Below are 50093 nucleotides of genomic sequence, written 5' to 3'. Positions count from 1 at the left end.
CCGCCAGGGCGGACGCGATGACAGCCGCCGCAGCGGCGAAGCGGGCGGACGCTCCGGGGACCGCCGTCGTCGGTCCTCTGACGCCGCTGGCGACACCGGCACCGTACCTGACGCCGCTCCGGCGGCACCCGCAGCCGCTGCAGCGGGCGGGGACCAGCCCCCGCGCGCCCGGCGGAACCGCACCCGTACGCGCCGCCGCAACGGCGAAGTCGTGGCAGGCGGCGAGTCCGCATCAACGGGCTCGCAGCCGGGCAGCACCGAGGCCTCATAGCCTCAATGACTGAACCTGTCTGGGCGCCGGACGGCAGCAACCTGGTGGTACACGCGGACAACGCGGAATTCCTTCCCACGCTGCCGGACGGCGCCTTCACGCTCATTTACGTGGACCCGCCGTTCAACACCGGCCGGGCCCAGCAGCGCCAGGAAACCAAAATGGTGCTGAACGCCGTCGGCGACGGCGACCGTGTCGGTTTCAAGGGCCGCTCCTACGACACCATCAAAGGCGCCCTGCACCGCTACGATGATGCCTTCAGCGACTACTGGTCATTCCTTGAACCCCGGCTGGTAGAGGCCTGGCGCCTGCTGGCCGACGACGGCACCCTGTACCTGCACCTGGACTACCGCGAGGTGCACTACGCGAAGGTCATGCTGGACGCCATCTTCGGCCGCGAGTGTTTCCTCAACGAGATCATCTGGGCCTACGACTACGGCGCACGCGCCAAATACCGCTGGCCCACCAAGCACGACAACATCCTCGTCTACGTCAAGAACCCGGCCAAGTACCACTTCGACAGCGCCGAGGTGGACCGGGAGCCGTACATGGCCCCGGGGCTCGTGACGCCCGCCAAGCGCGAGCTGGGCAAGCTGCCCACGGACGTCTGGTGGCACACCATCGTGTCCCCCACGGGCAAGGAGAAGACGGGCTATCCCACGCAGAAGCCCGAAGGCCTGGTGCGCCGGGTCGTGGCTGCCTCCAGCCGTCCCGGGGACTGGTGCCTCGATTTCTTCGCCGGCTCGGGCACGCTCGGCGCCGTGGCCGCGAAGATGGGCCGGCGGTTTGTGTGCGTCGACCAGAACCAGCCGGCCATCGACGTCATGGCCAAGCGGCTCGGCGCGCACGCCGAGTTAGCGTCCTACCCGCGCGACTAGTCGCGGGTCAGCGGATGACTGCCGTGCCGGTGCCGAGCTCTTCGATTTGGGCGAAGACCTCCGGCGCCGTCAGGTATTCCCCCAGCCGGTTCGGCTTGCCCGTGCCGTGGTAGTCCGACGAGCCCGTAATGAGCAGTCCATGCCTGGCCGCGAGCCCGCGCAGGAATTCCCGGCCTTCCTCGGAATTGTCGCGGTGGTCCACCTCGAGGCCGGCGAGTCCGGCATCGATCATTTCCCGGTAGGTGCGCTCCCCCACGACGCGCCCGCGTGAGGACGCCACCGGATGGGCAAAGACCGGGACGCCTCCGGCCGCACGGACAAGCTCGACGGCGAGCGCCGGCTCGGGCGCGTAGTGCTGCACGAAGTACCGCGAATGCGAGGTCAGGATCGAGGTGAAGGCTTCGGACCTGTCTGATACCACGCCGGCGGCCACGAGCGCGTCGGCGATGTGCGGCCGTCCCAGGGTAGCCCCGGGCGCCACGTGGTGAATCACATCATCCCAGCTCAGCGGATAGTCCTCGGCGAGCAACGTCACCATGCGCTCGGCCCGTGTCAGCCGGGCATCCTTGGCCTTGGTGATCTCCTCCAGCAGGCCTGCGTGGGCGGGGTCATGCAAATAGCTGAGGAGGTGCACGCTGATTCCCTGCTCGGTCCGGCAGGAGATCTCCATGCCGGGCACCAGGGCCACGCCGTATTCGACCGCCGCGCGGGCGGCCTCGGCCCAGCCGTCGGTGGAGTCGTGGTCCGTCAGTGCGATGACGTCCAGGCCCGCCGCCGCAGCGGCAGCCATGACCGCGGCCGGCGCCTCCGTGCCGTCAGAAACATTTGAGTGGGCGTGCAGATCTATCTTCACCAGCCCAGCCTAGTAGATGGGCGGGCATCCGCGGCGGGGACGGTGCCGGTGTTGGCCTCAGCCGCAGGGCTGGTGAGACGATGGGACGGTGAACGACGCAGACAACACCTACAACGGTGAAAAGACAGCCTCCCAGCCTCTCGAGGAGCGGGTCAACAACCGCTCGCAGCGGCCCAGTTCCGAGGCCTTCAAGGCCTTCATGGCCAGCAACTGGGCTCCGTCCCCGCAGGTGACCCCTGAGCGGGACGCCGTTGCCGACCACGCCGCCCGCCGTCGGCGCATCATCTCTGGCCAGTTCAAAGGTGAACGCCTGGTGGTCCCGGCCGGTCCGCTCAAGGTCCGCTCCAACGACTGCGACTACCGCTTCCGGCCCCACTCGGGCTTCGCGCACCTGACGGGCCTGGGTGTGGACCACGAACCTGACGCCGTGCTCATTTTCGAGCCGGTCGAGGAAGGCACCGGGGACGACGGCGGCAACCACCGCGCCACTCTCTACTTCCGCCCGCTGGCCGGACGGGACTCCGAGCAGTTTTACGCCGACTCACGGTCGGGCGAGTTCTGGATCGGCGCCCGTCCCACGCTGGCCGAGTTCGAAGCCCGGCTCGGCCTTCCGACGGCGCACATCGATGAACTGGAAACGGCCGTCACCAAGAACGTGGGTGCACCGGAGATCGGCGGCATTTCGATCCGTCTGGTGCGCAAGGTGGACGAGAACATTGACGCCCTCGTGGACACGGCGCGTTACAACACCGCCAAGGACCCGGACAACCTGGACCTCGGTGTGCTGGATGCCCTCGACGAGAAGCTGTCCGAGGCCCTCTCCGAGCTCCGCCTGATCAAGGACGGCTGGGAGGTCGAGCAGCTGCAGACCGCCGTGGCCGCCACAGTGGAGGGCTTCGCCGAAGTGGTTAAGGCCCTTCCCCGCGCACTGACCCACTTCCGCGGAGAGCGTGTCGTGGAGGGTGCTTTCTTCGCCCGCGCCCGGGAGGAGGGCAATGAGCTCGGCTATGACACGATCGCCGCTGCCGGGAACAACGCCACGGTGCTGCACTGGACCAGGAACACCGGCAAGATCAAAGCCGGCGATCTCCTGTTGCTGGACGCCGGCGTCGAGGCCGATTCCCTGTACACCGCGGACATCACCCGCACGCTGCCCGCCACCGGCACGTTCTCGGACATCCAGCGCAAGATCTACGAGGCCGTCCTCGACGCCGCTGACGCCGGGTTTGCTGCCGCGCAGATCGGCACCCGCTTCCGGGACATCCACACCGCCGCCACCACCGTCCTCGCGGAGCGGCTTGCCGAATGGGGGCTGCTTCCCGTTCCGGTCGCGGAAGCGATCAGCGACGAGGGGCAGCAGCACCGTCGCTGGATGCCGCACGGCACCAGCCACCATCTGGGCCTCGACGTTCACGACTGCGCGCAGGCCAAGCGGGAGCTGTACCTGGACGGGGTGCTCGCCGAGGGCATGGTCTTCACCATCGAACCGGGCCTGTACTTCAAGAACGAGGACCTCGGCATCCCGGAGGAGTACCGCGGAATCGGCGTCCGGATCGAGGACGACATCCTGATGACCGCCGAAGGCCCCGTCAACCTCAGCGCCGCGCTCCCCCGCACCGCCGACGACATCGAAGCCTGGATGGCGGGCATCTGGCACGAGGCCAACGGCAAGGGTTAGCCCGCACAAACACGCACAAAAAGCGTAAACGGGAGGGCCACCGGAATTCTCCGGCGGCCCTCCCGTTTTTCGCCACGCTAACGCTGCGGTTCGTCCTTGGTTTCCGGCGGCTGGTTGGCGTCGTTCACCCGCACGCCGTACTGCGGGCGGCCGTCGGGCAGGTCGGGGTAGCGGACAGCCGCAGGACGCTGGCCGGCTCGCTGCCCGGCATCCGGGGTCGGGGCGCTTTCCGGGGCGCGGCCGGGCTGGCCGGGCTGGCCCTCGACGGCCCCATACTGGGGTGCTGCACCCGGAACCGGTGCGCCCTGCGCCTGGGAACCGGGCGTCTGGGGGTCATGTCCCTGGGCATCCTGGGCCCGCTGGCCGTAGGGGTCGTTCCAGCCGGCGGGGCGCTGCGGTGCCTGACCCTGGTACGGGCCCTGGTGCGGGTCGGGCTGCTGGTACTGGCCCGGCTGCTGGTACTGGCCCGGCTGCTGGTACGGCTGGTTGTGATAGTCACCCTGCGTGTAGTTCGACGGCCCGGTGTAGTTCGACCGCCCTGCGCCGGCGGTGGCGTCCGACGGCGTCATAGGCAGTTGCTGCAGCAGCCGGCGCGCCTCGTGGGAAGCCTCGAAAGAGACCACAACGTCATAGTTGGTCGCCACCACCTGGCTGGTGGACGTAAAGTCCCGCTTTCCCCGCTGCATGGCGTACGTGACGATCCCGAACAGCATGAAGAACGCCGCGCCCATGAGGACCGAGCTGATGATCGAGAACGTCCCGCCGGCCGGGGTGAAGAACGACAGCATGACACCGACGAAGAGGCCAAACCACATGCCGCTCAGGGCACCGGAGAGAGCCACCCGGGGATAGCTGAGCCGTCCCGTCACCCGCTCCACCATCTTCAGGTCATTGCCCACGATGGACACCATGTGCACCGGGAACTGCTGATCAGCGAGATAATCGACAGCCTTCTGGGCGTCCAGGTAGGAGGTATACGTCCCGACGGTATCCCCGGTGGGGACTGTCCGCGCTTCGTCGGAGCCGTTCGGGACGCCCTTGGGGCCACCAAAAATGTTTGACATACACCCATTCTTGCCCATAAGGATGTGTGCGAGCTGAAATTCAGCTAAAAGAGAGCAGACTCGGTAGCCTGTAGGGGTGAGCACAAATCCTACCCGCGTCTTCGTGGCGCGCCTTCTGGGACTGGACGTCTTCGACCCCTTGGGCGACCGTCTGGGGCGGCTTCGCGACGTCGTCGTGCTCTCCCGGGGAACCCGCGGGGCACCGCACGTGGTGGGCATCGTCGTCGAAGTGCCCGGCAAGAAGCGGGTTTTCGTTCCCATGACCCGGATTACGTCCATCGACCAGACGCAGGTCATCTGCACCGGGCTGGTCAACCTGCGGCGCTTCGAACAGCGCGGCGCAGAGACCCTCGTGGTCGCGGAGATGTTCGACCGGCGCGTGACCCTGCGTGACGGCAGCGGCGACGCCACCATTGAGGACATCGCCATGGACCAGCACCGCTCGGGCGACTGGTTCGTCAGCAAGCTGTTCGTGCGGCGCGGCCATTCGCTGGCCCCGCTGAGCAGACTCCGGCGCAACGAAACCATGATCATCGACTGGGCTGACGCGCACCAGGGCGCCAAAACCGAGCCCCAGGCCGCCACCCAGTTCGTCGCCAACCACGAGGACCTCAAGCCTGCCGACTTCGCCGAGGCACTGCAGGAGATGAGCGACAAGCGGCGGTTCGAGGTCGCCAGCGAACTCCAGGACGAACGGCTTGCCGACGTCCTGCAGGAGCTGCCGGAAGACGACCAGGTGGAGATCCTCTCCGCACTGGACGTGCAGCGCGCGGCCGATGTCCTGGAGGAGATGGACCCCGACGACGCCGCGGACCTCCTGGGTGAACTCCCGTCCGCGCAGGCCGAAGAGCTGCTGCAGCTGATGGAGCCGGAAGGCGCAGAGGACGTGCGCCGCCTCCTCGAATACGACGAGGACACCGCCGGCGGCCTGATGACACCCGTTCCCGTCATCCTGCCGCCCGAGGCCACCGTGGCCGAGGCCCTTGCCCATGTCCGCCGCGAAGAGCTGTCCCCTGCCCTCGCCTCCTCCATCTTCATCGCCCGGCCACCGCTGGAAACCCCCACCGGCCGGTTCCTGGGGGTCGTGCACATCCAGCAGCTGCTGCGGTTCCCGCCGTTCGAACCTCTGGGCAACCTGGTTGATAAGAACCTGGAGCCGCTCTCGGACCAGGCGCATATCAGCGAAGTCGCCCGCACCCTGGCCACCTACAACCTGAACTCCCTTCCGGTGGTCAACCAGGCCGGGCGACTGGTGGGGGCAGTGACCGTCGACGACGTCCTGGACCACCTGCTGCCGGATGACTGGCGGGCCAACGACGGCGAGGCTCCGATCAGAAGGCTTGGAGGCCGCATTGGCTGATACGACGGCAAAGGGCTCCGGCCCACGGGGACGGGACAAGGCGGCCGGCAAAGGCAGCCTGGACACACCGCTGAGCGGCCGGCAGCGCATCCTGCCCAAGTTCAAGCCGGATCCCGATGCCTTCGGCCATGCCACAGAGGGGTTTGCCCGCTTCATGGGCACGCCGCAGTTCCTGCTGTACATGACCGTTTTCTGTTTGTTCTGGCTGGCCTGGAACACGTTCGCGCCCACCGACTGGCAGTTCGACCGGGTGGAGCTCGGCTTCACGCTCCTGACCCTGATGCTCTCGCTGCAGGCCTCCTACGCGGCCCCGCTGCTGCTGCTGGCGCAGAACCGCCAGGATGACCGCGACCGTGTCTCCCTCCAGCAGGACCGCCAGCGCGCCGAACGCAATCTGTCCGACACCGAATACCTGACCCGGGAGCTGGCGTCGCTGCGGATCGCGCTGCGGGAAGTGGCCACCCGCGACTACGTCCGGGCCGAGCTGCGCAGCCTCCTGGAGGACCTGGTGGAGGCGCAGGAGGAACTCCGCAGCCACGACGCGTCCGGGCAGGGCAGCCACGAGTCGCCGCGGGAGCTGGTCCGGGAGAAGCTCAAAGAAAAGCGGCAGCGCAGTCCCCGGACCCAGCAGATCCCCAAGATCAAGCAGGACAAGCCCCGCCAGGCCCGGTCAGCCGAGACGCACCCCACCACCCCGGAAAGCTGAGCATCCACAGCATGAGCACGTCCCTCGCCCCGGCAGTTAACGCTGCCCTGGCCACCGTTATCGATCCGGAGCTGCGCCGTCCCATCACGGAGCTCGGCATGGTGGATTCGGTGGAAATTTCCGACGACGGCGCGGTGCACCTGTCCGTGCTGCTCACCATCGCCGGTTGCCCCCTCAGGGATACGATCACCAAAGATTCGGAGGCGGCGCTGCTGGCCGTTCCCGGCGTCACCGCCGTGGACGTCGAGCTCAAGGTGATGACGCAGGCCCAGCGCGATGCGCTGAAGGAGCAGCTCCGCGGCCCGGGGGGCCAGCGGGGAATCCCGTTCAACCAGCCTGGATCGCTGACCAAGGTGTTCGCCGTGGCCAGCGGCAAGGGCGGCGTGGGCAAATCATCGGTGACGGTGAACCTGGCCTGCTCTCTGGCCGCCCAGGGCCTGCGCGTGGGGATCGTGGACGCGGACGTCTACGGTTTCTCCGTGCCTGCGCTGATGGGCATTACCCAGGCACCCACCCGGGTGGACGACATGATCCTCCCGCCGGTGGCGTACGGCGTGAAGGTCATCTCCATTGGCATGTTCGTCACCGGCAACCAGCCGGTGGCATGGCGCGGTCCCATGCTGCACCGCGCGCTGGAGCAGTTCCTCACGGACGTCTACTTTGGCGACCTTGACGCACTGTTCCTCGACCTGCCCCCGGGCACCGGGGACATAGCCATCTCCGTAGCCCAGCTGCTCCCCAAGGCCGAGATCCTCGTGGTCACCACTCCGCAGGCCGCCGCTGCCGACGTCGCCGAACGCGCCGGAGCGATTGCCACCCAGACCGGGCAGACGGTGGCCGGAGTCATCGAGAATATGTCCCACCTCGAAATGCCCGACGGCGGGCGGATGGAACTGTTCGGAAGCGGCGGCGGGCAACTGCTCACGGAACGGCTCAGCGCCACGACTGGCACGGCTGTGCCGCTGCTGGGACAGATCCCGCTCGACATCCTGTTGCGGGAAGGCGGGGACTCGGGCCAGCCGATCGTCCTGGGCCGCCCCGAGACACCCGCTGCAGCAGCGCTGGCCGGCATTGCGGACAAACTGGCGTCCAGGCCTCGCGGCCTGACGGGAATGTCACTGGGCCTGCAGCCCCGGTAACCTTGGCGCCCGCGTAGCCTAGGTGGCTTCCGTATCGAACGGTGCGGCCTCGCCGTCGGGCAGCCGTTCAAAGGTTCGGCCCGGCCGCGTCACAGCTGACTGGTCCACAGCCCCTGATACGGCTGCTCCGGCCGCAGCAGCACTAGCTGGCCCGCCGGGGCTGACGGCTTTCGTGGTGTCTTCGAGCAGTGCTTCCTTGATGATGCGGCGGGGATCGTACTGGCGGGGATCGTACTTCCGCCAGTCGACCTCATCGATGTCGATGCCGACTTCTTCCTTGATCTGCTCCCGCGCGCCGGACGCCATCCGCCGCACCTCCCGGACAAGGTTTGTCAGTTTCTGGGTGTATTCGGGCAGCCGCTGGGGGCCGATCACCATAATGCCGATGAGCAGCAGTAGGAGAAACTCCGGGCCGTTGATTCCAAACACTTTAGGAAGATTACCCTCTCCAGGGTGGCACTGACGATTTGGCCGCCGTTCTGGCGGAGCGGCGCCGCGTCACCTGGCCAGGTGCCCGGTCATCTTGTCCAGATGCAGGGCCAGTTTGCGCAGCCCGCGTTCCAGTCTTTCCGCCACTGACTCGTCTCCTGAGCGGGGCATGTCCGGACGGGATGCCGAACCGGCGCCGTAGTCCAGGCCCACCTGGTGTGCGCCACTCCGGCTCCCGGCGCCCTGATCCGTGGCGCCCTGGCCCACGGCACTTAGGTCCGCGGCACTTAGGTCCGCGGCGCCTCCGGCCGCTGCCAGGGCCGCGACGGCATCGTCGGCAGCGTTCGCGGGCAGGTCCGACACATAGGTGAAGGTGCTCCTGCCGATCTGGTAAATGGCGCTCCACGGGGCGGCAGCCTTGATCCAGAGCCTGCCCGTCCCTGCGGTGCCGGCGGCGTTTACTGCCACGAAGCCGTCGCTGCCGGCGGCGTGTCCCGTCAGGGGGTTCACGGGCTCACCCGTCGAGGCGGGCCCCGCCGGGCTGCCGGCCGCCGGTGCGGAATGCTGCTCCAGGACGGTTGCCGTGTGCTTTCCATCCGAGAGGCGCAGCTCAACGGCCGGGCGTCCGGCGTAGACCTTTGACGTGGCCGACACGATGTGGAAGCCCATGGCCTGCAGATCGGGGCAGGCCCAGCCGTGCGAACGCAGGGCCGCCACGCGCGAACCCGCCGCCGGGTCTGCTGACACTGCCCCGGGGCTTCCCCCGGCCGCTGTCCCGCCGCTGCCGGTGCCGTCCATGGAAGGCCCGGCCTGTCCTGAGAAAGCAGCGGCCGCGTACTGCCGCGGTTCCCCTGCGGACATGTAAGCGCCCGCTATAACGGCACCGGCAGCCGCCATGGCGACGCCGCCGGCGGCCAGGCCCGCCAGCCTGATCGGGCGTGGCTGCGGTGCCGGCGCGGCCGGTGCCATCGCGAGTTCCCGCGTGCGGAGCAGCAGCCGCGCTGTCAGCTCATCGCTGGCTGCCGGGACAGCCGCTTTCCGAAGTCGTTCTAGGTACTCGCGCTGCCGGCGGACCGCGGCGGCGCAGTCGGCGCACCGGCGGACGTGCTCGGGGCTGCCCGGGTGCCGCGGTCCTGCCATCGGCAGCCACGTGGCCGATTTCCTGACGACCTGCAGCAAGCGATTCAGTGGACGCATGGCGCCGATCAGAGAACGCTGGCGATGCGGGGCATCTTGAGCCGAGGCTTGCGGGCCTGCTGGGGCCGCGGATCGCGGTGGGCAAGCTTCTCACGCAGCATGGTGCGGCCACGGTGGATGCGGGAACGGACCGTCCCGAGCTTCACTCCCAGCGCTTCCGCGACCTCGTCGTAGGACAGTCCCTCCAAGTCACAGAGCACCACAGCTGCCCGGAAGTCCGGCGGGAGCTCCTCCAGCGCAGCCTGCACATCAAGGTCCAGGTTGTTGAGCTCGAAGCTCTGCTCGGGGCCCGGCTCGCGCCCGGGCAGGCGGGACTCGGCGTCCTCCGCCAGCGCGTCGAAGCGGATCCGGCTCTTGCGCCGGGCCTGATCGAGGAACAGGTTCGTGGTGATGCGGTGCAGCCAGCCGTCGAGCGTTCCCGGCTTGAAATTCTCCAGGGAACGGAACACCCGGACGAACACCTCCTGGGTGAGGTCTTCGGCGTCGTACTTGTTGCCGGTGAGACGATATGCCAGCCGGTAGACCTTGGCTGAGTGGTTGGTTACCACTTCTTCCCAGGTGGGCATGACCCAGTCAGCCCCTGGCTCTTCAACTGCAGGGACAGGTGCCACAACTGATCCTGACATCGTCCACTCCCCTCGTGGATGTACTAACGCCTGATGCGGTTTACATCATTGGTTCGGCGCCGATCACCACTTGGATGAGCGGATAATTATCATTTCAAATTTGGCTGGGAATTTCCTGATCGTGGGCCCCCCTTTAGCCGTAGGCGCAACCTGCCATGCCGGGAGCCCTGTGGTATCCGCCATCACAGCCTGTCCGCCCGTCACCTTCCCGCGACACGCTGCCGGACACAGTACGCTGTAAGAAACATCCACCCGCCGCCCAGAAAGCGAAAACCATGAGCGCCGATAAGTCCACGAGCTGGTCCTATGCAGAAGATCTGCCTGCCGAGGATGAGGTCCTGCTGCGCGCCCGGGAACGTTCCTTCGAACTGGGTGTCACGCCCATCGGCCGCGGCGTCGGGGCCGTGCTGACCGTGCTGGCGGCCGCATCAAAGGCCCAAACCGCCGTCGAAATTGGCACGGGCGCGGGGGTCTCCGGCGTCTGCCTGCTTCGCGGACTGGGTCCGCAGGCGGTGCTGACCACCATCGACGTGGATGTCGAGCATCTCAAGGCCGCACGCGAGGCCTTCCAGGAAGCCGGGAGCCCCGCGAACCGGACCCGCACCATTTCCGGCCGGGCGGGGGACGTCCTGCCCAGGCTGACAGACGCCGCGTACGATCTTGTGTTTGTCGACGGGGACAAGCCCAACTTCCCGCGCTATGTGGACCAGGCCGTGCGCCTGCTCAAGTCCGGCGGACTCCTGATCGTCAACGACGCCCTCGACAAGGACCGCGTCTCCAACCCGGCCGCCCGCGACGCCACCACCGTGGTGCTGCGGCAGGTGGGCAAGGCCGTCCGCGACGACGACCGGCTCGCTTCCGCCATGCTGCCCACCGGCGACGGCCTGCTGGTAGCGGTTAAGAAGTAGGGTGCCGGTTAAGAAGTAAGGCAGGGCGCACAGCCTTCCGGCTGCAGGCCCTGCCTGGCAATCTATTCGGTAACGCCTACGAGGCATTCCTTGAGGTTGGCCGCTTCCGCGGCATTGAGTTCGACCACCAGCCGCCCTCCACCTTCGAGCGGCACACGCATGATCAGGCTGCGGCCCTCCTTGGTTACTTCCATAGGGCCGTCGCCGGTGCGTGGTTTCATAGCCGCCATGAGGAAAATCCCCTCCAGTAGTCCCAGGACTGAGCAGCCCGGACGGGCTGAGTCCGCATGGTCAAACAAGCCGCTATGGCGGCCGGTTCGGCAGCCGCCAAGACTGAACTCTTCGAATGCTTCTTGTCCTTGCTTAGCTCCTATTATCCTGTAATTACCCGTCTGTAGCTAATCGATGGATATTCGATGCGGCGCGGATTCGAGGGGCGGCGGCACAGGCATGGCCACGCTGTCAGGGCGGGTAGTCCCCGCCGCCGGGCAGCTCGGCCCAGGCCCACAGCCAGACCACCCAGACGATCTGCAGCAGGACGAACATGGTCAGGACAGCTCCGCGGTAGGCCCTTGACCGCGAGACCAGGGCCGCACCGAGGGCCAGCGGAAACAGCGGCAGCAGCATGCGGAAGGTGCTGGTCTGCGGGTGCAGGAACACCAGCAGGTACCCCATGTAGCAGGCACACCACAGCCGCAGTTCCACACCCAGCTGCAGCACCGGCCGCGACAGCATGAACAGGGCGAACACGGCAACGAAAACGAACGGTGCCGCAAGGCCCAGCACCGGGCCGAACAGAAGCACACCGGTGTCGAACCATGGTTTGAACGGCACGAGGTCGTGCCCGCGCCACACGGTTTCGGTCTTGGTGTACGCCTCCATGTCGCCGGTTGCTGCCCAGGCGATGGCCGGCCACAGGAGCGCTGCCGCCCCGACGGCGGCGGTCAGCCCGGCCAGCGACCACAGTTCACGCCGACTGTGGGCCGGCGTTCCCGCCACCAGGCCGGGGGCGGCCTGCTGCCTGCCGCCACGCCATGCCTCCCAGAGACGGTAAAGGAACAGGATCCCTGCCATGGCTGCGAACGGAACGCCTGTCGGCCTGGACAGACACATCAGCACGGCCACGGGGATGGCAGCCAAATAATGCCGGCGGAGCACCAGCAGGAGCGCCGACGCCAGCAGGAGGATGTTCAGCGATTCGGCGTACGGAACCTGCAGCACCGGGGAGACGGGAAAGGTGGCAAAGAGAGCAACGGCCCACAGCGCCGGCACATGCGCTGCCCGGTGGCGGAACAATGCGTAGATCACCAGCGACGCACCAAGGCCCGCGAGCATTGCGATGAGCGTCAGGGAGACGGCCGGGGTGATGCCCGTGGCGGCCGAGACCGTCCGTCCCAGCAGCGGGAAGAGCGGATAGAACGCCCAGGCGTTTTCCTGCACGTTCCCGGCTTCATCGACCGGGAGCGTTGAGGGATAGCCATTGGCGATGACCTCGCCGTACCAGCGGGCGTCCCAGATGTTGATGAAGTGCCAGTAGTCCGGCTTGGCCGGGAACCATGGGTTGACGCCCTGGTGCAGCGCGGCCGACATGAAGATGCAGGCACTGACCAGCCTGGCGGCCGCGTAGATCACCACGACCTGGACCCACCACGGCCATCCGGCGGCCGCCGCCCAGAGACGGGCGACCGCCGTGCTCAGCGCACGAGTCACCACAGACGACGGGCGGGCCTCGAGGCTGCCGGCCGGCGTTCGTTCACTGCTGTCCGCGGCGGGACGGGGGCCGGACCCGGAGGCAGCACCGGTCAAGGCTGCTCCTCCGCCACGGGGCTGCGTTCCGGGCCGGCAGGCTGCTGCGTTGCCGCAGCGTCGGCCGGCAGGGCCTTTTCCGCGGCCGCAGCGGCGGGGGCCTGGCCCCGAAGATGGGCGCGCAGGCCGGCGATTTCAGCGTCCTTGGAGGCCAGCTGATCCCGGAGCTCATCAAGCACCTGGTCCACCTGGTCCATCCGATAGCCCCGCAGCCCAAGGGCAAACCGGACGTGATCGACGTCGGCCGGCTTGGCCTCAGCGGGCAGCAGGACCGGTGGCAGCGAGGCTACCGGCTCATCGAAGCCGTCATCGAACACCGCGCTGCCGGGGCGTTTTCTGCGGAAGATCCGAGCCCCAAGGTCCGTCCCGATGACAGCCGTGACGCCGACCAGGACGATCGCAAGGAAGACAAGGAAGAAACTCACATCACCCATGGTGCCAGACCTTGGTGCTGGCGCTACTCAGGCCGCTGGTCCCCGTTGGTCGAGGGCGGGCGGACGTGTCCGTGCAGGACCAGGTTCACGGCTTCTTCCGCGGTGTCCACCACCTGAATCAGGTCCAGGTCCTTCTCGGACACCATGCCTTCCGCCACCAGGGTGCCCTTGATCCACTCGATCATGGGTCCCCAGAAGGCGGAGCTCAGAAGGACGATGGGGAACGACGTCACCTTCTGCGTCTGGACCAGGACCATTGCCTCGAACAGCTCATCCAGCGTGCCGAGGCCACCAGGAAGGACGATGAAGCCCTGTGCATACTTGACGAACATGGTCTTCCGCGCGAAGAAGTACCGGAAGTTGATGCCCAGATCCACCCACTGGTTCAGGCCCTGTTCGAATGGAAGCTCGATTCCGAGGCCGACGGAGACGCCGTTGCCTTCCACCGCTCCCCTGTTGGCGGCCTCCATGGATCCCGGGCCGCCGCCCGTAATGACGGCAACCCCCGCTTCCGCCAGCTTGCGTCCCACGTCAACGCCCATTTCGTAGTACATGCTGCCCGGTTTGGTGCGTGCGGAACCGAAGACACTGACGGCCTGTCCGAGGTCGGACAGCGCGCCGAAGCCTTCGACGAATTCACTCTGGATCCGCATGACGCGCCACGGGTCGGTATGGATGAAGTGGCCCGGCCCCTTGGTATCAAGCAGCCGCTGGTCCGACATCTCCACGGCAGCCTGCTTGCGGCGCAGCTCGAGGGGCCCTTTGCGGCGGGGCTGGGCGGATTTAGACGGATCTGCGTTGATGCTCATCGTCCAAGGCTAACCTGCTGACCTGCAGGTATCTCTTGAATTACGATCAGCAGGAAGTTGGAGTGATTGCGGTCATAAGTGAGTGATGTTCGATAGATTCTTCTCATGACTACTCAAGTGCCCGCCAATGCGCTCGTCTCCCTGAATGCCGTGAACAAGCATTACGGCCAGCTGCACGTTCTGAAGGACATCAATCTCCAGGTCCGCAAGGGCGAGGTCGTTGTGGTCATCGGGCCTTCGGGCTCGGGCAAGTCCACGCTGTGCCGAGCCATCAACCGCCTTGAAACGATCGACGACGGCGACATCGCGATCGACGGCAAACTGCTGCCGGAGGAAGGCAAGGAGCTCGCGCGCCTCCGCGCCGACGTCGGAATGGTCTTTCAGTCCTTCAACCTGTTCGCCCACAAAACCATCCTTGAAAACGTCACCCTCGGGCCCATCAAGGTCAAGGGCCTGTCCAAGGCGGAAGCGGACAAGGAAGCCATGGCCCTGCTCGAGCGCGTCGGGGTGGGCCACCAGGCTCCGAAGCTCCCGGCCCAGCTCTCCGGCGGACAGCAGCAGCGTGTGGCCATCGCCCGCGCACTCGCCATGAAGCCGAAGGTCATGCTCTTTGACGAGCCCACGTCGGCGCTGGACCCCGAAATGATCAACGAGGTCCTGGACGTCATGATCCAGCTGGCGAAGGAAGGCATGACCATGATCGTGGTGACCCACGAGATGGGATTCGCCCGCAAGGCCGCGGACCGCGTCGTGTTCATGGCGGACGGCCAGATCGTGGAGGATGCCACGCCCGAAGAATTCTTCACCAATCCCCAGAGCAGCCGGGCCAAGGATTTCCTGTCCAAGCTCCTCACTCACTGAACCCCAGGGTTCGCACCTGGCCGTCTTCGGCCGCCCAATGAAAGGAATGTCATGAAGGCATTTTTGACCCGAAGGAAATCCCTTCTCGTAGCAGCATCCGCAGCCCTGGCGCTGACTCTGAGCGCTTGCGGCGGCGGCGGCACCGGCACTGGCACCAACCCTTCGCCCGTGGAGAAGCCGAGTTTCGCCGCAGGCTCCACCATGGAGAAGCTCTCCTCGGCCGGCAAGGTGACCATCGGCACCAAGTTTGACCAGCCGCTTTTCGGCCAGAAAGGCCTGGACGGCAAGCCGGTCGGCTTCGACGTGGAGATCGGCAAGCTCATCGCAGCCAAGCTGGGAATCCCCGCTGACAAGATCGAATGGGTCGAAACCGTCTCCGCCAACCGCGAGCAGTTCATCAAGCAGGGCAGGGTGGACCTGATCGTCGCCACCTACACGATCAACGACAAGCGCAAGACCGAAGTTGACTTCGCCGGTCCGTACTACGAAGCCGGACAGGCGCTCATGGTGAACAAGGACAATACGTCCATCACCAAGCCCGAGGACGTCAAGGGCAAGAACGTCTGCTCCGTGACCGGTTCCACGCCGGCAGGCACGATCGTAGAGAAGTACGGCGCCGTCCTGGTTCCGGCTGCCACGTACTCGGCCTGCCTCGAGCCGCTGCGCAACAAGCAGGTGGAAGCAATCACCACGGACAACGTGATCCTGGCCGGCTTCGTCAACAAGGAGCCGGACGCCTTCAAGCTGGCCTCGGACGAGACCTTCACGAAAGAGCCCTACGGCATCGGCCTGAAGAAGGACGACACTGTCTTCCGCAACTGGATCAACGACCAGCTGGAGGCATTCGCCAAGGACGGGTCCTACAAGAAGGCCTGGGAAGACACAGCCGGTGCGGTCATCAAGACGGCACCTGAACTTCCCGCCATCGACCGCTACTAGAACAGGCGTGGCGGTCACCGACGGCCGGGCATCCCCGGCGCCGGTGACCGCCGCTCCCGTTTTCCGCACATTTTCCCCAAACGCAGCTGAAGGATCCTATGGACGTCATCATTGAAAGCCTGCCGCAGTATTGGGACGGCTTTCTCAGAACCCTGTTCCTGGCCGTCGTTTCCGGCATCATTGCCCTCGTTGCGGGCACTCTGCTGGCAGCAGCCCGCGTATCACCCGTCGCGGCCCTCCGCGGATTCAGCATGGCTTACGTGGAGGTGGTGCGTAATACTCCGCTGACCATCGCCTTCTTTTTCGCCGCCGTGGTCCTCCCCCGGCTGGGGGTGACCTTCCAGCAGTTCGAAATCGCGGCCATCATCGCGTTGAGCGCCTACACCTCGGCATTCATCGCCGAAGCCGTGCGGTCGGGCGTCAACAGCGTTCCGGTGGGCCAGGCTGAGGCCGCGCGCAGCATCGGGATGAAGTTCGGCCAGGTGCTGTCCCTGATCATCCTGCCCCAGGCCTTGCGCACCGTGATCCCGCCGATGATCAACATCCTCATCGCACTGGTCAAGAACTCGTCCGTGGCCGGCGCATTCTTTGTGCTGGAACTGTTCGGCTACGGCAAGCAGCTGGCCAATGACCACGGCGACGCCGTCATGTGGGTCCTCGCGGGCGTTGCATTCTTCTATCTCCTGATCACTGTGCCGCTGGGCTACATCGCTCACCAGGTCGAACGAAAGGTGGCGATCGCGCGATGACTTCCGTTCTCTACGACGTCCCGGGGCCCAAAGCCCGCAGAATCTCGCTGATCGGCTCGGTCATCGGTGTCGTCCTCATCGGCGGCCTCCTCGCGCTTGCCCTTGTCACGCTCGCCCAGCAGGGAATCTTCGAGGCCCGGAGGTGGGCCATCTTCGGGCAGGCGGATGTCTGGTCACTGATCTTCAACGGCATGGGCGCCACGCTGAGTGCCGCCGCCATCGCAGCAGTGATCGCCTTCCCGCTGGGGCTCCTGCTTTGCCTCATGCGCATCTCGGACGTTGCATGGATCCGGGTTCCCACCCGAATCGTGCTGGAATTTTTCCGGGGCATGCCCGTGGTTCTGATGATGCTCTTCGTCCTGCTGGTGTTCGCCACCAGTCCGTTCATCGCGGTCGTGGCCGGGCTGGTCCTGTACAACGCGGCGATCTTCGCCGAGATCATCCGAGCCGGCATCCAGTCCCTCCCCCGGGGACAGCGCGAGGCGGGCCTGGCGATCGGCTTGACCAGCTTCCAGTCACGGCTCAGCGTCGAACTGCCGCAGGCCATCCGCCGCATGCTTCCGTCCCTGGTGGCCCAGCTCGTGGTCCTTCTGAAGGACACCTCACTGGGCTACATCGTCGCGTACGGCGAGCTCCTGCGCGCGGTGCAGGTGATGGCTGACTTCCTGGGGCCGCAGTTCCTGTTCCCCGTGTTCTTCGTGGCTGCGGCGCTCTACATCGCCATCAACCTGGCTGTGTCGCGTCTCGCCATCTGGATTGAGCGCCACGGCTCCAAGAAGGCCGCGGGTGGCGTGGCGAAGGCCCCGACCGCCGGCGTGACCACTGCGATCAAGTAGTCTCCGGGCTCCCACGCAGAAGGCCCGCAACCGGATGGTTGCGGGCCTTCGTCGTTAAGGGGATCCGGGCGTCAGGCCAGCCACGTCTGCAGCGCCCGCAGGCAGGCACGAACGGCTTCGGCTTCGACGTGCTCGTTGTCCTTGTGGGCCAGCAGCGCATCGCCCGGCCCGAAGTTCACCGCCGGGACGCCCAGTTCACTGAAACGCGCGACGTCGGTCCAGCCGTATTTGGGTTTGGGCTCGGCCCCCACGGCCGCCACGAAGGAGGCCGCGGCCGGGTGGTTGAGGCCGGGCCGCGCCCCTGCTGCTGCGTCGGTGCGGACCACGTCGAAACCCTCGAGCAGTGCCCGAACATGGGCCTCAGCCTGATCGGGCGTCTTGTCCGGCGCGAAGCGGTAGTTGATTTCAACGACGCAGCGGTCCGGGATCACGTTGCCCGCCGTGCCTCCCTGGATCTTCACGGCGTTCAGGCTTTCACGGTAATCCAGCCCGTCCACATTGATGGTCTGCGGGTGATAGGACGCGAGCCGTTCGAGGATGGGCGCGGCAGCGTGGATGGCGTTGCTTCCCATCCAGGCGCGCGCCGAGTGTGCGGCCTCCCCCAGCGTGGTGGCTTCGAACCGCATGGTGCCGTTGCAGCCTCCTTCCACGGTGCCGTCCGTCGGCTCCAGGAGGATCGCGAAGTCGCCTTCAAGAAGCGGCCCGTGGTTGCGCACCAGCCTGCCGAGACCGCTCTTGACGGCCTCCACCTCCTCGTGGTCGTAGAAGACGAAGGTGACGTCCTTGGACGGCTCCGCGCCGCCGTCGAACAGGGACGCCGCCAGCGCCAGCTGGACCGCCACGCCGCCCTTCATGTCCGTGGCCCCGCGGCCATACAGGACGCCGTCGCCTGCCACCCCGGAAGGCCAGCTGGACGGCACCGTCCCCAGCGATCCGCCGGTGACCGGCAACGGCACCGTGTCCAGATGGCCCGCGAGGATGACCCGCTCGGGGCGTCCGAGGGATGTGCGCGCAATGATGGCGTCCCCGTCGCGGACCAGGGCAAGGCCGGGGAGCTGCCGGAGGGCCAGCTCGACAGCGTCGGCGAGCTGCGTTTCGTTGCCCGACACGCTGTTGATGTCAATCAGCGCAGCTGTCAGAAGCGCCACGTCCTGGCGGAGGTCGAGAGTTACGGGTGCGGTTTCGGCAATCACCATCCAACTCTATCCCCGGGCGCGTTTCGGCGGCTGCGCATCGGCTCGATAGACTTGGGCCATGACTGAAACCGCTTCTTCCGCAGTGCCCGCTGCCCAGACACTGTCCGATGATTCCCGCTCGGCCTACGGATTCGGGGTGGCCACCATCGCCACCCGCAATGGTGACGCCACGGTGCTGGACGTCTGGTTCCCGGCACCCGCCCTCGGCGTGGCAGCCGAAGCGCTCCGCGCCATCGAGAACGCCGATGAAACGCTCACCGACATCGCCGCGGCCGGCACCGACGCCGACCGCGGCACCGAGCAGAAAGTGGTATTCGTCCAGATCAACCTGGATGAAGCACCGGCAGACACGGCAGATGCCTACCTTCGCCTGCACCTGCTCTCACACCGCCTCGCCCGCCCCAACACCATCAACCTTGACGGCATCTTCGGCAAGCTGCCGAACGTCGTGTGGACCAACTTCGGACCGTGCGCTGTGGACGGTTTCGAGCTGACGCGCGCCAAACTGCGCAAGCGCGGCGCCGTGACGGTCTTCGGCGTCGACAAGTTCCCGCGCATGGTGGACTACGTTGTCCCGGCCGGGGTGCGCATTGCCGACGCCGACCGCGTCCGCCTGGGTGCCCACCTCGCCGAGGGCACCACAGTCATGCACGAGGGCTTCGTCAACTTCAATGCCGGAACGCTGGGCACCTCCATGGTGGAGGGCCGTATCTCCGCCGGCGTGGTGGCCGGCGACGGCACCGACGTTGGCGGCGGCGCATCGATCATGGGCACCCTCTCCGGCGGCGGCAAGGAAAAGATTGCCCTGGGCCAGCGGGTCCTGCTGGGCGCCAACTCGGGTGTGGGCATCAGCATCGGCGACGATTCCGTCGTGGAGGCCGGGCTGTACATCACGGCCGGCACCCGCGTGCGTGTTGTCGGCGGCCAGGACGCCGACGGCGAGGACACTAGCCGGATCCTCAAGGCCGTGGAGCTCTCGGGCGTCCCGAACCTGCTGTTCCGCCGCAATTCCACCTCCGGCGAGGTGGAAGTGCTCCCCCGCAAGGGCCAGACAGTGGAGCTGAACGACGCCCTGCATGCCAACTGACCGTCCAGGGCCGGCCGGTGTTGTTGCCGGCCAGCCCCGGTCCTCAGGGAGCATCCACGTGACACGCCGACGCAAGCTGCGCGGAGCCATCGTTGGGGCGCTCACCGTTGCGCTGGTCGGCGGCGGCATCTACACCGCGGTGGCCCTGCTGCAACGTTCGGAGCGGCTGATCATGGAAGGATGCACGGCTGACGTCGGATCGCAGCGGGCGGAACTGGCCACAGATCAGGCAGCAAACGCCGCCCTGATCACGGCCATCTCCGTTCGGCGGGGACTTCCGCCGCGCGCCGCCAGCATCGCACTGGCCACCGCCATGCAGGAGTCCAAGCTGCGGAACATTGACCACGGCGACCTCGCTGGACCGGACTCCCGGGGGCTTTTCCAGCAGCGCCCGTCCCAAGGCTGGGGCACCACGGAGCAGGTCATGGATCCGCACTACGCGGCCAATGCCTTCTACGACGCGCTGGTGAAAGTGCCGGGCTATGAAGGGATGGACGTGACCCAGGCCGCGCAGCGGGTGCAGCGCTCAGCGTATCCGCGCGCGTACGCCCAGCACGAGGCGATGGGCCGCTCGTTCGCCTCCGCCCTGAGCGGGCAGACCCACGCCGCGCTGGACTGCACGCTTCGCTCGCCTGAGCAGCCGGGCGACCCGGCGGCGTTGCTCGAGGAACTGCAGGCTGAGTACGGAAGCATTCCCTCCTCGGCGGCCGGCTCCACGCTGACGCTGGAGGCCACGGATGACATGGCATGGTCGCTCGCGCACTGGGCGGTGGCGAACGCCAAGGAGTTTGCCGTAGTGCAGGTGGACGTCGACGGAATGAGCTGGAACCGTCAGGCACGCAAGGGGTGGCAGGAGTCGGCCGGCGGCGATGGCACCGTGGCGGTAAGGTTTGCCGAGGCTCCGGCGGGATAACGTCCTGCTCAGACCAGCATTTCGACAACCGGCTGCACGTAGCTCCGGAACACCTCCGGCTGCTGCAGCAGTTCATGGCTCATGATGATCTTGTCTGGTTCCAGGAACCACGCCCGCTGCTCGTCGAGGGGCAGTTCGATGATGGTCAGGTCGAAGTCCCGTGAGTTCCTGCCCACTTCCAGCAGCCGGTCCTCCACGATGTCCTCCAGGAGGTGCGCAGAGCCGCCGGCCACCCGCTCGGCCTCCAGCTCCGCGTACTCCGTGCGGCGTTCGCGCGCCCAGGTCAGGGCGGCGCCGAAGTGTGCCTGCAGGACCCTCCGCAGGGCCGGGGAATTGGCGAAGGACCGGAACCCCGGCGGCGACATCTCCGGGGACATCTGCGGATGCGCTTTCAGCAGCTGCTCCCACCAGGCTTCCCATTCGGTTTTGAGGGCGCTGATCCCGCCCACCTCTGCGGTCAGGTGCGAATGGTCCGCGTGCCTGATTTTCGGAGCTGCGTGGGACAGCGCGGGGAAGCCCGCACCGTCCAGCCCGGCGACGTCTCGTATGTAGAGGGCGATGAGCATGGGCCCCGACGTGTCCATGGTGATCCGCCAGCCTGGACCGCCTGTGTGCTGCATCCGCATGCCTCCTTGGCTTCTTGATGTTCGCCCCGCGCTACCCGCTTATCCGGCTCCAGTCTATTCCCCCAGCCCGGGGACGTTAATGGCTGGTGACTGCGGTCCTCCCCAGCCCGGCTAGATGGGACTCCAGCACCTCCCGGCACATTTCCTGGGTCATCCATCCCGGCTGCAGGAGCGCATGCATCGTCAGTCCGTCCAGCGTGGCAAGGAGGCGCTCGGCTTCGGTGACCAGCCGCTGCCGGTCACCGCCGTCGTCATCACCGCCGTCGTCAGCTACCAGACGGGTGATCAGCTGCCCGACCACGGCGGCCACCGTACGGTGGCTCCTGTCCGCTTCCGCGGCCAGGAAAGGCCGGATCCTGGCGGCGTTCTTGAAGGCCAGCCACGCGCAGGCGTCCAGTGCCCGTTCCTCGTCCAGCGGAAGGAATTCGCCCAGCAGGGTTAAAACGGCCGCATGGTGTTCCGAGCTGCCGGCGGGGGTCGCCGCAAGGTCAGCGTACGCACTGTCCAGGCGGGCCACGATGCGGTCCACGACGGCAGCGAAGGAGAAACTCAGCAACTCCTCGCTGCTCGAGAAATAGTGCCGCACGGAGCCAACGGCCAGCCCTGCCTCGTCGGCCACCTCACGGAGGGACGCCCGCTCCAGCCCGTCGGAGGCGATGATCCTGCAGACGGCATCGACGATCTCCCGGCGCCGGGCGGCGGGATCCACAATTTTCGGCACTTCTCGTTTTTAGCACGCTTGTGCTGGCAGGACCGGCAGGCCCGCCGCGCAGCGGCCCCTCCGGTTCAACCGGCGGACACGAAAGCGGCGGCCGCCTACCCAGGAGGGTGGGCGGCCGCCGCCGTCGTTGCAGTGTCCGGACCGGTTAGCTTGCCGGGTAGTCGCGCTCCGGCGATCCTGTGTACAGCTGGCGCGGACGGCCAATCTTCGTGGTGGGGTCGCTGATCATTTCGCGCCACTGAGCGATCCAGCCCGGCAGGCGTCCGATCGCGAACAGCACGGTGAACATCTTCTCCGGGAAGCCCATGGCCTTGTAGATCAGGCCTGTGTAGAAGTCCACGTTCGGGTAGAGCTTGCGCTGGATGAAGTAGTCGTCGCTCAGGGCCTTCTCTTCGAGGCGCATGGCGATGTCCAGCAGTTCGTCGTTGCCGCCGAGCTTGCCGAGGATCTCGTGGGCCGTGGCCTTGACGATCTTGGCACGGGGGTCGTAGTTCTTGTAGACGCGGTGCCCGAAGCCCATGAGGCGGACGCCGTCTTCCTTGTTCTTGACCTTCTCCATGTAGTCCTCGGGCTTGGTCCCGTCGGCCTGGATCTGGCGGAGCATCTTCAGGACGGCCTCGTTGGCACCGCCGTGGGCGGGACCGAACAGGGCGTTGATGCCTGCGGACACGGACGCGAACAGGTTGGCGTTGGAGGAGCCCACCAGACGGACCGTGGAGGTGGAGCAGTTCTGCTCGTGGTCGGCGTGCAGGATGAGCAGGAGGTCCAGCGCCTTGGCGACGACCGGGTCCATCTCGTACTGCTCCGCCGGGAGGCCGAAGCTCAGGCGCAGGAAGTTCTCCACAAGGTTGTGAGAGTTGTCCGGGTACAGCATGGGCTGGCCGATGGACTTCTTGTGTGCGTAGGCGGCGATGACGGGCATCTTGGCCATCAGGCGGATGGTGGAGACCTCCACCTGCTCGGCGTTGAAGGGGTCCAGCGAGTCCTGGTAGAACGTGGACAGCGCCGACACGGCCGAGGACAGCACCGGCATGGGGTGGGCATCGCGCGGGAAGCCGCTGAAGAAGCCCTTCAGCTCTTCATGCAGCAAGGTGTGGTGGCGGATGCGCTGGTCAAAAGACTCCAGTTCCGCGGGAGTCGGCAGGTTCCCGTAGATCAGCAGGTAGGAGACTTCAAGGAAGCTGGAGTGCTGTGCGAGCTGCTCGATCGGGTAGCCGCGGTACCGCAGGATTCCTGCGTCCCCGTCGATGTAGGTGATCGCGGACGTCGTGGCGGCGGTGTTCATGAAGCCAGGGTCAAAGGCGACGGCGCCGGTCTGCTTCAGCAGTTTGGAAACGTCGTATCCTTCGTTTCCCTCGACAACCTTGATGCGCGGGAGTTCGAGCTCGCCGCCTGCGTGGCGCAAGGTTGCGCTGGTGGTCTCAGTCATGGAGTCCCCTTCATGAGGCTTCTAGGCCTCTGTAGAAAGCTTGATCCAACATCAGGTGAGCCGCGCGGGGACCCCCGCACCGGCGGGACGTCCAACGGCCGTGCTGCCTTCTTGTAGAAAGCCACCATTGATAGTCAGTTAAAAGTTACCGCCACTTTCACCCTGCCACTAATCCGGGAGCCCCTAAAGACCCCGAAAACACGCAACTTGTGGTGCGTGTCACATTCATTGTTACGCGGCCATGCATGCCCCAAAGGAAGCGGAATGCCCATGCCCGGCGCCGGGCATGGGCTCGGAACAGCGCGGTCAGGCAGTTTCGGCCAGCCGGACCACGGCGGCATCGATCCGTTCGTCGGAACCGGTCAGCGCCACCCGCACATAGCCGTTTCCGGCGTCCCCGTAAAACACGCCCGGCCCGGCAACAATGCCTCGACCGGCCAGCCGGGAGATCGTGTCCCAGGTGGCTTCACCGGCAGTGGACCAGAGGTAGAGCCCGGCATGCGATTCGTGAATCCTCAGCCCGAAGCTTTCGAGGGCCGGAACAAGCCGCTCACGGCGGCCGCGGTACAGGTCTTTCTGCGCCTGCACGTGCGCGTCGTCCCCGAGTGCAACCCGCATCGCTTCCTGAACCGGATACGGCACGATCATGCCGGCGTGCTTCCGGCTGTTCACGAGGTTGGCCATGATGGCCGAGTCGCCCGCCACAAACGCGGCCCGGTAGCCGGCGAGGTTGGACTGCTTGCTCAGCGAGTACACCGCGAGGAGCCCGTCATGCGAACCGCCGGTGACACGGGGGTCAAGGATGCTGGGCACCGCTTCTCCGCCGCGCTGCAGGTCCCATTCGCCCCAGCCAAGCTCCGCGTAGCATTCGTCCGAGGCCACGAGGGCGCCGATTTCACGGGCCTGGCCAACGATTTTCCGGAGCGACGCGGCGTCCCGGACGCTACCCGTGGGATTCCCTGGCGAATTGACCCAGATCAGGCGGACTCGCGAACGTGTGGCCGCATCCAGTTCATCGAGATCGTCCGCGGCCACGGCCGTGGCGCCGGCAAAGGTGGCTCCGATGTCGTAGGTCGGATAGGCGACCGTGGGGCGGACCACGACGTCTCCCTGCTTCAGTCCCAGCAGGAACGGCAGCCATGCCACCAGTTCCTTGGAACCGACGGTCGGCATGACATCGTGCGGGTCAAGGCCTTCCACGCCGCGGCGGCGCGCAAACCAGGCTGCGATGGCTTCCCTGAGCCCCGCTGTCCCGTGGACCGTGGGATAGCCGGGGGCGTCCGCGGCGGCGCGGAGCGCGTCCTGGATTACTGCGGGGGTGGGGTCCACGGGCGTTCCGATGGACAGGTTCACCAGTCCGCCGGGGTGTTCGGCCGCTTTGGCGACATACGGCGCCATGGCCTCCCAAGGGTAGTCGGGCAGGCTCAGGCCGAAACTGCGCACAGCTGTCGTCACCTACGCGCCTCAGTGATCCTGGTTCTGCGGCGGCAGCGCTGAAATCATGGGGTGGTCCGTGTGGGTGTTGCCGATCTTGGCGGCACCGCCCGGCGAGCCCAGTTCGTCGAAGAACTCAACGTTGGCTTTGTAGTAGTCAGCCCATTCCTCCGGGGTGTCATCCTCGTAGTAAATGGCTTCGACCGGGCAGACAGGCTCGCATGCGCCGCAGTCGACGCACTCATCCGGATGGATGTAGAGGGAACGTTCGCCTTCATAGATGCAATCGACGGGGCACTCCTCAATGCATGCCTTGTCCTTGACATCTACACACGGCTGCGCGATTACGTACGTCACGTCCCTTGCCTCTCCACGTTGGTACCGGCGGCTGGCCGGCTGGTGCTTCCGGCCTAAATGCCGGACTATCGACTTCAGAGCCTATTATCTCCCAGCCCCGCTCCGCGAACGAAGCGGCGCGTCACACTCGTGACGCGACATACGATGAACCGGTGAGTCCGACAACACCTTCAGCCCGTGAATTCCTGGCCACTGCCTCCCCCGGAACGCGGGTGGTGGTGCGCTACAGGATCGACGGCGGGTTCACGGACGCGCTGGGAGACCTCCTGGAGTGCAGCGCCGCCGCCTGCACCGTGCGCACCCGCAGTGCCGACGTCGTGATTCACCTCGACCTGGTGGTGGCGGCCAAACAGGTGCCGCCCCGGCCGGCGCGGCGCAGCCCGCGTGCCCCCGGCTGAGAGGGTGCACCCGTCCGCTCAGGAGCCCTCGACCTGGCTTGGCAGCGTGCGCATTCCCAGCAACGGCGAGAACACCACCGGTGCGGCCGCCAGGAAACTGCCGGCCGTTCCGATCCAGATCACCGCGATAAGGCCCAGGTGCTCGGCGAGGACACCGGACGCCAGTGCGGCCAGCGGCATCACCCCCCAGACAACGAAGCGGATGGACGCGTTCATCCTTCCCAGCAGGCGGGGCGGACACACGCGCTGGCGCATGCTGAGCTGCATGATGTTGTAGATCAGGACCACAAAGCCGAAGCAAAGTTCGGACAGGAGCAGCAGCGCCAGGGAAACCCCCGGCTCAGAGGCCATGGCCGCCAGCGGCAGGGGAACCAGGAAAACCGAACTGGCAACCGCGCAGAGCGGTATGACCGTGCCCTCCCCCACCCGGGCCGCCACCCGCGGAGCCGCCACTGCCCCGAGCAGCCCGCCGGCCGCGCCCACGGCCATGACCAGCCCCATCCCCTGCGCCCCGAGTCCAAGGTTGCGCAGGATCAGCACGGGCATCATGGTGAAAATCACCATGCCGCAAAAATTCATGGCCGCCGTGCAGGCCGCGATGCGGCTGATCAGCGGATGCCGGATCACGAAGGCGAGACCCTCTTTGATCTCGACGCGCAGCGGACGCCTGTCATCCACCTCGGCGGCCACCTCCCGGTCGCAGGTGCGGGCGAGGAAGGCGGCGGACAGGAGGTAGCCGATGGCTTCGCCCACGAACAGCACGGGAGCCGTGACCACCGCCAGCAGCAGGCCACCGGCGGCCGGTCCTCCGATCCTGGCTATCTGGGCCGTGCCTTCGAGTTTGGAGTTGGCCTGGTTGACCTGTCCGGGGGCGACGAGGACCGGAACGTAGCTCTGGTACGAGACGTCGAAGAACACAGTGGCCGTGCCAACGATCGCCGCGATGACGTAGAGGTGCCAGATCTCAAGCAGTCCGCCCCACCACAGCAGCGGCACCGCGGCCATTGCCGTCATCCGGGCGAGGTCGGCGCGGATCATGGTCGGACGCTTCAGCCACCGGTCCACCCAGGCACCGGCCGGAAGGCCCACAATGAGGAACGCGGCGAGGCCGGCGGCGTTGAGCACACCAACCTGGAACTCCGAGGCATGCAGCATGGACACGGCGAGGACCGGAAACGCCAGTTGCCCCAGCTGCGCACCGAACTGGCTCATCGCCTGCCCGGCCCAAAAAGTGGTGAAGTTACGGTCCAGCAACAGCGATCTGGATGCTTGACCTGCGGCGGTCGGGTCGGCTGTCACCGCATCAGTTTCCAGTGGTGATTGATATATGTCAATCACTTTTTGCTGGCTAGACTGGCGCTATGAATCCCGCCCCGGAAAGCGACGACGCAGACCTGGTGGCGAAGGGCCGTGCGCTCAGCTCCCCCATCAGGCTTCGGATCCTGCGGCTGTGCCTCCACCAGGCACGTACCAACAAAGAAATCGCCGAACTGCTGGGCATCAACCCCGCCTCCAGCCTTCACCACGTGCGTACCCTGGTGCGGACCGGCTTCCTGCTGGCAGAGGAGCGCCGGAAGGGACGGCGAGGCGCGGCTGAGGTGCCCTATATTGCCAGCCGCAAGTCCTGGAGTACTTCCGTGGACAACGTCGCGCCCATTCTCATCGAGACCTTCGTGCAGGAAACCCGGGACCTTCCGCCGGAGGACATCGAGGTGTGGCGCCTGGGCGTGAAGTTCAACGCGGCCCGGCGGCAGGAAATGCTGGGCAGGCTCCGCGCGGTGCTGGACGAATACATGGCCCTTCCGGCGGACGACGACGGCGAAGCCACCTCGCTGATGATCGCCCACCACCGGGATCCAACGGCTGACTAGTCGGCTGTCCCCGCGGCGGCGGCCGGGACAGGCACTGCGGGGGCCGGAGCTGCCGGTCGCTGCCGGCGGTACCGCCGGCACCAGGCCAGCATCAGCACGGTGACGACGGCGATCCCGTACACCCACATGTTCCCGGCCGGATCCCCGGCAATAAGACGCTTTCCGGGTGCCATGGCGGACCACCACCCCACCAGGACGTAGCACAGAACGCCCATGGCCGCCGTCGGCACGAGCGAACGGAACGCCGCCGCCACCAGCACCTGGAGGGAACCCAACAGCACCAGCGCGGCTACCGCACCCCAGGGCAGCACGAGGTCGGCGGCCGCCAGCTGATGGCGGTGCAGGGCCGTGCCGGCGAAGGCAGCAAAAAGAGCTGCCGGCACGGCGGCGGCCAGACCGCCTGCCATGCCGGCAGCTCTCTTATTCACGCGATATCCGTACTTGAGCGGATTGCTGCGGTTATGCCTTGGCGCGGGCGCGGGTGGCCTTGGCACGCTCGTTGGAGTCCAGGATCACCTTGCGGATGCGGATGGACTCCGGGGTGACTTCCACGCACTCGTCCTCGCGGGCGAATTCGAGCGATTCCTCGAGGGTCAGGTCGCGCGGGGGCGTCAGGTTCTCGAAGGTGTCGGAGGAAGCGGCACGCATGTTGGTGAGCTTCTTTTCCTTGGTGATGTTCACGTCCATGTCGTCGGCGCGGGAGTTCTCGCCGACGATCATGCCTTCGTAGACCTCGGAGGTGGGCTTCACGAAGAACGAGCCGCGTTCCTGCAGGTTGATCATGGCGAACGGGGTCACTACACCGGCGCGGTCGGCAACCATGGAGCCGTTGGTGCGGTATTCGATCGGGCCGGCCCAGGGCTCGTAGCCCTCAGAGATCGAGGACGCGATGCCTGCGCCGCGGGTGTCCGTGAGGAACTTGGTGCGGAAACCGATCAGGCCACGGGCCGGAACGATGAACTCCATCCGGCACCAGCCGGTGCCGTGGTTGGCCATGTTGGTCATGCGGCCCTTGCGGGCGGCCATGAGCTGCGTGACCGCGCCCAGGTACTCTTCCGGCACGTCGATGGTCATGTGTTCCATCGGCTCGTGGATCTTGCCGTCGATGGTCCGGGTGACCACCTGCGGCTTGCCCACGGTCAGCTCGAAGCCTTCGCGGCGCATCTGCTCAACGAGGATGGCCAGCGCGAGCTCGCCACGGCCCTGGACTTCCCAGGCGTCGGGACGCTCGGTGGGGAGAACCTTGATGGAGACGTTACCGATCAGTTCCTTGTCCAGGCGGTCCTTCACCTGGCGGGCGGTGACCTTGGCGCCCTTGACCTTGCCGGCCAGCGGCGAGGTGTTGATACCGATGGTCATGGAGATCGCGGGATCATCCACGGTGATCAGCGGCAGCGGCTGCGGGTTCTCGGCGTCGGTCAGGGTCTCACCGATGGTGATCTCCTCGATGCCGGCGACGGCGACGATCTCGCCCGGGCCTGCGGACTCGGCGGGAACGCGGTCCAGGGCCTTCGTGGCCAGCAGTTCGGTGATCTTGACGTTCTTCAGCTCGCCGTTGGCACGCGCCCAGGCGACGGTCTGGCCCTTGCGCAGGGTGCCGTTGTAGATGCGGAGCAGAGCCAGGCGGCCGAGGAACGGTGAGGCGTCCAGGTTGGTGACGTGCGCCTGCAGGACACCGTTCGGGTTGTACGTCGGTGCCGGGATGTGCTCGATGATGGCCTTGAACAGCGGCTCAAGGTCCTCGTTCTCCGGAGCGGTGCCGTCGGCCGGCTGCTCGAGGGAGGCGCGGCCAACCTTGGCTGCCGCGTAGACGACCGGTACTTCGAGGATCTTGTCCAGGTCGAGGTCCGGAACTTCGTCGGCGAGGTCGGAGGCCAGGCCCAGGAGCAGGTCCATGGATTCGTGGACGACTTCCTCGATGCGCGCGTCGGGGCGGTCGGTCTTGTTGACCAGGAGGATGACCGGCAGGTGCGCGGCGAGGGCCTTGCGGAGCACGAAGCGGGTCTGCGGCAGCGGGCCCTCGGACGCGTCAACCAGAAGCACGACGCCGTCAACCATGGACAGTCCGCGCTCCACCTCGCCGCCGAAGTCGGCGTGGCCGGGGGTGTCGATGACGTTGATGGTGATGGTCTCGCCGCCAGACGACGGGCCGTTGTAGGCAACCGTGGTGTTCTTGGCGAGGATGGTGATGCCCTTTTCACGCTCAAGGTCGCCGGAGTCCATGACACGGTCCTCGAGGTGGTTGTGAGCTGCAAAGGAGTTGGTCTGCTTGAGCATGGCGTCGACCAGGGTGGTCTTGCCGTGGTCAACGTGGGCCACAATCGCGACGTTGCGGAGGTCACTGCGCGATGCAGTGGCTACCGCAGTGTTGGTGGTGGTTTCAGACATGCGTTATTGCTCGATTCAGTGGTGAAGTCAGCTGTTGTATCGCGACATTTCCAACCGGAACGCACGACGGATCAGACCCTTTAACACAGGGCACCTATAGCCAGTCTAGCCGCTCTGCCATTTATTGGCCTAAAACCGCCAGAAAGCCGCACCCCGCCGCGTTACCAAATCGTGAGTGCGCAGCCGCGTCACGTGGCAAAATCACTGGCTTTTCCCGAACTGATCCCTCACTATTGCTTGAACACTATGCAACAGGCCAGGAGTCCACGGATGCTAGAAGCCTCAGCGCGGGCTGTCCTGATTGCCCCCGTCATTGCCGCCACCCTGCTGTTGGGTGCGTGCGGATTGCCGCCCCAGCCTGCTGCCGGCACGGACGGCCCATCTGCTCCCCGCGCCGCTCCGGTGCCCGCCGCAGAACCGGGCGAGCCGGTGGCCGCCGGTTCGGCGGCCACCGGCGACTTCACCGCAGTGGATCCTTCCGCCCTGCCGGCGGGTGCACTTTTCCGTAACCCTGCCAACGGCCGGGACGAAGTCATCATCGACAATATTGGCCGCACGGCCCTGCTGATCGGTGACTCGCAGTCCGAGCCGGCCGAAAGCTGGCCGCGCCGTGCCCTGGCGGGACTCGGCTACGACGTTTTCTTCTGCGGCAAGGGAGGAACGGGCTTTGTGGCCTCCAACGGGACCACGGGAAACTACGTCGATGCCCTGCAGCGGGGCGACTGGCATCTGCCCTACGGCTTTCCTCCGCTCGTCGTCATCGAAGGCGGCGGGAACGACGCCAAGCAGGGAGCCACCGACGAGCAAATCGCCGCCAACGCCGAGAGCCTGATCACCACCCTGAAGCAGCGCTACCCGGGTGCCAAGCTCGCCATGGTGGGCACGCTGGGCAAGGGCGCCGGAAACGGCGGCGGCCGGCGCGCCGAAGTGGACGCGCTGCTGGGGACCGTGGCGGCCGAACACGGCATCCCCTTCGTCAGCGTCGGCGACTGGCTGACCCGCTACGGGCTAGAGAACCAGCTGGCCGACGCCGTCCACATGAACGACGACGGCCACCGCGCGCTGGGAGCCCTGCTGGGCGGCCGGCTCTCGGCCCTCGGCCTCGGCGCCGGTTAGGCCTGCCGGTTACCTACTCAACGCCCGAGGCGAGCAGCTGGGCGCGCAGTTCGCGGCGCTCACGCTGCCGCTCCGGGTCCGGCAAGGGTACGGCCGCCAGCAGCCTTTGCGTGTACGGTTCCTGCGGGTTCCGGAGGATCTGGTCACGGGTCCCCTGCTCCACGATGCGTCCCCGCTGCATCACGCAGATCCTGTCGGCCAGCACGTCCACCACCGCGAGGTCGTGGGTCACGAAGAGGCAGGCGAAGCCCAGCTCACGCTGCAGGTTCTGGAACAGCTCCAGCACCTTGGCCTGGACAGACACGTCGAGCGCGGAGGTGGGCTCATCCGCCACCATCAGCTTCGGCTTCAGCGAGAGGGCACGGGCAATGCCCACGCGCTGTTTCTGTCCGCCGGACAGCTCGTGCGGGTACCTGTTGCGGTATGAGCGCGGCAGTTCCACCTGGTCCAGCAGGGCTTCGATCCGCTTCTGCAGGTCATTGCCCTTCGCCACGCCGGCGAGGTACATGGGTTCGCCGATGCTTTCGCCGATGGGCAGGCGCGGGTTCAGGGAGGACGACGGATCCTGGAAGACCATGCCGATGTGGCGCCGCACGTTGTGCAGCTGCCGGCCGTTCTTCTTGGCAGCGGAAATATCCTGGCCTACCACCCGCATCGTGCCGGCGGCGACGGGCAGCAGGCCCACTGCCGCCCGTCCGACGGTGGTCTTCCCGGAGCCGGATTCCCCCACGAGCCCTACGACCTGGCCGGGGTAGATGGTCAGGTTGGCGCCTTCCACGGCACGGAACGCCGGCACGCGGCCCTGCTTGGGGTACTCGATGGCCACGTCCGTGAGTTCGAGGACGGGTTCACCGGCAGGCCTCGCGGCCGCGGCAGCGGCCAGCGCCGCGGCATTCTCCCGCTCCCGTCGGACCAGTTCCTCGTGGTCCACGGATTCGAGTTCCGCGTGCGTGGCGGCCGCCAGCGCGGCAGTCACGTCCACGTCCGCCTCGGAGCCGGCGCCGCCCTGCCCGAGGTGCGGCACGGCCGCAAGGAGTGCCTGCGTGTAGGGGTGCTGCGGGTTGTGGAAGATCTGGTCCGCGGTGCCGGTTTCGACGATCAGTCCCCGGCGCATGACCGCGATCCGGTCAGCGAGGTCGGCCACGACGCCCATGTCGTGGGTGATGAGGACGATCGCGCTGTCCAGCTTGTTCCTGAGGTTTCGCATGAGGTCGAGGATTTCGGCCTGCACCGTGACGTCGAGGGCGGTGGTGGGTTCGTCCGCAATCAGCAGTTTGGGGTCGCAGGAGAGCGACTGGGCGATCATCGCGCGCTGCCGCTGGCCGCCGGACAGCTGGTGCGGATAGGACTTGAACGCCTTCTCAGGATCGGGCAGTTCCACGAGGTCCAACATCTGAAGGGCCCGTTCCCGGGCCTGGTCCGGCGAGACTTCGTTGTGGAGCCGTATGGTTTCCACGATTTGCGCGCCCACGGTGTACACGGGGTTCAGGGCGGTCATGGGCTCCTGGAAGATGACGGCCACATCCTTGCCGCGGACGCTGCGGATGTTGGAAGCGTCCGCTCCCAGCAGCTCCTTTCCGGACAGCTTCACGCTGCCGGAGACGCGGCTGTTGCTGGGCAGCAGCCCCAGCAAGGCCATGGAACTGGCGCTCTTGCCCGAACCGGATTCGCCCACGATGGCCAGCACCTCACCGGCGCGGACTTCGTAATCGAGGCCGACGGCGGCAGGCACCCACGCCTTGTCCACGCCGAAGTCGACGCTCAGGTTGCGCACCTCAAGGACCACCGGGCCCTTGTTTCCGGAACCGGCCACGGCGGGGCCGGTGCTGATGAAGTCAGACATTTGGGGATTTTCCTTCCACGCGGGCCGGCTGGGCACCTGAGATTAGTGCCGCGGCTCCGAATCCTGAATTATGGGGGGCATGAGCACTGCGCCGCACGCCGAAAACGCTGCGATCTTCAAGGCCCGCACCAATAAATGGTTCGCCGGGCTGGCCTGGCTGATAGCCGGCGTCGGTCTCGTCAGTACGGCCCTGACCGGCGGAGCAGAAGCGGTGCCCGGCATCGGGCCGCTGCTGCTTATCGCATATCTTGGCTGGCTCCTGTTCTGGCGCCCCTCCGTGGTGGTCCACGACGCCGGCGTCAGGCTCGAGAACCCGTTCCGGTCCGTTGCCGTGCCGTGGGCGGCCCTCGTGCAGGTGGACACGCGCTACGCCCTGACCCTGATCACGCCGTCCCGAAGCTACGGTGCCTGGGCTGCGCCGGCGCCGGGAATCTGGGGCGGACGCAATGCCCGCCCGGAGGACCTCCAGGGGCTGCCGGGAAGCACCTACGGACCCGGGCATTCCGTCCGGCCCGGCGATCTTAAGAGCACCGACTCGGGGCAGGCGGCACGGCTGGTGCGCGCCCGCTGGCAGCAACGGCTCGAATCCGGCGCCGTCGACGCCGGAAGCGCCGAGGGCACCCCGGTGACGGTCACGGTCCGCTGGCTGGAGCTGGGCGCCACCGCGGCGCTCGTCGCGTTCAGCATCTGGGGCGTGGCGCTGGTGTAGGGCGCAGGCCACGTCAGGCTCCCTTGTCGCCGGATGTGGTGCCGCCCCCGGCGGTCCTGTCCCCCGTGCTGCCGTCCTGGGCGGCGACCGGCGTCGTCCCTGGCGCGTGGGCGCTGCCCGTGTCCCGGGCTTTCTTGGGATTGAACTTTTTCTGCCGCGGATCAAACGCGTCCCGCAGCCCGTCGCCGATGAAGTTGATGCTCAGGCAGATGAGGACGATGAAGAGGCCGGGGAACCAGAAGAGCCACGGACGGGTGGTGAAGGCCTCCTGGTTCTGGGAAATGAGCAGGCCAAGGGAGGTGTCCGGGGACTTCACGCCCACGCCAAGGTAGCTCAGTGCGGTCTCGGTGAGGATCGCCGCGGACATGGTCAGCGTGACGTTGACGATCAGGACACCGACGGCGTTGGGCAGGATGTGCTTGAAGATGATCCGGGCGTTGCTGGCACCGGAGATCCGCGCGGCGTCGACGAATTCACGTTCCCGCAGGGTCAGGAACTCACCCCGCATCAGCCTCGCCAGGCCCACCCAGCTGATGAGCCCAAGGAAGATGCCAAGGGCCAGCACGCCGTTGGTGCTGGCAAACGAGGCAAACCAGCTCCCTTCGTCCCTCCGCCCCGCGAACTGGGCCATGACGGCGGCCAGCAGCAGCGCCGGAATGATGATGATGATGTCGGTGAGGCGCATGAGAATGGCTTCGGTCCAGCCGCGGAAGTAACCGGCCAGAGCGCCCACGGTGACGCCGATCAGCCCGGCGATGAGGCCGATGACCACCATGATGGTGATCGACTGCTGGGCACCGCGCATGGTCATGGCGAAGAGGTCCCGGCCGATCCGGTCCTGGCCGAAGGGGTGCTCCCCCCAGGCCAGCGGCCACAGGGAGGCCGTCGGGGCGCCGTCATTGGCGAGCGGCGAAACGGCTTCGTGGGTGTACTTCCACCATCCCGGGATTCCCGCATATCCGACGGACGTAAAGGCCATGAGGAAGATGATGGCAAAGACCACCAGACCCACGAGCGCGCCGGAATGGCCGAGGAACCGCTTGCGGACAATCTGCCCCTGGCTCAGTCCCTTGGCCTCGATGACTGGCTCGATGCCGGCGGCCTCCTGGCTTTTCAGGCTGGCCTGTTCGGCGACGATTTCGTCCTGCTGGCTCGGCTGGCTCATGCTTTCACCCTTACTCGTGGATCCAGTGCGGAGTAGGCGAGGTCTGCGATGAGGTTGAACACCATCGCCGTGATGGCGACGCAGATAAAGACGCCCATGACGGGGTTCGGGTCCACATGCAGAATGCCGTCGAGGAACAGGAAGCCCATGCCGCGGACGGAGAACACCGTCTCGGTGATGACGGCGCCGCCGATAAGCCCGCCGATGTCGAAGGCGACGATCGTGGCGACAGGGATGAGGGCGTTCCGGAATGCGTGCCGCATGACCACGGTCCGTTCGGACAGGCCCTTGGCCCGCGCTGTCCGGATGTAGTCCATGTTCATGATTTCAAGCATGGAAGCGCGGGTGAACCTCGTGTAGCCCGCCAGGGAGATCAGGATGAGCGCCGTGGTGGGCAGGATCAGGTGGGTGAAAGAGTCGAGCCCGAGGATCCAGAAGTCGCCCTCGATGTTCGGGGTGCCGGCGCCGATGGTCGCAATCGGGCGTCCGCGGACCCTGCTGTTGTTGAAGTACGCCGGCCAGGCCTGCATGAACCGGTCCAGGACGATGAGGAGGCCCAGCAGGAAGGACGTGATGGCCGCCGCACGCATGGACTGGCCGCGGTCATACCCGCCCACCAGGTAGCCGATCCCCATGCCCACGAGGACAGTGGCCACCGCGAGCAGCACGATCATGAGGAACGTGGCCTGGCTCAGCAGCGGCTGGATGAGGAAGTAGGCAACGACGCCCACACCTACGGCAATGAGCGCTGACCGCAGAGCCTTCCTGTTCCTCAGCCCTGCGGTCAGCAGGGTGACGGCAAAGGCGAGGCCCACTCCGGCAATGGCGATGACCACGGGGCCGAGCCCGGGGGTCTTGAACCAGAGGGTGACCGAGAAGTAGATGAGGATGGCTGATACAGCGGCGAAAACCGTTCCGCCCGTCAGCACCCGGCGCTTGGCATCGCCGCCCGCGACGATGATGGCCACGAGCCCGAACACCGCACCCACTCCGATGGCCACCGGCAGGGGGATCTCCGGATTCCTGAGGAAGTTGTTGAAGCCGATGGCGCCGAATTCCTTCAGCAGCACGGCGACCCAGAAGATGGGAAGGGAAAAGAACAGGAACGCCATGAAGGTCACGCCGTAATCCAGGCTGCTGTACTGGCGCAGTGCGGTGATGATGCCGAGGGTGATGCCGATGAGTATCGCCAGGATGGTGGCTGCGGTCACGAGCGTGAGGGTCTGGACCAGCGCGTGCCCCAGCGCATCGGTGATGGGCTGGCCCGCGATGTTCTTGCCCAGGTCACAGGTGCCGGCAAAGGGGACGAGGCACTGGGCCGCGCCGCCGAGCCACTTGAAGTACCGCAGGGGCGCAGGGGTTTCCAGGTCAAGGAGCGCGGAGCGTGAATCCATCAGCTGCTGTTTGTTGGGCGAGCTGCTGGCGCGGAACTCCGCGAGCGGATCGCCGGACGCGGCGGTGAGCAGATACACCAGGAAGGACGCGCCGAGGAGAATGAGTGCCGCGGTGACTAGCCGCCGGACAATGTAGGTCACCATCGTGATAGAACCTCAGTATTCGGGCCCGGGGATCGCCCGGACCGGTCGCAGGGTTGGCCGTGCCCGCCTGTCGTGTTGCCGGCACCGGCGGTGGATGTCGCCACGAGGCGCCGGGACCATGGTGCTTGATCCCGGCGCCTCAGCTAGCTTGTTGCAGTTGTGGTCATCGGCTTACTTTTCGGCCCACTCCCAGAAGTTCCACCAGACACCCGTCTGGTTGGGCATGAACTTTACGCCGGTGATGCGGTCGCTGTAGGCGTCCACACCAATGGACTGGAACAGCGGGAGACCGTACGCGGAAGCCCAGATCTTCTGGTCAATCTGCCGGATGAGGTCGTCCTGCTTGCCGCGGTCGGTGGTGACGATCAGTTCGTCCATCAGCTTGTCAGCCTCGGGATCGGTGAACTTGTTGAAGTTGGAACCGTTGCCCGTGCGGAAGATCTGCGGTACGCCGGAGACGCCGACGCCCGGGTTGATCCAGCCGAAGATCGCGGCGTCGTAGCCGCCCTTGCCGAGCGCCTTGCCCCAGTCGGAGGCACCGAGGCCGCCGTCGACGATCTTGAAGCCCGCCTTGGTCGCGGATTCACGGATCAGCGAGAACGCGTCCACGCGGTTCGGGTTGTCCTTGTTGTACATGATGCGGATTTCGGGAGTCTTGCCGGCCAGCAGCTGCTTGGCTCCGTCAATATCCACATCCTGGTAGGCAGCCGAGCCGTTTTCCTTCACGGAGTCGGCGTAGGCGGGCTGGGCGGGAACAAAGAGCTGTGAGTCCAGCGGCTTGGCTTCCGGATCCAGCTTCTTGATGATCTTGTCCACAATGTCCTTGCGGGGAACCGTCTTCATGAACGCTTCGCGGACATTCTTGTCGGCCAGCACGCCATAGAAGTTCAGGTCAATGTGGTCGTAGGAAAGCTGGTTGCCCTGCTCCACCGTGACGCCTTGGCTCTCGAGCGCCTTGAGCTGCTCAAGGGTATCGGCGGACGCCTGCGGGGCGATGATGTCGGCCTCGCCGTTCTTGAGCGCCTGGACCTGGGCCGGTGCGGAACCGATGTACCGGACGGTGATTTCGTCGAGCTTGGCCTCAGGGCCCCAGTTGTAGTCCTTGTTCTTGACCATGGTCAGGGACTGGTCCTGGTTGACGCTCTTGACGATGAACGGACCGTTGGAGAGGAAGAGGCTCGGGTCGCTCGGCAGGGTCTTGGAGTCGAAGCCCGTGTTCCAGAGGTCGGACATGGCCTTCAGCTTGCTGTCAACAGGCTTGGGGGCCTTGGCGTCACCACGCGGCATGCCCTTGAGGTGGTCGATGAACTCCTGGGTGTCGGCCATGCCGGCCTTCTTCGCCAGAACGTGCGCCGGGATGTCGATGCCGGGCCCGCCGAGGGCGATCTCCCAGTCCGCGAAGGGCTTGGAGTACTTCAGCGTCATGGACCGGTTGTTGTCGCCGATTTCCGGGAAGTCGGTGAGGGCAAGGCCCGTCGGGTCACCGGCGTACGAGAAGTAGGAGGTTCCTGCCTTCCCTTCCGCGTCGGCGTCGTTGTAGTACCCCGAGAAGGCAACCCACTGCAGGAGGAGGTCCGCCGCGGTGACGGGCGTGCCGTCGGACCATTTCACGCCTTCGTTGATGGTGTATTTGACCGTGAGCGGGTCATCGGAAGTCTTTTCCATCTTGCCGAACTTCTCATTGCGGACAACATTGAGCTGGTTGTCGATGTAATAGAAGCCGGAGTGGGTCGCGTAGCTGACCTTGGAGTTGATGTCAGTGTTGCCGTCAGCCGTGTTGGGGTTGAATGTGTTGAATGCGTTCACCTCGACAACGGTGGCGGTTCCCCCCTGCTTGCCCGCCGCGTTGCTCGTCGGGGTTGTCCCGGTGTTGGTGTTTGCGCAGGCGCTGAGTGCCAGCGCCGCTGCCGCGGCGACGCCTATTGCTTTGGAAATACGACCGAATCGCATTCCGCCTCCTATGTCTCTTTAGTGTGGAAAGGACCGCCGCTGTAGACGCCGGCCATAATGCCACATCCCCCCAGTGAGCATGTGGCATGTCTCACATGGGAAGTAGCCTAGACCCGAAGGCGTTGGCTGCGGACCGAAAGTTGCCCCTCAGTAAAGGTTGTTATCGAGATGCAACCTAGGGGTGGGCCGGCGGCATCCAAGGCCGGGAATGGTTGACCGGCTGGTTGCCTTCAACCGCGCGCCAACCACAAGAAAAGCCCCGGTCCAAGGGACCGGGGCTTCCAAGTGTTAATTCTCAATCACTGAACAGCAGGATTGAACAGTGCGCTTAACTAGACGTTGAAGCGGAACTCGACGACGTCGCCGTCGGCCATCACGTATTCCTTGCCTTCGATGCGGACCTTGCCGCGGGACTTCGCCTCGGCCATGGATCCGGCGTCGATGAGGTCGTCGAAGGAGACCACTTCGGCTTTGATGAAGCCACGCTGGAAGTCGGAGTGGATCACGCCTGCCGCCTGCGGGGCGGTGTCCCCCCGGTGGATGGTCCAGGCCCTGGCCTCTTTGGGACCTGCGGTCAGGTACGTCTGGAGTCCCAGCGTGTGGAACCCGACCCGCGCAAGCTGGTCGAGTCCCGACTCGTCCTGCCCGTTCATCTCCAGCATCTCGCGCGCCTCGGCCTCATCCAGTTCCACGAGGTCGGACTCCAGCTTGGCGTCGAGGAAGATGCAGTCAGCGGGCGCAACCATGGCGCGCAGCTCTTCCTGCTTCTCGGGGCTGCCGAGGATGCCTTCGTCGGCGTTGAAGACAAAGATAAACGGCTTGGCAGTCAGGAGCCCGAGCTCCTTGAGGTGCTCCATCTCCAGCTTGTCGCTCTTGATGGAGGAGTAGATGGTGTCGCCACGCTCCAGGACCGCCTGGGCGGCCTTGATCGCGGCGAGTTCAGCGGCGTCCCGCTTCTTGATCTTCACCTCTTTTTCGATCCGGGGAATGGCCTTCTCGATGGTCTGCAGGTCCGCGAGGATCAGCTCGGTGTTGATCGTCTCCATGTCCGAGCGGGGATCGACCTTGCCGTCGACGTGGACGACATCGGGGTCGTCAAACACCCGGACCACTTCGGCGATGGCCTGCGCCTCGCGGATGTTGGCAAGGAACTGGTTGCCCAGGCCCTCGCCTTCGGAGGCGCCCTTGACGATGCCGGCGATGTCCACGAAGGAAACCGCCGCCGGCAGCATCCGCTGCGAGCCGAAGATGTCAGCAAGCTGCTGGAGCCGGGGGTCGGGCAGGTTCACGACGCCGACGTTCGGTTCGATGGTGGCGAACGGATAGTTCGCCGCCAGCACCTGGTTGCGGGTCAGTGCGTTGAAAAGGGTTGATTTGCCGACGTTGGGCAGTCCGACGATGCCAATAGTAAGAGCCACGGACATTGATTCTACCCGTTGCGCGGCCGACGGCTGCTACGGACCAGGTCGCCAGCCGTCCACCCCGCGCACTCCGGCCCTGCCGGCGCGGGTGCAGGGGCCGACTGCAGAGCACAGGTGCAAGACGCCGCTGCAGGGCACAGCTGGCCGCGGCGCCACTGCCTTCGGCAAAAATGTCGCACCTGCGTGCCACAGTGAAGGCATGGATTCTTTTGCAGTCATTTTGGCCCTCCTGATGCTGTTGCTCGGCGCCCTGGCGGGGGCGGCCTTCGCTTACACGGTTTTGCGCCGCCGGAACGCGGCGCTGGAAGCGGATTTCGACGGCGTTTCGGCGCGGCTCTCGGCGGTCACCGCCCAATACGCTGCCGCCGAGGCCGAGCGGAAGCTGCTCGCCGTGCAGAACCGGGAGCTGGGTGAATCACGCCAGCAGGAGGGCAGTGTCCTGCGGGCGCTGGCTCCGGTCGCCGAAAAGCTGACGGCCGTTCAGCAGCAGGTCTCCCTGCTGGAACGTGACCGGTTGGAGCAGTACGGGCAACTCGCACAGCAGCTGCAGGAGGCCAGGCTCTCCGACGAACAGCTCATGAGGTCAACGCATGCCCTCGAAGCGGCGCTTCGCTCGAACAGCGCCCGCGGCCAGTGGGGTGAGGTCCAGCTGCGCCGGGTGGTTGAAGCATCCGGGATGCTGCGCCACGTCGATTTCCACGAACAGCTCCACAGCGCGGGAGCTGACGCTTCGGTCCGCCCGGACCTGGTGGTGCAGCTGCCGGGCGACAAGCAGCTCGTGGTCGACGCCAAGGTGCCGCTGTCCGCCTACCTCGAAGCCCAGGATCTTGGCCAGACCGACAGGGACACCGCCGGGAACCGGTCAAACCAGCAGACCCTGCTGGCGGCACACGCCAAGGCGCTCAAGTCCCATGTTGATGCGCTCAGCAGCAAGAAGTACTGGGACATATCCGGCAACTCCCCGGAGCTGGTCATCTGCTTCCTGCCGGCAGAATCCATCCTCGCGGCCGCGCTCTCTGCCGATCCGGGGCTGCTGGACCACGCGCTGTCCCGGAACGTGGTCCTGGCCTCGCCCGGCACGCTGCTGGCCGTCCTCAAATCCGTCGCCTTCACGTGGCGGCAGGACGTGCTGACGGACAGTGCCCGCGAGCTGTTCGAACTGGCCCGGCAGCTCTACGAACGGATGGGAACCCTGGGGGAAAATGTCAGCAAGCTGGGGTCCTCCCTGAAGTCCTCGGTGGACCGGTACAACTCCATGGTGGGCACCCTTGAGGCCCGGGTCCTCCCCACGGCGCGGAAACTCAATGCCCTCGACGCCACGGGGCTTGCCACGCCCTCCGCGGTCCAGGTCACACCCCGCTCGGTATCCGCTCCCGAGCTCCAGGCCCGGGAACGTCCGTCAGGCGGACGGGAGGAGGCCTCGGAGGAGGACGCCGCTTAGGGCCCGCCCGCCTGAGAGGCGTTGGCTGGTTGGTGGCTGGCTTGTTCGCTAGTTGGAACGCCGGCCACCGAGGGCCCGGGAGACATCGCCGGCTTCCTTGAGGGTTGCGCGCAGTTCCTTGGGCAAGGAGAAGAGCAGGTCCTCTTCGGCGGTGACGACCTCCTCGACGGCACCGTAGCCGTAGTCGGCCAGGAGCCGGAGAACATCCTTGACCAGCACCTCGGGCACGGAGGCGCCGGACGTGACACCTACCGTGGCCACGCCTTCGAACCAGGCCTCGTCCACCTCATTGGCGAAGTCGACGCGGTAGGAAGCCTTTGCCCCGTACTCGAGCGCCACCTCCACCAGACGTACCGAGTTGGAGGAGTTTGCCGAACCGACCACGATTACCAGGTCCGCCTGGGGCGCGATCTTCTTGATGGCCACCTGGCGGTTCGTGGTGGCGTAGCAGATGTCGTCGCTGGGCGGGTCCTGAAGCGTCGGGAAGCGCTCCTTGAGCAGCCGGACGGTCTCCATCGTTTCGTCAACGCTCAGTGTGGTCTGCGACAGCCAGATGACCTTTTCCGGATCCCGGACAGTCACCTTGTCCACCTCATGCGGACCGTTGATGATCTGGATGTGCTCGGGGGCTTCCCCGGCCGTGCCCTCCACTTCCTCATGGCCGTCATGGCCGATCAGGAGGATGTCGAAGTCGTCCTTCGCGAAACGGACGGCTTCCTTGTGGACCTTGGTGACCAGCGGGCAGGTGGCATCGATGGTGCGCAGGCCGCGGTCCTCCGCGGACTGGACGACGGCCGGCGACACGCCGTGGGCCGAGAAGATGACCAGGGCGCCTTCGGGCACCTCGTCGGTTTCGTCCACGAAGATGGCGCCCTGCTCTTCAAGGGAACTCACGACGTGCACGTTGTGGACGATTTGCTTGCGGACGTACACCGGAGGCCCGTAGTGCTCCAGCGCCTTCTCCACCGCGATGACGGCACGGTCCACGCCTGCGCAGTACCCGCGGGGGGCCGCCAGCAGTACCTTCTTGGCGCCGGACACCGGCGCGGCTGCCAGCACTTCCTCGGGTGAACGCCGCCGGCGCGGGACGGTGGGCATCGAAAGGGAGACAGCTGAGGAGGTCATTTCTCCATGCTACCGGGTGTGGCCTCAGCGTCTGCGGGCAGCGCCGCCAAGCAGACCGAACACCAGGCCCGCGCCCAGCAGTACGGCCCCGGTGACCGCGCCGGCCAGTATCCAGGAGCCGAAACCGCTGGCCGAGGCGGCCACGAATTCCCGCTTGAAGAGGTCTGCCACCTCGTTGCCGCTGGCTGTGCCCATGACCGCGTCGGACGCCCAGCGCGATCCCAGGCTCCACAAGCCGGCCACCCCGAGGGCTCCGATGCCCGTGCCCACCAGCACTTTCCAACGCCGCCGGGCAGCCACCAGGGCGAGGAGGAAGGCGATGCCCGCCCCGAGGGCCATGCTGTAGCCGAGCGGAGCGTAGACGGCGACCTGTTCGATGAGCTGTCGCTGGCTGGACTGGCCAACGGTCAGCAGGGTCTGCTGCGGGGCTTCCAGGGGCACGCCGAGGCGCTCCGAGATCTGCCCGGCGGCGAGGGCCACAAGCGGCGCCACATCCAGGGTGATCGAGGTCGCGGAGTCGGCTTCGGAAGGAACGGTGCCTGCCGCGGCAAAGTTGAGCCGGTGGCTCTTCCGCAACGTCTCTTCCCAGGCGGAGGGGTAGCCGGGGAGTCCGGTGAGTGACGCGGCAGCCGATTCCAGCAATGGCCGGACGGTTTCTGCCAGGGGGCCGGGTATCGCCCCGCCGGTGTCGATTCCGCCCACCGCGGCCGCGGCAAGCCGTTTCTGAAAGGTCGGGTCCTTGCCCAGAGGGGCGGCCAGGGCAACAAAGCCCTCCTCCTGCACGATGTTGCGGTCCACCCAGATGGCCGGGACGGCAACTGCGGCCAGCAGCAGGCCAAGGACAACGGCCACGGCCGAAACAAAAGAGCGCAAGGGATTCCTAGCTGGTTGGGGTTCCTGGCGGGTCGATGGGACACAGCCATCCTAGGTGCGCGGCCGCATGAGCAAAAAAATGTCGCCGCCCGGTGATAAAGCTATAGATAGAGTTGATTAACCCACCGCGACGGCAAAGGACAGCCACTCATGCAACAGGGCAACGCCTCCACCCGGGCTGCACATGGCTGAAAATGCCACCGTGCCGGCCGCCGGACGCACAACGGTGCCTCCCACTGCCGCGGACACGAGCCCCGATAACCCGTGGCCGCTGCAGTTGCTCTCCCAAAAGCTCAAGGCCCATATCGAGCGGGCCCCAGCCGCGTGGGTCGAAGGCCAGGTCATCGAACTGAACCGGCGTGGCACCAGCGCCTTCCTGACGCTCAGGGACGTCGACGCGGAGATTTCACTGCCGGCGTCCGTCTGGTCGAAGATCCTTGACCGCCAGGAAACGCCGCTCGAGCGCGGCAGCAGGGTGGTTGCCCTGCTCAAGGCGGAGTTCTGGCTGAAGACCGGACGGCTGAACATGTCCGTCAAGGACATCCGCCCGGTAGGCCTGGGCGATCTCCTCGCCAGGATCGAGAGGCTGCGGCACGCCCTCGCCGCCGAAGGCCTCTTCGCCGAATCACGGAAGAAGCGGCTGCCGCTGCTGCCGCACCGGATAGGCCTGATCACCGGCCGGGACTCCGACGCCAAGAAGGACGTGCTCCGCAACGCAGCGCTGCGGTGGCCCGCCGTCGAGTTCGAGGTCCGTGAGGTGGCGGTTCAGGGAAACACCGCAGTGACCCAGATTATCGGGGCGCTGCGGGAACTTGACTCCCGCGCCGACGTGGACGTGATCGTTATCGCACGCGGAGGGGGCGCGCTGGAGGACCTCCTGCCCTTCAGCAACGAGGAACTCATCCGCGCCGTTGCCGGCGCCGTCACCCCGGTGGTGAGCGCCATCGGGCACGAGGCGGACCGGCCCATCCTGGACGACGTCGCCGACCTTCGCGCTTCCACGCCCACGGACGCCGCCAAGCGGATTGTTCCGGAGGTCTCGGAAGAGCTCGCCCGGGTCCGCCAGGCGGAAGCGCAGCTGCACCGCTCTGTAGCGCAGCTCGTCGCCAGGGAATCCGACCGCCTCGCCGCCCTGCGTTCCCGTCCCGTCCTCGCCTCACCGGAAGGCATGGTCACCGCGAGGGAGGAGGATGTTGAGCGGCTTTCCCGACGCTCCACCGCGGCGATCAGCGCGGCTGTCACGAGGGCAGCCGACCAGCTCACACACCTCCAGGCACAGGTCAGGGCGCTCTCGCCGCAGCAAACACTGGACCGCGGCTACGCCGTCGTCCAGCTCGCCGGAGGCAACGGGGCGTCGCCAGGGACTGTGGTGCGACACCCCTCGCAGGTTCCTCCCGCCACGGAACTTTCCGTCCGGGTCGCGGGCGGGCGGTTCGGTGCCACATCGACCGGCACCCGACAGCCCGCCAGTGCGTAGCGGCAGCGACAACCTAACCAGACCAACCAGACCAACACGACAGGTGAAACTGACATGACAGACAACACCAACGACGCCGGCCCCCCCGCCGCGGCGGAGGCTCCCCTACCGGCGGATATCGAGGCACTGAGCTACGAGGAAGCACGGGAACAGCTCGTGGCCGTGGTCTCCAAGCTCGAGGCCGGCGGGACCAGCCTTGAGGACTCCCTGGCCCTGTGGGAACGGGGCGAGGCATTGGCACGGCGCTGTGAGGAATGGCTGGAGGGCGCCCGGAAACGGCTCGCGGCTGCCCACAAGGACAGCTGACGGCGGCGGAGAGTTAGCCGCAGATTAGACCCGGTTCAGGAGCGCTCGACGAGGCGGCGCTCGGTTTCCACGTCGAACTCGGCCTTGGGCCACGCCAGCTCAAGTTCTTCCAGCCCCTCCAGCAGCAACTGCTGCACCGCGATCCGCGCATACCATTTCTTGTCGGCCGGCACGACGTACCAGGGCGCGTGGTCCGTGTTGGTGACATCGAAGACTGCCTGGTAGGCGGCCATGTAGTCGTCCCAGAAGGCGCGCTGTTTCAGGTCCTCGGTGTTGTACTTCCAGTGCTTGGCCGGATTGTCCAGCCGGGCCAGCAGCCGCTGTTTCTGCTCATCATTGCTGATGTGCAGCATGACCTTAATGACCTTCGTGCCCACGGCAACCTGCCGCGCCTCGAACTCGTTGATCGCCGCATAGCGGCGTTCAAGCTCCTTCGGGTCCGCCCAGCGGTGAACCCGGTGGATCAGGACATCCTCATAATGGGACCGGTCAAAGACCCCCAGCATGCCGGCGGCCGGGACTTCTTTTTCGATGCGCCAGAGAAAGTCGTACGCCTTCTCCTCAGGCGTGGGGGCCTTGAAGGACTTGAACTGCACGCCCTGCGGGTCCATGGCTCCCAGGACGTGCTTCACGATGCCGCCCTTGCCGGCAGTGTCCATCCCCTGCAGGATCAGCAGGACACGCTTGGTGCCGCCAAACTTGGACTCGGCAAACAGCTTTTCCTGAAGCTCCGCGAGTTTTCCATCAAGGTCCTCAAGGAGCGCCTCGCCGTCGGCCTTAACCCCCGAATAGCCCGTGGTGGCGTCAGGGTCCACATCCGCCAGCTTGAAGCCCTTGCCGACCCGCAAGGATTTGGAGGGGAACTTCGCGAATTCCACAAAGCCGGCCATGAGGACCTCTTTCCACAGTTGAATGTGGGTAAAGGCTAGTTCCCCTGATACCTGCTGAGGAAGTCTCCCATGCGGCCAATCGCTTCTTCGATGTCCTTCACGTTTGGCAGGGTGACCATCCTGAAGTGGTCCGGCCGCACCCAGTTGAACGCCCTTCCGTGCGACACGAGGATTTTCTGTTCCTTGAGCAGGTCCAGCACGAACTTCTCGTCGTCCCGGATGTGGAAGACCTCGGGATCCAGCTTCGGGAACAGGTACAGCGCTCCCCTGGCCTGCTGCGTGCTGACGCCGGGAATCGCGTTCAGCATGTCGTACGCCTTGTTGCGCTGCTCCAGCAGGCGACCGCCGGGCAGGATGAGGTCGTTGATGCTCTGGTAGCCGCCCAGCGCCGTCTGGATGGCGTGCTGCGCCGGCACGTTGGCGCAGAGCCTCATGTTGGCGAGCAGGTTGATGCCTTCGAGGTAATCCGAGGCATCCTTCTTCGGCCCGGAAATGCCCATCCAGCCCGCACGGTACCCGCAGACGCGGTAGGCCTTGGACAGCCCGCTGAACGTCAGGCACAGGACGTCGTCGCCGGTGAGGCCTGCCATGTTCACGTGAACGGCATCCTCGTACAGGATCTTCTCGTAGATCTCGTCGGCGAAGATGACCAGGCCGTGCTTTTCCGCCAGCGCCACGATCTTGCGCAGCGTGCTCTCCGGATACACGGCGCCGGTGGGGTTGTTCGGATTGATGACCACGATCCCCTTGGTGCGCGGCGTGATCTTTGCTTCGAGGTCCTCCAGGTCCGGCTGCCAGCCCGATTCCTCGTCGCAGAGGTAGTGGACGGGACGTCCGCCGGCCAGGGCCACCGAAGCCGTCCACAACGGATAGTCGGGGGTGGGGATCAGGATCTCATCGCCCTCTTCGAGCAGCGCCATGAGCGACATGGTGATGAGTTCACTCACGCCGTTGCCGAGGTAGATGTCGTCCACGTGGATGTTCTGGATGCCCCGGGTCTGGTAGTACTGCGAGACCGCCGTGCGTGCGGAAAAGATGCCTCGGGAGTCGCTGTAGCCCTGGGCATGCGGCAGGTGGCGGATCATGTCCACCAGGATCGCGTCCGGCGCTTCAAAGCCGAAGGGCGCGGGGTTTCCGATGTTCAGTTTGAGGATCCGGTGACCCTCCGCCTCCATCTGCTGGGCGGCCTGAAGAATCGGTCCACGGATGTCGTAAAGGACATTATGAAGCTTGGTGGACTGCTTGAATTCTGCCATCCATCAAATATGCCATATGCGGGATGCGCTTCCGGGGAGACTTGGCTCACATGCGACGGAGGGTGCCGGGTCCCCGCGGGGATCCGGCAGCCGCCGTCGAGGTTCGGTTCCTGAGGAAAGTCGCTGGGCGGAGTTGCCCTACTTGACGATCCCCTTGTCCTTGAGCCAGCCGGCAGCTGCATCCTTGGCGTTCTGCTTCTGGGTGCCGCTGACAGCACGGTTGAGGTTGATGAGGTCTTCCGTCGTGAGGATCCGGGACACCCCGTTCAGGGCTTCCTTGGCCTGGTCGGTCACCTTGGCGGTGTTGTACAGGGGCAGCACCTGCTGGGCCTTGAAGTTGTTCTTGGGGTCTTCCAGGACCACGAGGTCGTTGTCGGCAATCGACGGCGTTGTGGTGTAGATGTCGGCCACCTGGACTTCATCCGTCAGGAGGGCCTGCAGTGTCAGATTGCCGCCGCCGTCGCTGAACGGCTTGAGCGCCTTGAGTTCGCAGTTGTAGTTCTTCTTGAGCCCCGGGAACCCGTAGGCGCGCGTTTCGAACGTGGCGGGCGCTGCCATGGTGAAGTCCTTGCAGACCTTGGCCAGGTCCTCGATGGATTTCAGCTGGTGCTTCTCTGCCGTGGCCTTGGTCACCACCATCGCGTCCTTGGACTCGGCCTTGGCCGCCTCCAGCACCGCGAGGCCCTCCGGCAGCTTCTCCGGCAGGGCCTTGTAGACGTCCTCCGCCGCAACTTCCGGGGCCTCGGCGTCCACGTGCGAGAGCAGGTTCCCCGAGTAGTCCGGCACGACGTCCACGGAACCGTCCTGCACAGCCTTGAAGTAGATCTCACGGGAGCCGATATTGGGCTTGGTGGTGGCCTTGATGCCGGCCGCGTTCAGTGCCCCGGCGTAGATTTCGGCGATGACCTGGCTCTCGGGGAAGTCAGCGGAGCCGACAACCAGTGAACCGCCGCCCGTCGCGCCGCCGGCGGTGGTGGTCGGTGACGTCAGCGGATCACCGCCGCCGCAAGCCGTGAGCGCCAGGGCCATGCCAACACCTGCGGCCAGGCCGCCCAGGCCGCGGCGGGTGACAGTCGTGTTGATGGGGTGCTTCATGGGGTGCCTCCTTGAACAGCGGCCGTCGCGGGTGCGGCAGCCGTGAGAGTGGTGGCGGCCTTGCGGCCGCCCTTGGGACCGGTGCTCAGTCCGGGTGAAACCAGCAGCCTCTGGGCCGCTGCGAGGACGAGGTCGACGGCGATCGCCAGGCCGGCGATCAGCAGCGAACCGGCCAGCATCCTGGGGAAATCCTGAAGGACCAGGCCGTCGAAGAGGTACCGTCCGAGTCCCCCGAGCGGGAGGTACGCCACGACCGACACCGTCGCGATCACCTGCAGCACGGCGGTGCGGATGCCCCCGAACATCACCTGGAGGCCGTTGGGCAGCTCCACCCTGAAGAGGATCTGCAGTTCCTTCATGCCCATGGCGCGCGCGGCGTCCACGACTGTTTCGTCGACGCTGGAGATTCCGGCGTAGGTGCCCGCCAGCAGCGGCGGGACCGTGAGGATCACCAGCGCCCACACCGGCGGCATGAGGCCGCTGCCGGCAATGAGCGCGAAGAGCACCAGCAGGCCCAGCGTTGGCAGGGCACGGAGTGCTCCGGCCACGGCTACGGCCGCGACCCTCCCCCGCCCGGTATGGCCGATATAGAGCCCGACAGGCACGGCGATCGCCGCGGCGATGACCAGCACGAGGCCGCTGTACTGCAGGTGCTCGAGCAGCCGCGTGGCGATGCCAGAACTCCCCGCCCAATGGCTTGGGTCGGCGAGCCACTCAAAGGTTTCGGTGAAAATACTCATGGCCGCGCCCCCGCATGGACCTGCGCATCGGCGATGTACTCCGCGCCTGTGACCGGCTCGGCGCGGGAGGCCGCTGCCGATGCCCGGGTCCACGGCGTGAGCAGCCGCTCCAGGAGGACCAGGACGGCGTCCATCAGGAGCGCGAGCAGCAGAATGGCGACGATGCCCACCACTACCTCGGTGACGAAGGTCCGCTGCAGCCCGTCCGTGAAGAGGATCCCCAGGTTCCCCACGCCCAGCAGCGCGGCAACGCTCACCAGCGAGATGTTGCTGACGGACACCACCCGCAGTCCGGCAAACAGGACGGGAAGGGAGAGGGGCAGATCAATGGACAGGAAGCGTGCCGCGGGTTTGTAGCCCATGGCCACCGCCGCCTGCCGAAGGTCGTCATCGACCGAATCGAAGGCGTCCATGGCAGCCCGCACCAGCAGCGCCACCGCGTAGATGGTCAGGGCAACGATGACGTTCAGGGGGTCCAGGATCCGCGTTCCCAGCAGGGGCGGCAGGATGATGAAGAGTGCCAGCGACGGGATGGTGTAGAGCAGCGACGTGAACGTGGTCACGACCGACCTGAGCACAGGGTGGCGGCGGGAGACCTGGGCCAGCGGAATGGAAATCAACAGCCCCAGGACCATCGGCACCAGGGCAAGGACCAAGTGCTGGCCCGCTCGCTCGAAGACCATGCCGCTGTTCGCCAGGAACCAGTCCATCAGAGTGCATCCTGCCGGACCCGGCGGGCGGATTCGATGACGGCGAGCACTTCCGCCGCCTCGATCACACCGGCGACCCTGCCGTCACCGTCCACCGCCACCCCCAGCCCGGACGGCGAGGACAGGGCGGAATCCAGCGCCCGGCGCAGGGTATCCCCGGGCCGGAACAGCGACCCTCCCGGGATGAGGTCGGAACCCGAGCCGGGGCCTTCCCAGCCCAGGGGCCGGGACTCGGCGTCCACGACGAGGCGCCAGCCGCCGGCGTTTCCCCGGGCGTCGACGTCGGTGCCGCCGTCGGCGTTCCCGCCGCGGGTGACCGTCGGCACCGGGTGGATGGCCACGCCGTCGGCCGCCGAAAACCCCAGGTGCCTGAACCCGCGGTCCCGGCCCACGAACGATGCCACGAACTCGTTGGCCGGCGCGCGCAGGATTTCCTCCGGAGTCGCGTACTGGGCTAGCTTGCCGCCGACGGCGA

49 protein-coding genes and 2 pseudogenes are annotated in these 50093 nt (G+C 66.2%); 20 read left to right on the top strand and 31 right to left on the bottom strand.

The window, feature by feature from the left end; all coding sequences use genetic code 11:
* Positions 1–271, top strand: a pseudogene (locus tag AC3A3W_RS03820) (DEAD/DEAH box helicase); the annotation flags it as partial.
* A gap of 5 nt (positions 272–276) precedes the next feature.
* Positions 277–1149: a DNA-methyltransferase gene (locus tag AC3A3W_RS03815; protein ID WP_487440546.1), complete on the top strand. Its 873-nt coding sequence runs from the start codon at positions 277–279 to the stop codon at positions 1147–1149.
* Positions 1150–1156: 7 nt separating this feature from the next.
* Here the strand turns inward: AC3A3W_RS03815 and AC3A3W_RS03810 are convergent, their stop codons facing one another.
* Entirely contained in the window at positions 1157–2002 is an 846-nt protein-coding gene (locus AC3A3W_RS03810) for a PHP domain-containing protein (protein ID WP_487440545.1), read from the bottom strand.
* Between the two features lie 88 nt (positions 2003–2090).
* On the opposite strand from AC3A3W_RS03810, the gene AC3A3W_RS03805 reads away from it, so the two are divergent.
* A complete protein-coding gene (locus AC3A3W_RS03805; protein WP_487440544.1) occupies positions 2091–3680 on the top strand; it encodes an aminopeptidase P family protein in 1590 nt (529 codons plus the stop codon).
* Between the two features lie 77 nt (positions 3681–3757).
* On the opposite strand, the gene AC3A3W_RS03800 is transcribed toward AC3A3W_RS03805, so the two are convergent.
* A complete protein-coding gene (locus AC3A3W_RS03800) occupies positions 3758–4744 on the bottom strand; it encodes a YflT domain-containing protein (RefSeq protein WP_487440543.1) in 987 nt (328 codons plus the stop codon).
* A 76-nt stretch (positions 4745–4820) separates the two neighbouring features.
* Between AC3A3W_RS03800 and AC3A3W_RS03795 the strand changes: the two genes are divergently transcribed.
* From AC3A3W_RS03795 to AC3A3W_RS03785, 3 genes are read left to right on the top strand one after another with little or no spacing between them, the layout of a single operon-like run.
* Positions 4821–6104 (top strand): magnesium transporter MgtE N-terminal domain-containing protein, encoded by a 1284-nt coding sequence (locus AC3A3W_RS03795; RefSeq protein WP_205655445.1) that lies wholly within the window; start codon positions 4821–4823, stop codon positions 6102–6104.
* Positions 6043–6810 (top strand): DUF1003 domain-containing protein, encoded by a 768-nt coding sequence (locus AC3A3W_RS03790; protein WP_487440542.1) that lies wholly within the window; start codon positions 6043–6045, stop codon positions 6808–6810. Before AC3A3W_RS03795 ends, AC3A3W_RS03790 begins: the two co-directional genes overlap by 62 nt.
* An 11-nt stretch (positions 6811–6821) precedes the next feature.
* The gene (locus AC3A3W_RS03785; RefSeq protein WP_487440541.1) at positions 6822–7949 is read left to right on the top strand and encodes an Mrp/NBP35 family ATP-binding protein; all 1128 of its coding nucleotides are present in this window, start codon (positions 6822–6824) and stop codon (positions 7947–7949) included.
* An 18-nt stretch (positions 7950–7967) separates the two neighbouring features.
* On the opposite strand, the gene AC3A3W_RS03780 is transcribed toward AC3A3W_RS03785, so the two are convergent.
* From AC3A3W_RS03780 to sigE, 3 genes are all read right to left on the bottom strand, one after another.
* Positions 7968–8378: a twin-arginine translocase TatA/TatE family subunit gene (locus AC3A3W_RS03780; protein WP_487440540.1), complete on the bottom strand. Its 411-nt coding sequence runs from the start codon at positions 8376–8378 to the stop codon at positions 7968–7970.
* A 69-nt stretch (positions 8379–8447) separates the two neighbouring features.
* Complete coding sequence (locus tag AC3A3W_RS03775; RefSeq protein WP_487440539.1) at positions 8448–9575, bottom strand: anti-sigma factor; 1128 nt, start codon at positions 9573–9575, stop codon at positions 8448–8450.
* An 8-nt stretch (positions 9576–9583) separates the two neighbouring features.
* Positions 9584–10201 carry an RNA polymerase sigma factor SigE gene (gene sigE / locus AC3A3W_RS03770; RefSeq protein ID WP_487440538.1) on the bottom strand — a complete coding sequence of 206 codons (618 nt, stop codon included), beginning with the start codon at positions 10199–10201 and terminating at the stop codon, positions 9584–9586.
* A 275-nt stretch (positions 10202–10476) separates the two neighbouring features.
* Here sigE and AC3A3W_RS03765 point away from each other — a divergent pair, with 275 nt between their 5' ends.
* Positions 10477–11109: an O-methyltransferase gene (locus AC3A3W_RS03765; protein ID WP_205655450.1), complete on the top strand. Its 633-nt coding sequence runs from the start codon at positions 10477–10479 to the stop codon at positions 11107–11109.
* A 62-nt stretch (positions 11110–11171) separates the two neighbouring features.
* Here the strand turns inward: AC3A3W_RS03765 and AC3A3W_RS03760 are convergent, their stop codons facing one another.
* The 4 genes from AC3A3W_RS03760 to AC3A3W_RS03745 all read right to left on the bottom strand — a co-directional run bounded on the left by AC3A3W_RS03760 (position 11172) and on the right by AC3A3W_RS03745 (position 14158).
* Positions 11172–11339 (bottom strand): DUF3117 domain-containing protein, encoded by a 168-nt coding sequence (locus tag AC3A3W_RS03760; protein WP_009357720.1) that lies wholly within the window; start codon positions 11337–11339, stop codon positions 11172–11174.
* Between the two features lie 232 nt (positions 11340–11571).
* Positions 11572–12822, bottom strand: coding sequence for a hypothetical protein (locus AC3A3W_RS03755; RefSeq protein ID WP_487440547.1), 1251 nt, complete (start codon positions 12820–12822; stop codon positions 11572–11574).
* A gap of 89 nt (positions 12823–12911) precedes the next feature.
* The gene (locus AC3A3W_RS03750) at positions 12912–13349 is read right to left on the bottom strand and encodes a DivIVA domain-containing protein (RefSeq protein ID WP_487440537.1); all 438 of its coding nucleotides are present in this window, start codon (positions 13347–13349) and stop codon (positions 12912–12914) included.
* Positions 13350–13372: 23 nt separating this feature from the next.
* Positions 13373–14158, bottom strand: coding sequence for an LOG family protein (locus AC3A3W_RS03745; protein WP_487440536.1), 786 nt, complete (start codon positions 14156–14158; stop codon positions 13373–13375).
* A gap of 105 nt (positions 14159–14263) precedes the next feature.
* Between AC3A3W_RS03745 and AC3A3W_RS03740 the strand changes: the two genes are divergently transcribed.
* The 4 genes from AC3A3W_RS03740 (at position 14264) to AC3A3W_RS03725 (ending at position 17543) form a co-directional block, all read left to right on the top strand.
* Positions 14264–15019, top strand: coding sequence for an amino acid ABC transporter ATP-binding protein (locus tag AC3A3W_RS03740; protein WP_487440535.1), 756 nt, complete (start codon positions 14264–14266; stop codon positions 15017–15019).
* Positions 15020–15070: 51 nt separating this feature from the next.
* Positions 15071–15958, top strand: coding sequence for a glutamate ABC transporter substrate-binding protein (locus AC3A3W_RS03735; protein WP_487440534.1), 888 nt, complete (start codon positions 15071–15073; stop codon positions 15956–15958).
* 98 nt (positions 15959–16056) lie between these two features.
* Positions 16057–16707, top strand: a complete 651-nt coding sequence (locus AC3A3W_RS03730; protein ID WP_487440533.1) for an amino acid ABC transporter permease — start codon at positions 16057–16059, stop codon at positions 16705–16707.
* Positions 16704–17543 (top strand): amino acid ABC transporter permease, encoded by an 840-nt coding sequence (locus tag AC3A3W_RS03725; protein ID WP_487440532.1) that lies wholly within the window; start codon positions 16704–16706, stop codon positions 17541–17543. The genes AC3A3W_RS03730 and AC3A3W_RS03725 overlap by 4 nt, the downstream gene beginning before the upstream one ends.
* A gap of 71 nt (positions 17544–17614) precedes the next feature.
* On the opposite strand, the gene dapE is transcribed toward AC3A3W_RS03725, so the two are convergent.
* Positions 17615–18739 carry a succinyl-diaminopimelate desuccinylase gene (gene dapE, locus AC3A3W_RS03720; protein WP_487440531.1) on the bottom strand — a complete coding sequence of 375 codons (1125 nt, stop codon included), beginning with the start codon at positions 18737–18739 and terminating at the stop codon, positions 17615–17617.
* A 58-nt stretch (positions 18740–18797) separates the two neighbouring features.
* Here dapE and dapD point away from each other — a divergent pair, with 58 nt between their 5' ends.
* Positions 18798–19826, top strand: coding sequence for a 2,3,4,5-tetrahydropyridine-2,6-dicarboxylate N-succinyltransferase (gene dapD / locus AC3A3W_RS03715; RefSeq protein ID WP_487440530.1), 1029 nt, complete (start codon positions 18798–18800; stop codon positions 19824–19826).
* 58 nt (positions 19827–19884) lie between these two features.
* Positions 19885–20739, top strand: coding sequence for a transglycosylase SLT domain-containing protein (locus AC3A3W_RS03710; RefSeq protein WP_487440529.1), 855 nt, complete (start codon positions 19885–19887; stop codon positions 20737–20739).
* An 8-nt stretch (positions 20740–20747) separates the two neighbouring features.
* Here the strand turns inward: AC3A3W_RS03710 and AC3A3W_RS03705 are convergent, their stop codons facing one another.
* The 5 genes from AC3A3W_RS03705 to fdxA all read right to left on the bottom strand — a co-directional run bounded on the left by AC3A3W_RS03705 (position 20748) and on the right by fdxA (position 25306).
* On the bottom strand, positions 20748–21359 hold the full coding sequence (locus tag AC3A3W_RS03705; RefSeq protein WP_487440528.1) for a hypothetical protein: 612 nt from the start codon (positions 21357–21359) through the stop codon (positions 20748–20750).
* Positions 21360–21441: 82 nt separating this feature from the next.
* Positions 21442–22086, bottom strand: a complete 645-nt coding sequence (locus AC3A3W_RS03700; RefSeq protein ID WP_487440527.1) for a TetR/AcrR family transcriptional regulator — start codon at positions 22084–22086, stop codon at positions 21442–21444.
* A 145-nt stretch (positions 22087–22231) separates the two neighbouring features.
* Positions 22232–23515, bottom strand: a complete 1284-nt coding sequence (locus tag AC3A3W_RS03695; protein ID WP_487440526.1) for a citrate synthase — start codon at positions 23513–23515, stop codon at positions 22232–22234.
* Between the two features lie 306 nt (positions 23516–23821).
* Positions 23822–24970, bottom strand: coding sequence for a succinyldiaminopimelate transaminase (gene dapC / locus AC3A3W_RS03690; RefSeq protein ID WP_487440525.1), 1149 nt, complete (start codon positions 24968–24970; stop codon positions 23822–23824).
* A gap of 9 nt (positions 24971–24979) precedes the next feature.
* On the bottom strand, positions 24980–25306 hold the full coding sequence (gene fdxA, locus AC3A3W_RS03685; RefSeq protein WP_309986553.1) for a ferredoxin: 327 nt from the start codon (positions 25304–25306) through the stop codon (positions 24980–24982).
* A 152-nt stretch (positions 25307–25458) separates the two neighbouring features.
* Between fdxA and AC3A3W_RS03680 the strand changes: the two genes are divergently transcribed.
* Positions 25459–25704, top strand: a complete 246-nt coding sequence (locus tag AC3A3W_RS03680) for a putative acetyltransferase (protein ID WP_487440524.1) — start codon at positions 25459–25461, stop codon at positions 25702–25704.
* 18 nt (positions 25705–25722) lie between these two features.
* Here the strand turns inward: AC3A3W_RS03680 and AC3A3W_RS03675 are convergent, their stop codons facing one another.
* The gene (locus tag AC3A3W_RS03675) at positions 25723–27003 is read right to left on the bottom strand and encodes an MFS transporter (RefSeq protein WP_487440523.1); all 1281 of its coding nucleotides are present in this window, start codon (positions 27001–27003) and stop codon (positions 25723–25725) included.
* Between the two features lie 62 nt (positions 27004–27065).
* Here AC3A3W_RS03675 and AC3A3W_RS03670 point away from each other — a divergent pair, with 62 nt between their 5' ends.
* Positions 27066–27575: an ArsR/SmtB family transcription factor gene (locus tag AC3A3W_RS03670; RefSeq protein ID WP_487440522.1), complete on the top strand. Its 510-nt coding sequence runs from the start codon at positions 27066–27068 to the stop codon at positions 27573–27575.
* Here AC3A3W_RS03670 and AC3A3W_RS03665 read toward each other — a convergent pair.
* Positions 27572–28003 carry a hypothetical protein gene (locus tag AC3A3W_RS03665; RefSeq protein ID WP_487440521.1) on the bottom strand — a complete coding sequence of 144 codons (432 nt, stop codon included), beginning with the start codon at positions 28001–28003 and terminating at the stop codon, positions 27572–27574. The genes AC3A3W_RS03670 and AC3A3W_RS03665 overlap by 4 nt on opposite strands.
* 31 nt (positions 28004–28034) lie before the next feature.
* On the bottom strand, positions 28035–29963 hold the full coding sequence (gene typA, locus AC3A3W_RS03660; RefSeq protein WP_487440520.1) for a translational GTPase TypA: 1929 nt from the start codon (positions 29961–29963) through the stop codon (positions 28035–28037).
* Positions 29964–30233: 270 nt separating this feature from the next.
* On the opposite strand from typA, the gene AC3A3W_RS03655 reads away from it, so the two are divergent.
* On the top strand, positions 30234–31079 hold the full coding sequence (locus tag AC3A3W_RS03655; protein ID WP_487440519.1) for an SGNH/GDSL hydrolase family protein: 846 nt from the start codon (positions 30234–30236) through the stop codon (positions 31077–31079).
* Positions 31080–31092: 13 nt separating this feature from the next.
* On the opposite strand, the gene AC3A3W_RS03650 is transcribed toward AC3A3W_RS03655, so the two are convergent.
* Entirely contained in the window at positions 31093–32922 is a 1830-nt protein-coding gene (locus AC3A3W_RS03650; protein ID WP_487440518.1) for an ABC transporter ATP-binding protein, read from the bottom strand.
* Positions 32923–33001: 79 nt separating this feature from the next.
* Here AC3A3W_RS03650 and AC3A3W_RS03645 point away from each other — a divergent pair, with 79 nt between their 5' ends.
* Positions 33002–33631 carry a PH domain-containing protein gene (locus tag AC3A3W_RS03645; protein ID WP_487440517.1) on the top strand — a complete coding sequence of 210 codons (630 nt, stop codon included), beginning with the start codon at positions 33002–33004 and terminating at the stop codon, positions 33629–33631.
* Between the two features lie 13 nt (positions 33632–33644).
* On the opposite strand, the gene AC3A3W_RS03640 is transcribed toward AC3A3W_RS03645, so the two are convergent.
* The 4 genes from AC3A3W_RS03640 to ychF all read right to left on the bottom strand — a co-directional run bounded on the left by AC3A3W_RS03640 (position 33645) and on the right by ychF (position 39702).
* Entirely contained in the window at positions 33645–34796 is a 1152-nt protein-coding gene (locus tag AC3A3W_RS03640) for an ABC transporter permease (protein ID WP_487440516.1), read from the bottom strand.
* Positions 34793–36334 carry an ABC transporter permease gene (locus tag AC3A3W_RS03635; protein WP_487440515.1) on the bottom strand — a complete coding sequence of 514 codons (1542 nt, stop codon included), beginning with the start codon at positions 36332–36334 and terminating at the stop codon, positions 34793–34795. The genes AC3A3W_RS03640 and AC3A3W_RS03635 overlap by 4 nt, the downstream gene beginning before the upstream one ends.
* Before the next feature lie 171 nt (positions 36335–36505).
* The gene (locus AC3A3W_RS03630) at positions 36506–38284 is read right to left on the bottom strand and encodes an ABC transporter family substrate-binding protein (protein ID WP_487440514.1); all 1779 of its coding nucleotides are present in this window, start codon (positions 38282–38284) and stop codon (positions 36506–36508) included.
* A gap of 332 nt (positions 38285–38616) precedes the next feature.
* Positions 38617–39702 carry a redox-regulated ATPase YchF gene (ychF, locus tag AC3A3W_RS03625; protein WP_487440513.1) on the bottom strand — a complete coding sequence of 362 codons (1086 nt, stop codon included), beginning with the start codon at positions 39700–39702 and terminating at the stop codon, positions 38617–38619.
* A gap of 202 nt (positions 39703–39904) precedes the next feature.
* On the opposite strand from ychF, the gene AC3A3W_RS03620 reads away from it, so the two are divergent.
* Positions 39905–41146, top strand: coding sequence for a DNA recombination protein RmuC (locus tag AC3A3W_RS03620; protein WP_487440512.1), 1242 nt, complete (start codon positions 39905–39907; stop codon positions 41144–41146).
* 48 nt (positions 41147–41194) lie between these two features.
* Here the strand turns inward: AC3A3W_RS03620 and AC3A3W_RS03615 are convergent, their stop codons facing one another.
* Together AC3A3W_RS03615 and AC3A3W_RS03610 are read right to left on the bottom strand one after the other, a co-directional pair.
* Complete coding sequence (locus tag AC3A3W_RS03615; RefSeq protein WP_487440511.1) at positions 41195–42271, bottom strand: 4-hydroxy-3-methylbut-2-enyl diphosphate reductase; 1077 nt, start codon at positions 42269–42271, stop codon at positions 41195–41197.
* Positions 42272–42295: 24 nt separating this feature from the next.
* A complete protein-coding gene (locus AC3A3W_RS03610) occupies positions 42296–43144 on the bottom strand; it encodes a hypothetical protein (RefSeq protein WP_487440510.1) in 849 nt (282 codons plus the stop codon).
* A gap of 184 nt (positions 43145–43328) precedes the next feature.
* Here AC3A3W_RS03610 and xseA point away from each other — a divergent pair, with 184 nt between their 5' ends.
* Both xseA and AC3A3W_RS03600 read left to right on the top strand, forming a co-directional pair.
* On the top strand, positions 43329–44621 hold the full coding sequence (gene xseA, locus AC3A3W_RS03605) for an exodeoxyribonuclease VII large subunit (protein ID WP_487440509.1): 1293 nt from the start codon (positions 43329–43331) through the stop codon (positions 44619–44621).
* 54 nt (positions 44622–44675) lie between these two features.
* Positions 44676–44927: an exodeoxyribonuclease VII small subunit gene (locus AC3A3W_RS03600; protein WP_487440508.1), complete on the top strand. Its 252-nt coding sequence runs from the start codon at positions 44676–44678 to the stop codon at positions 44925–44927.
* Positions 44928–44962: 35 nt separating this feature from the next.
* Here AC3A3W_RS03600 and AC3A3W_RS03595 read toward each other — a convergent pair whose 3' ends face one another.
* The 6 genes and pseudogenes from AC3A3W_RS03595 to AC3A3W_RS03570 all read right to left on the bottom strand — a co-directional run.
* The gene (locus tag AC3A3W_RS03595; protein WP_487440507.1) at positions 44963–45817 is read right to left on the bottom strand and encodes a PPK2 family polyphosphate kinase; all 855 of its coding nucleotides are present in this window, start codon (positions 45815–45817) and stop codon (positions 44963–44965) included.
* A 35-nt stretch (positions 45818–45852) separates the two neighbouring features.
* Positions 45853–47073 (bottom strand): pyridoxal phosphate-dependent aminotransferase, encoded by a 1221-nt coding sequence (locus AC3A3W_RS03590; protein ID WP_487440506.1) that lies wholly within the window; start codon positions 47071–47073, stop codon positions 45853–45855.
* A gap of 138 nt (positions 47074–47211) precedes the next feature.
* Entirely contained in the window at positions 47212–48168 is a 957-nt protein-coding gene (locus tag AC3A3W_RS03585; protein ID WP_487440505.1) for an ABC transporter substrate-binding protein, read from the bottom strand.
* Positions 48165–48908 (bottom strand): ABC transporter permease, encoded by a 744-nt coding sequence (locus tag AC3A3W_RS03580; RefSeq protein ID WP_309986500.1) that lies wholly within the window; start codon positions 48906–48908, stop codon positions 48165–48167. Before AC3A3W_RS03580 ends, AC3A3W_RS03585 begins: the two co-directional genes overlap by 4 nt.
* Complete coding sequence (locus AC3A3W_RS03575) at positions 48905–49618, bottom strand: ABC transporter permease (RefSeq protein WP_487440504.1); 714 nt, start codon at positions 49616–49618, stop codon at positions 48905–48907. Before AC3A3W_RS03575 ends, AC3A3W_RS03580 begins: the two co-directional genes overlap by 4 nt.
* A pseudogene (locus AC3A3W_RS03570) lies at positions 49618–50093 on the bottom strand (ABC transporter ATP-binding protein); the annotation flags it as partial. The gene AC3A3W_RS03575 and the pseudogene AC3A3W_RS03570, both read right to left, overlap by 1 nt.

Source organism: Arthrobacter sp. Soil_N43 (assembly GCF_057655195.1).
The sequence above is the reverse complement of the archived record's forward strand: the minus strand, read 5'-3'. Positions and strand labels throughout refer to the sequence as shown.

Excerpts from the sequence above, each read along its gene's own strand:
- AC3A3W_RS03815 (WP_487440546.1), top strand. The coding sequence starts at position 277 with ATGACTGAACCTGTCTGGGCGCCGGACGGCAGCAACCTGGTGGTACAC.
- AC3A3W_RS03800 (WP_487440543.1), bottom strand. The coding sequence starts at position 4,744 with ATGTCAAACATTTTTGGTGGCCCCAAGGGCGTCCCGAACGGCTCCGAC.
- AC3A3W_RS03790 (WP_487440542.1), top strand. The coding sequence starts at position 6,043 with ATGACTGGCGGGCCAACGACGGCGAGGCTCCGATCAGAAGGCTTGGAG.
- AC3A3W_RS03785 (WP_487440541.1), top strand. The coding sequence starts at position 6,822 with ATGAGCACGTCCCTCGCCCCGGCAGTTAACGCTGCCCTGGCCACCGTT.
- AC3A3W_RS03775 (WP_487440539.1), bottom strand. The coding sequence starts at position 9,575 with ATGCGTCCACTGAATCGCTTGCTGCAGGTCGTCAGGAAATCGGCCACG.
- sigE (WP_487440538.1), bottom strand. The coding sequence starts at position 10,201 with ATGTCAGGATCAGTTGTGGCACCTGTCCCTGCAGTTGAAGAGCCAGGG.
- AC3A3W_RS03765 (WP_205655450.1), top strand. The coding sequence starts at position 10,477 with ATGAGCGCCGATAAGTCCACGAGCTGGTCCTATGCAGAAGATCTGCCT.
- AC3A3W_RS03760 (WP_009357720.1), bottom strand. The coding sequence starts at position 11,339 with ATGGCGGCTATGAAACCACGCACCGGCGACGGCCCTATGGAAGTAACC.
- AC3A3W_RS03750 (WP_487440537.1), bottom strand. The coding sequence starts at position 13,349 with ATGGGTGATGTGAGTTTCTTCCTTGTCTTCCTTGCGATCGTCCTGGTC.
- AC3A3W_RS03745 (WP_487440536.1), bottom strand. The coding sequence starts at position 14,158 with ATGAGCATCAACGCAGATCCGTCTAAATCCGCCCAGCCCCGCCGCAAA.
- AC3A3W_RS03740 (WP_487440535.1), top strand. The coding sequence starts at position 14,264 with ATGACTACTCAAGTGCCCGCCAATGCGCTCGTCTCCCTGAATGCCGTG.
- AC3A3W_RS03735 (WP_487440534.1), top strand. The coding sequence starts at position 15,071 with ATGAAGGCATTTTTGACCCGAAGGAAATCCCTTCTCGTAGCAGCATCC.
- AC3A3W_RS03730 (WP_487440533.1), top strand. The coding sequence starts at position 16,057 with ATGGACGTCATCATTGAAAGCCTGCCGCAGTATTGGGACGGCTTTCTC.
- AC3A3W_RS03725 (WP_487440532.1), top strand. The coding sequence starts at position 16,704 with ATGACTTCCGTTCTCTACGACGTCCCGGGGCCCAAAGCCCGCAGAATC.
- dapE (WP_487440531.1), bottom strand. The coding sequence starts at position 18,739 with ATGGTGATTGCCGAAACCGCACCCGTAACTCTCGACCTCCGCCAGGAC.
- dapD (WP_487440530.1), top strand. The coding sequence starts at position 18,798 with ATGACTGAAACCGCTTCTTCCGCAGTGCCCGCTGCCCAGACACTGTCC.
- AC3A3W_RS03705 (WP_487440528.1), bottom strand. The coding sequence starts at position 21,359 with ATGCAGCACACAGGCGGTCCAGGCTGGCGGATCACCATGGACACGTCG.
- AC3A3W_RS03695 (WP_487440526.1), bottom strand. The coding sequence starts at position 23,515 with ATGACTGAGACCACCAGCGCAACCTTGCGCCACGCAGGCGGCGAGCTC.
- AC3A3W_RS03670 (WP_487440522.1), top strand. The coding sequence starts at position 27,066 with ATGAATCCCGCCCCGGAAAGCGACGACGCAGACCTGGTGGCGAAGGGC.
- typA (WP_487440520.1), bottom strand. The coding sequence starts at position 29,963 with ATGTCTGAAACCACCACCAACACTGCGGTAGCCACTGCATCGCGCAGT.
- AC3A3W_RS03655 (WP_487440519.1), top strand. The coding sequence starts at position 30,234 with ATGCTAGAAGCCTCAGCGCGGGCTGTCCTGATTGCCCCCGTCATTGCC.
- AC3A3W_RS03650 (WP_487440518.1), bottom strand. The coding sequence starts at position 32,922 with ATGTCTGACTTCATCAGCACCGGCCCCGCCGTGGCCGGTTCCGGAAAC.
- AC3A3W_RS03645 (WP_487440517.1), top strand. The coding sequence starts at position 33,002 with ATGAGCACTGCGCCGCACGCCGAAAACGCTGCGATCTTCAAGGCCCGC.
- AC3A3W_RS03640 (WP_487440516.1), bottom strand. The coding sequence starts at position 34,796 with ATGAGCCAGCCGAGCCAGCAGGACGAAATCGTCGCCGAACAGGCCAGC.
- AC3A3W_RS03635 (WP_487440515.1), bottom strand. The coding sequence starts at position 36,334 with ATGGTGACCTACATTGTCCGGCGGCTAGTCACCGCGGCACTCATTCTC.
- AC3A3W_RS03630 (WP_487440514.1), bottom strand. The coding sequence starts at position 38,284 with ATGCGATTCGGTCGTATTTCCAAAGCAATAGGCGTCGCCGCGGCAGCG.
- AC3A3W_RS03620 (WP_487440512.1), top strand. The coding sequence starts at position 39,905 with ATGGATTCTTTTGCAGTCATTTTGGCCCTCCTGATGCTGTTGCTCGGC.
- AC3A3W_RS03615 (WP_487440511.1), bottom strand. The coding sequence starts at position 42,271 with ATGACCTCCTCAGCTGTCTCCCTTTCGATGCCCACCGTCCCGCGCCGG.
- xseA (WP_487440509.1), top strand. The coding sequence starts at position 43,329 with ATGGCTGAAAATGCCACCGTGCCGGCCGCCGGACGCACAACGGTGCCT.
- AC3A3W_RS03600 (WP_487440508.1), top strand. The coding sequence starts at position 44,676 with ATGACAGACAACACCAACGACGCCGGCCCCCCCGCCGCGGCGGAGGCT.
- AC3A3W_RS03595 (WP_487440507.1), bottom strand. The coding sequence starts at position 45,817 with ATGGCCGGCTTTGTGGAATTCGCGAAGTTCCCCTCCAAATCCTTGCGG.
- AC3A3W_RS03590 (WP_487440506.1), bottom strand. The coding sequence starts at position 47,073 with ATGGCAGAATTCAAGCAGTCCACCAAGCTTCATAATGTCCTTTACGAC.
- AC3A3W_RS03585 (WP_487440505.1), bottom strand. The coding sequence starts at position 48,168 with ATGAAGCACCCCATCAACACGACTGTCACCCGCCGCGGCCTGGGCGGC.
- AC3A3W_RS03580 (WP_309986500.1), bottom strand. The coding sequence starts at position 48,908 with ATGAGTATTTTCACCGAAACCTTTGAGTGGCTCGCCGACCCAAGCCAT.
- AC3A3W_RS03575 (WP_487440504.1), bottom strand. The coding sequence starts at position 49,618 with ATGGACTGGTTCCTGGCGAACAGCGGCATGGTCTTCGAGCGAGCGGGC.